This is a genomic window from Streptomyces sp. NPDC093071 (assembly GCF_044754545.1).
GTDB lineage: Bacteria > Actinomycetota > Actinomycetes > Streptomycetales > Streptomycetaceae > Streptomyces.
This window is the reverse complement of sequence record NZ_JBIVPH010000015.1, coordinates 1-55209: the sequence shown is the minus strand read 5'-3', so window position 1 is coordinate 55209 and position 55209 is coordinate 1. Positions and strand designations below refer to the sequence as shown.

The 55209-nt window shown below is 72.6% G+C and carries 55 protein-coding genes; 21 read left to right on the top strand and 34 right to left on the bottom strand.

Going from position 1 to position 55209, the window contains the following annotated elements; all coding sequences use genetic code 11:
* The first annotated feature begins 80 nt into the window (after nucleotides 1-80).
* Entirely contained in the window at nucleotides 81-707 is a 627-nt protein-coding gene (locus ACIQD7_RS32855; RefSeq protein WP_402446720.1) for a flavodoxin family protein, read from the top strand.
* A gap of 12 nt (nucleotides 708-719) precedes the next feature.
* Here ACIQD7_RS32855 and ACIQD7_RS32850 read toward each other — a convergent pair whose 3' ends face one another.
* From ACIQD7_RS32850 to ACIQD7_RS32840, 3 genes are all read right to left on the bottom strand, one after another.
* Entirely contained in the window at nucleotides 720-1205 is a 486-nt protein-coding gene (locus ACIQD7_RS32850; RefSeq protein WP_402446718.1) for a hypothetical protein, read from the bottom strand.
* 236 nt (nucleotides 1206-1441) lie between these two features.
* Nucleotides 1442-1801 (bottom strand): hypothetical protein, encoded by a 360-nt coding sequence (locus ACIQD7_RS32845; protein WP_402446716.1) that lies wholly within the window; start codon nucleotides 1799-1801, stop codon nucleotides 1442-1444.
* Entirely contained in the window at nucleotides 1789-2127 is a 339-nt protein-coding gene (locus tag ACIQD7_RS32840; protein ID WP_402446714.1) for a hypothetical protein, read from the bottom strand. The genes ACIQD7_RS32845 and ACIQD7_RS32840 overlap by 13 nt, the downstream gene beginning before the upstream one ends.
* A gap of 149 nt (nucleotides 2128-2276) precedes the next feature.
* On the opposite strand from ACIQD7_RS32840, the gene ACIQD7_RS32835 reads away from it, so the two are divergent.
* The 4 genes from ACIQD7_RS32835 to ACIQD7_RS32820 all read left to right on the top strand — a co-directional run bounded on the left by ACIQD7_RS32835 (nucleotide 2277) and on the right by ACIQD7_RS32820 (nucleotide 6839).
* Nucleotides 2277-2552 (top strand): winged helix-turn-helix domain-containing protein, encoded by a 276-nt coding sequence (locus tag ACIQD7_RS32835; protein WP_402446712.1) that lies wholly within the window; start codon nucleotides 2277-2279, stop codon nucleotides 2550-2552.
* Between the two features lie 39 nt (nucleotides 2553-2591).
* On the top strand, nucleotides 2592-3053 hold the full coding sequence (locus ACIQD7_RS32830; protein ID WP_402446864.1) for a nucleoside deaminase: 462 nt from the start codon (nucleotides 2592-2594) through the stop codon (nucleotides 3051-3053).
* A 107-nt stretch (nucleotides 3054-3160) separates the two neighbouring features.
* Nucleotides 3161-5269 (top strand): hypothetical protein, encoded by a 2109-nt coding sequence (locus ACIQD7_RS32825; protein WP_402446709.1) that lies wholly within the window; start codon nucleotides 3161-3163, stop codon nucleotides 5267-5269.
* Between the two features lie 4 nt (nucleotides 5270-5273).
* The gene (locus tag ACIQD7_RS32820; RefSeq protein ID WP_402446707.1) at nucleotides 5274-6839 is read left to right on the top strand and encodes an ABC transporter substrate-binding protein; all 1566 of its coding nucleotides are present in this window, start codon (nucleotides 5274-5276) and stop codon (nucleotides 6837-6839) included.
* 9 nt (nucleotides 6840-6848) lie between these two features.
* On the opposite strand, the gene ACIQD7_RS32815 is transcribed toward ACIQD7_RS32820, so the two are convergent.
* The 8 genes from ACIQD7_RS32815 to hemL form a co-directional block, all read right to left on the bottom strand.
* On the bottom strand, nucleotides 6849-7388 hold the full coding sequence (locus ACIQD7_RS32815) for an SRPBCC domain-containing protein (protein ID WP_402446706.1): 540 nt from the start codon (nucleotides 7386-7388) through the stop codon (nucleotides 6849-6851).
* A 46-nt stretch (nucleotides 7389-7434) separates the two neighbouring features.
* Nucleotides 7435-8517: a c-type cytochrome biogenesis protein CcsB gene (gene ccsB / locus ACIQD7_RS32810; protein WP_121828961.1), complete on the bottom strand. Its 1083-nt coding sequence runs from the start codon at nucleotides 8515-8517 to the stop codon at nucleotides 7435-7437.
* Nucleotides 8514-10286 carry a cytochrome c biogenesis protein ResB gene (locus tag ACIQD7_RS32805; RefSeq protein ID WP_402446703.1) on the bottom strand — a complete coding sequence of 591 codons (1773 nt, stop codon included), beginning with the start codon at nucleotides 10284-10286 and terminating at the stop codon, nucleotides 8514-8516. The genes ccsB and ACIQD7_RS32805 overlap by 4 nt, the downstream gene beginning before the upstream one ends.
* A 5-nt stretch (nucleotides 10287-10291) precedes the next feature.
* Complete coding sequence (locus tag ACIQD7_RS32800) at nucleotides 10292-11029, bottom strand: cytochrome c biogenesis protein CcdA (protein WP_121828959.1); 738 nt, start codon at nucleotides 11027-11029, stop codon at nucleotides 10292-10294.
* Nucleotides 11030-11033: 4 nt separating this feature from the next.
* A complete protein-coding gene (locus tag ACIQD7_RS32795; protein WP_402446702.1) occupies nucleotides 11034-11636 on the bottom strand; it encodes a TlpA family protein disulfide reductase in 603 nt (200 codons plus the stop codon).
* A 126-nt stretch (nucleotides 11637-11762) separates the two neighbouring features.
* Nucleotides 11763-13031, bottom strand: coding sequence for a hypothetical protein (locus ACIQD7_RS32790; protein WP_402446699.1), 1269 nt, complete (start codon nucleotides 13029-13031; stop codon nucleotides 11763-11765).
* 257 nt (nucleotides 13032-13288) lie between these two features.
* Nucleotides 13289-13936 (bottom strand): histidine phosphatase family protein, encoded by a 648-nt coding sequence (locus ACIQD7_RS32785; protein WP_121828986.1) that lies wholly within the window; start codon nucleotides 13934-13936, stop codon nucleotides 13289-13291.
* A gap of 113 nt (nucleotides 13937-14049) precedes the next feature.
* Entirely contained in the window at nucleotides 14050-15357 is a 1308-nt protein-coding gene (hemL, locus tag ACIQD7_RS32780; RefSeq protein WP_161375144.1) for a glutamate-1-semialdehyde 2,1-aminomutase, read from the bottom strand.
* Nucleotides 15358-15626: 269 nt separating this feature from the next.
* Between hemL and ACIQD7_RS32775 the strand changes: the two genes are divergently transcribed.
* Nucleotides 15627-16235: a hypothetical protein gene (locus tag ACIQD7_RS32775; protein WP_121828955.1), complete on the top strand. Its 609-nt coding sequence runs from the start codon at nucleotides 15627-15629 to the stop codon at nucleotides 16233-16235.
* Nucleotides 16236-16262: 27 nt separating this feature from the next.
* Here the strand turns inward: ACIQD7_RS32775 and ACIQD7_RS32770 are convergent, their stop codons facing one another.
* On the bottom strand, nucleotides 16263-18236 hold the full coding sequence (locus tag ACIQD7_RS32770) for an APC family permease (RefSeq protein ID WP_402446696.1): 1974 nt from the start codon (nucleotides 18234-18236) through the stop codon (nucleotides 16263-16265).
* A 119-nt stretch (nucleotides 18237-18355) separates the two neighbouring features.
* Here ACIQD7_RS32770 and ACIQD7_RS32765 point away from each other — a divergent pair, with 119 nt between their 5' ends.
* Nucleotides 18356-18772, top strand: coding sequence for a MerR family transcriptional regulator (locus ACIQD7_RS32765; RefSeq protein WP_121828953.1), 417 nt, complete (start codon nucleotides 18356-18358; stop codon nucleotides 18770-18772).
* 10 nt (nucleotides 18773-18782) lie between these two features.
* On the opposite strand, the gene ACIQD7_RS32760 is transcribed toward ACIQD7_RS32765, so the two are convergent.
* Nucleotides 18783-19850 (bottom strand): ABC transporter substrate-binding protein, encoded by a 1068-nt coding sequence (locus tag ACIQD7_RS32760; RefSeq protein WP_402446694.1) that lies wholly within the window; start codon nucleotides 19848-19850, stop codon nucleotides 18783-18785.
* A 248-nt stretch (nucleotides 19851-20098) separates the two neighbouring features.
* Between ACIQD7_RS32760 and ACIQD7_RS32755 the strand changes: the two genes are divergently transcribed.
* Entirely contained in the window at nucleotides 20099-20338 is a 240-nt protein-coding gene (locus tag ACIQD7_RS32755; RefSeq protein WP_402446693.1) for a hypothetical protein, read from the top strand.
* Nucleotides 20339-20355: 17 nt separating this feature from the next.
* On the opposite strand, the gene ACIQD7_RS32750 is transcribed toward ACIQD7_RS32755, so the two are convergent.
* On the bottom strand, nucleotides 20356-20988 hold the full coding sequence (locus ACIQD7_RS32750) for a TIGR03086 family metal-binding protein (protein WP_402446690.1): 633 nt from the start codon (nucleotides 20986-20988) through the stop codon (nucleotides 20356-20358).
* Between the two features lie 84 nt (nucleotides 20989-21072).
* Between ACIQD7_RS32750 and ACIQD7_RS32745 the strand changes: the two genes are divergently transcribed.
* Both ACIQD7_RS32745 and ACIQD7_RS32740 read left to right on the top strand, forming a co-directional pair.
* Nucleotides 21073-21918: a DUF6597 domain-containing transcriptional factor gene (locus ACIQD7_RS32745; RefSeq protein WP_402446687.1), complete on the top strand. Its 846-nt coding sequence runs from the start codon at nucleotides 21073-21075 to the stop codon at nucleotides 21916-21918.
* A 14-nt stretch (nucleotides 21919-21932) separates the two neighbouring features.
* On the top strand, nucleotides 21933-22490 hold the full coding sequence (locus ACIQD7_RS32740; RefSeq protein ID WP_121828983.1) for a GNAT family N-acetyltransferase: 558 nt from the start codon (nucleotides 21933-21935) through the stop codon (nucleotides 22488-22490).
* Here ACIQD7_RS32740 and ACIQD7_RS32735 read toward each other — a convergent pair.
* Nucleotides 22478-22927, bottom strand: a complete 450-nt coding sequence (locus tag ACIQD7_RS32735) for a GNAT family N-acetyltransferase (RefSeq protein WP_121828950.1) — start codon at nucleotides 22925-22927, stop codon at nucleotides 22478-22480. The two genes, ACIQD7_RS32740 and ACIQD7_RS32735, sit on opposite strands and share 13 nt — an antisense overlap.
* A gap of 146 nt (nucleotides 22928-23073) precedes the next feature.
* Here ACIQD7_RS32735 and ACIQD7_RS32730 point away from each other — a divergent pair, with 146 nt between their 5' ends.
* Complete coding sequence (locus ACIQD7_RS32730; RefSeq protein ID WP_402446684.1) at nucleotides 23074-23925, top strand: NAD(P)H-binding protein; 852 nt, start codon at nucleotides 23074-23076, stop codon at nucleotides 23923-23925.
* Nucleotides 23926-24008: 83 nt separating this feature from the next.
* A complete protein-coding gene (locus tag ACIQD7_RS32725; RefSeq protein WP_402446681.1) occupies nucleotides 24009-24758 on the top strand; it encodes a Mut7-C RNAse domain-containing protein in 750 nt (249 codons plus the stop codon).
* Here the strand turns inward: ACIQD7_RS32725 and ACIQD7_RS32720 are convergent.
* A complete protein-coding gene (locus ACIQD7_RS32720; protein WP_399759842.1) occupies nucleotides 24755-25255 on the bottom strand; it encodes a MarR family winged helix-turn-helix transcriptional regulator in 501 nt (166 codons plus the stop codon). The genes ACIQD7_RS32725 and ACIQD7_RS32720 overlap by 4 nt on opposite strands.
* Nucleotides 25256-25416: 161 nt before the next feature.
* On the opposite strand from ACIQD7_RS32720, the gene ACIQD7_RS32715 reads away from it, so the two are divergent.
* Nucleotides 25417-26181, top strand: a complete 765-nt coding sequence (locus ACIQD7_RS32715) for an SDR family NAD(P)-dependent oxidoreductase (protein WP_121828946.1) — start codon at nucleotides 25417-25419, stop codon at nucleotides 26179-26181.
* Between the two features lie 90 nt (nucleotides 26182-26271).
* Here the strand turns inward: ACIQD7_RS32715 and ACIQD7_RS32710 are convergent, their stop codons facing one another.
* Nucleotides 26272-27465, bottom strand: coding sequence for an RtcB family protein (locus ACIQD7_RS32710; RefSeq protein WP_402446678.1), 1194 nt, complete (start codon nucleotides 27463-27465; stop codon nucleotides 26272-26274).
* A gap of 174 nt (nucleotides 27466-27639) precedes the next feature.
* Here ACIQD7_RS32710 and ACIQD7_RS32705 point away from each other — a divergent pair, with 174 nt between their 5' ends.
* The 3 genes from ACIQD7_RS32705 (at nucleotide 27640) to ACIQD7_RS32695 (ending at nucleotide 30812) form a co-directional block, all read left to right on the top strand.
* A complete protein-coding gene (locus ACIQD7_RS32705; RefSeq protein ID WP_402446676.1) occupies nucleotides 27640-28554 on the top strand; it encodes a DUF3558 domain-containing protein in 915 nt (304 codons plus the stop codon).
* Nucleotides 28555-28645: 91 nt separating this feature from the next.
* Nucleotides 28646-29371, top strand: a complete 726-nt coding sequence (locus tag ACIQD7_RS32700) for a DUF3558 domain-containing protein (protein ID WP_402446674.1) — start codon at nucleotides 28646-28648, stop codon at nucleotides 29369-29371.
* Between the two features lie 175 nt (nucleotides 29372-29546).
* Entirely contained in the window at nucleotides 29547-30812 is a 1266-nt protein-coding gene (locus ACIQD7_RS32695; RefSeq protein WP_402446672.1) for a DUF2637 domain-containing protein, read from the top strand.
* A gap of 116 nt (nucleotides 30813-30928) precedes the next feature.
* On the opposite strand, the gene lysS is transcribed toward ACIQD7_RS32695, so the two are convergent.
* Nucleotides 30929-32716, bottom strand: a complete 1788-nt coding sequence (gene lysS / locus ACIQD7_RS32690; protein WP_240449879.1) for a lysine--tRNA ligase — start codon at nucleotides 32714-32716, stop codon at nucleotides 30929-30931.
* Nucleotides 32717-32854: 138 nt separating this feature from the next.
* Between lysS and argS the strand changes: the two genes are divergently transcribed.
* Nucleotides 32855-34645: an arginine--tRNA ligase gene (gene argS, locus ACIQD7_RS32685; protein WP_402446669.1), complete on the top strand. Its 1791-nt coding sequence runs from the start codon at nucleotides 32855-32857 to the stop codon at nucleotides 34643-34645.
* A 28-nt stretch (nucleotides 34646-34673) separates the two neighbouring features.
* Here the strand turns inward: argS and ACIQD7_RS32680 are convergent, their stop codons facing one another.
* Nucleotides 34674-36176: a helix-turn-helix domain-containing protein gene (locus tag ACIQD7_RS32680; RefSeq protein ID WP_402446668.1), complete on the bottom strand. Its 1503-nt coding sequence runs from the start codon at nucleotides 36174-36176 to the stop codon at nucleotides 34674-34676.
* A 236-nt stretch (nucleotides 36177-36412) separates the two neighbouring features.
* Between ACIQD7_RS32680 and ACIQD7_RS32675 the strand changes: the two genes are divergently transcribed.
* Nucleotides 36413-37177, top strand: a complete 765-nt coding sequence (locus tag ACIQD7_RS32675) for a DUF4232 domain-containing protein (RefSeq protein WP_402446666.1) — start codon at nucleotides 36413-36415, stop codon at nucleotides 37175-37177.
* A gap of 54 nt (nucleotides 37178-37231) precedes the next feature.
* Here ACIQD7_RS32675 and ACIQD7_RS32670 read toward each other — a convergent pair whose 3' ends face one another.
* The 7 genes from ACIQD7_RS32670 to ACIQD7_RS32640 form a co-directional block, all read right to left on the bottom strand.
* Nucleotides 37232-37501, bottom strand: a complete 270-nt coding sequence (locus ACIQD7_RS32670; protein WP_053640757.1) for a DUF1876 domain-containing protein — start codon at nucleotides 37499-37501, stop codon at nucleotides 37232-37234.
* An 83-nt stretch (nucleotides 37502-37584) separates the two neighbouring features.
* Nucleotides 37585-38583: a porphobilinogen synthase gene (gene hemB, locus ACIQD7_RS32665; RefSeq protein WP_402446663.1), complete on the bottom strand. Its 999-nt coding sequence runs from the start codon at nucleotides 38581-38583 to the stop codon at nucleotides 37585-37587.
* A 133-nt stretch (nucleotides 38584-38716) separates the two neighbouring features.
* Nucleotides 38717-40387, bottom strand: a complete 1671-nt coding sequence (locus tag ACIQD7_RS32660) for a uroporphyrinogen-III synthase (RefSeq protein ID WP_402446660.1) — start codon at nucleotides 40385-40387, stop codon at nucleotides 38717-38719.
* Nucleotides 40384-41370 carry a hydroxymethylbilane synthase gene (hemC, locus tag ACIQD7_RS32655; protein WP_402446657.1) on the bottom strand — a complete coding sequence of 329 codons (987 nt, stop codon included), beginning with the start codon at nucleotides 41368-41370 and terminating at the stop codon, nucleotides 40384-40386. The genes ACIQD7_RS32660 and hemC overlap by 4 nt, the downstream gene beginning before the upstream one ends.
* Nucleotides 41367-42722: a glutamyl-tRNA reductase gene (locus ACIQD7_RS32650; RefSeq protein WP_402446655.1), complete on the bottom strand. Its 1356-nt coding sequence runs from the start codon at nucleotides 42720-42722 to the stop codon at nucleotides 41367-41369. The genes hemC and ACIQD7_RS32650 overlap by 4 nt, the downstream gene beginning before the upstream one ends.
* Entirely contained in the window at nucleotides 42719-43507 is a 789-nt protein-coding gene (locus ACIQD7_RS32645) for a redox-sensing transcriptional repressor Rex (protein ID WP_402446652.1), read from the bottom strand. The genes ACIQD7_RS32650 and ACIQD7_RS32645 overlap by 4 nt, the downstream gene beginning before the upstream one ends.
* A gap of 272 nt (nucleotides 43508-43779) precedes the next feature.
* Nucleotides 43780-44058: a glutaredoxin family protein gene (locus tag ACIQD7_RS32640; protein WP_121828931.1), complete on the bottom strand. Its 279-nt coding sequence runs from the start codon at nucleotides 44056-44058 to the stop codon at nucleotides 43780-43782.
* A 140-nt stretch (nucleotides 44059-44198) separates the two neighbouring features.
* Between ACIQD7_RS32640 and ACIQD7_RS32635 the strand changes: the two genes are divergently transcribed.
* The 3 genes from ACIQD7_RS32635 (at nucleotide 44199) to ACIQD7_RS32625 (ending at nucleotide 47963) form a co-directional block, all read left to right on the top strand.
* The gene (locus tag ACIQD7_RS32635; protein ID WP_121828930.1) at nucleotides 44199-45140 is read left to right on the top strand and encodes an HAD family phosphatase; all 942 of its coding nucleotides are present in this window, start codon (nucleotides 44199-44201) and stop codon (nucleotides 45138-45140) included.
* A gap of 436 nt (nucleotides 45141-45576) precedes the next feature.
* Nucleotides 45577-46362 carry an ECF subfamily RNA polymerase sigma factor, BldN family gene (locus ACIQD7_RS32630; protein WP_161373595.1) on the top strand — a complete coding sequence of 262 codons (786 nt, stop codon included), beginning with the start codon at nucleotides 45577-45579 and terminating at the stop codon, nucleotides 46360-46362.
* A gap of 329 nt (nucleotides 46363-46691) precedes the next feature.
* A complete protein-coding gene (locus ACIQD7_RS32625; RefSeq protein WP_402446647.1) occupies nucleotides 46692-47963 on the top strand; it encodes a DUF5667 domain-containing protein in 1272 nt (423 codons plus the stop codon).
* Between the two features lie 249 nt (nucleotides 47964-48212).
* On the opposite strand, the gene ACIQD7_RS32620 is transcribed toward ACIQD7_RS32625, so the two are convergent.
* The 8 genes from ACIQD7_RS32620 to ACIQD7_RS32585 all read right to left on the bottom strand — a co-directional run bounded on the left by ACIQD7_RS32620 (nucleotide 48213) and on the right by ACIQD7_RS32585 (nucleotide 55060).
* On the bottom strand, nucleotides 48213-49238 hold the full coding sequence (locus tag ACIQD7_RS32620; protein WP_121828927.1) for a lysophospholipid acyltransferase family protein: 1026 nt from the start codon (nucleotides 49236-49238) through the stop codon (nucleotides 48213-48215).
* A 15-nt stretch (nucleotides 49239-49253) separates the two neighbouring features.
* Nucleotides 49254-50321, bottom strand: coding sequence for an NAD-dependent epimerase/dehydratase family protein (locus ACIQD7_RS32615; RefSeq protein WP_402446644.1), 1068 nt, complete (start codon nucleotides 50319-50321; stop codon nucleotides 49254-49256).
* Between the two features lie 138 nt (nucleotides 50322-50459).
* A complete protein-coding gene (locus tag ACIQD7_RS32610; protein WP_003948845.1) occupies nucleotides 50460-50558 on the bottom strand; it encodes a 30S ribosomal protein bS22 in 99 nt (32 codons plus the stop codon).
* A 192-nt stretch (nucleotides 50559-50750) separates the two neighbouring features.
* A complete protein-coding gene (locus ACIQD7_RS32605; protein WP_030219271.1) occupies nucleotides 50751-50960 on the bottom strand; it encodes a helix-turn-helix domain-containing protein in 210 nt (69 codons plus the stop codon).
* Nucleotides 50961-51087: 127 nt separating this feature from the next.
* Nucleotides 51088-51903, bottom strand: coding sequence for a phosphatase (locus tag ACIQD7_RS32600; protein WP_402446640.1), 816 nt, complete (start codon nucleotides 51901-51903; stop codon nucleotides 51088-51090).
* A 110-nt stretch (nucleotides 51904-52013) separates the two neighbouring features.
* Nucleotides 52014-53189, bottom strand: a complete 1176-nt coding sequence (locus tag ACIQD7_RS32595; RefSeq protein WP_121828925.1) for an acetoin utilization protein AcuC — start codon at nucleotides 53187-53189, stop codon at nucleotides 52014-52016.
* Nucleotides 53158-54369 carry an MFS transporter gene (locus ACIQD7_RS32590; RefSeq protein WP_402446637.1) on the bottom strand — a complete coding sequence of 404 codons (1212 nt, stop codon included), beginning with the start codon at nucleotides 54367-54369 and terminating at the stop codon, nucleotides 53158-53160. The genes ACIQD7_RS32595 and ACIQD7_RS32590 overlap by 32 nt, the downstream gene beginning before the upstream one ends.
* 43 nt (nucleotides 54370-54412) lie before the next feature.
* Nucleotides 54413-55060 (bottom strand): HAD family hydrolase, encoded by a 648-nt coding sequence (locus ACIQD7_RS32585; RefSeq protein ID WP_402446634.1) that lies wholly within the window; start codon nucleotides 55058-55060, stop codon nucleotides 54413-54415.
* Nucleotides 55061-55209: the final 149 nt, after the last annotated feature.

Genomic DNA, 55209 nt, shown 5'->3' with positions numbered 1-55209 from the left:
GGCGGGGGCCGGAATACCCGCGCGGAAGCCGGAGTTGGCACCGGACACCGGAGAACTCACGACGAGACGGAGCCCCCGCCATGCCCCTGGACACCCCGGATTCCCCGGACTTCTCGAACCGCTCGTTCCTCTTCGTCCTGGGCAGCTCGCGCGCGGACGGCAACTCGGAGATCCTGGCCCGCGAGGCGGCCGCGCACCTGCCGGAGGGCGTACCACAGCGCTGGGTGGACCTGAACGAGCTGTCGCTGCCGGACTTCCAGGACGGGCGGCACGAGATCACGGGCCCGCCGGTGCACGAGACCGAGAAGATGCTGTGGGACGTGACGGTCGCGGCGACCGACGTCGTCATCGTCTCGCCCCTGTACTGGTACACCTTCTCGGCCCAGACCAAGCGCTACCTGGACTACTGGTCGGGCTGGCTGAACTTCCCCGGCTCGGACTTCAAGGCCCGGATGGCGGGCCGCACCCTGTGGGGCGTGACGGCCCTGTCCCACGACGAGCACGTCGTCGCCGAGGGCCTGGTCACCTCCCTCCACCACTCGGCCGCCTACCTCCGGATGCGCTTCGGCGGCGTCCTGACGGGCACGGGCTCCCGCCCGGGCCGCGTCCGCGCCGACGAGGCGGCCCTGATCCGCGCGAAGACCTTCTTCCAGGGGGAGACGCCGCTCGCGCTGTTCCCGTACGAGGAGGGGGCGGCGGTCGCGTGAGGACCCGGCGGGTCAGTCGAAGCGGTGGCCCTGGACCAGCGCCGTCAGCTTTCCGTTCGGCAGGACCAGTCGGTACTTCTTGACGCCCGTGTAGCGGCGGCCGGCCATGAAGAAGGTCAGTCCGGCGATGAATCCCACGGCTACGAGCGGCACGAGGACGACCATGGGGTTCATCGAGGGGTCGTCCTCCTCCCGGACCTGTCCCCCGAGGTGGAAGGCCATGGGGAGCGTGACGAGCAGCGAGAGCAACAGCAGCAGGCCGATCGTCAGGTAGGCCCATCGCTTGCGCCGGGCCTTGGACTCGCTCTCCACGGTGGCCACGAAGGGCTTCCCGCACCGCGGGCACTCGAAGGCGACCGACGCGTCCTTCTCCGGCGGCCGGCGCATCTCCGGTGACGCCAGCGTGGCGACGTTCCAGTTCACCATCGTCAGGCCCGCGCTGCGCTCGACGCTGACCCGGCACCCGACGGTGAGGGCATAACGGTGATCCAGTGGCAACTCATCCACCCCCGCGGTCTCCCACCACGCCCCCGCGCGACCACGGGGGCGCCCCGAGCGTACCGCCGCCCCGGACCCCCGGACCCCGCTTGGAACAATCCCGGCCGCCACACGAAAGAGCTTTTCCGTAAAGGGAGTTGGGCTACGGACGTAACTCGGGTCCGACGCGGGGGCCGCGCCTCGGCGGACTCGTTCGCACCGGCCCGACCACCATCGGTCGGACCGGCGCCTCACGCTCAGTCGGCGGGGAGCGCCAGGGGCTCCCGATGGCAGGGGCACTCGCACACGAAGTGACGGACCCCCGGCACGCCGCTGTCGCGCGGGACGTGGTCCCGGCAGTGGGCGTGGCGGCCGACGACGCAGCGCGGCGAGCGGAACCCCGGCTCCGGCTCGGTCGCGAGGGCGCGGGTCAGGAGGGAGACGCTCACCGCGTCCGCGATCTCGGGCGTCACCCACCAGCCGTCGCCCGCGCGGTCGCGGTGCGGGCCGTCGTGCCCGGGGCCGAGGACGCAGACCGAGCCGCCCCACACCGGGCGCACCGTCTCCGCGACGGCGAGCACGGAACGCCGTGCCCCGCAGCGGCTCACCGAGAGCACCGCTCGTGGATGTTCCGGTGGTCGACGTCCACTCCGACCGTCGCCAGCCACAACGCCCGCCGGCGCCTGCGTTGCGCCGCGCGTGCCGTGGCCGTCGCCAGGTAGGGGCGGGCGAGGGGCGAGCGGGGGCCGTCGAGGGGCATCAGCTGTTCCCGTGCGTACGGGGAACGCGGGGCGGGGGCCCGGTGGCGGGGCGGCGCGGCCGGGCGGCGGTGGGCGGTCCGGACCGGGCGGTGCCTGCCCGTGGGTGGCAGCGTCAGCATCAGCAGCCAGAGGAGGACCGGGATCCAGGCCCGGCCCAGTACGCGCGCGATAGGGTTCCGCACGTCATCAACTCCCTGAGTAGTTGGTGGCCATGCCCCGGGAGGTCTTGCCACCTCGCCGGGGTCTTCACGTCATCAACTCTAGGAGGCATGTATAGCTCTGCATAGCTTACTAATGGTTCGCACAGGTTATCGATGCTTACGTTGGTCGGGTGACCGACCGCAGCCAGATCCCCGAGTTCGACCCGCAAGGCCCTCAGCTGGTCTACGTCGCCGCCCGCATCGCGGCCGGCGAGCTGACGCCGGGCGCCCGCCTGCCCGCCGAGCGCGACCTCGCCGAGGAGTACGGAGTGGCCTACCTGACGGTCCGCCGCGCCGCCCGGGTCCTGCGCGAGCGCGGTCTGATCCTGACCGTCCACGGCAAGGGAACCTTCGTCGCCGACCCGCTGCCGGACGACCGAGGAGCGGAACCACCCTCCGGCGCGTGATCCCCCCGCCCCACCGGGAATGAGTCCCCCATGAACTCCATGGCTCCCATCGACGAAGCCCAGGCCCGCACATGGCTCGCCACCGCCCTCGACGAGGCCCGGGCCGGGCTCGGGGAAGGGGGGATTCCGATCGGGGCCGCGCTCTACGGGGGCGACGGCACGCTGCTCGGGCGGGGGCGGAATCGGCGGGTGCAGGACGGGGATCCGTCGGCGCACGCGGAGACCGACGCGTTCCGGGCGGCCGGGCGGCAGCGCTCGTACCGGGGGACGACCATGGTCACGACCCTGTCGCCGTGCTGGTACTGCTCCGGTCTCGTCCGGCAGTTCGGGATCTCGCGGGTGGTCGTCGGGGAGGCCGGGACCTTTCGCGGCGGGCACGAGTGGCTGGCCGGGCACGGCGTCGAGGTCGTCGTGCTCGACGATCCCGAATGCGCCGCGCTCATGCGGGAGTTCGTCCGGGAGAACCCCGAGCTGTGGGGCGAGGACATCGGGGAGGGGTGAGGCCCCGCCACAGGACCGCCACGAATCCACAACGGACTCGAAAAGCCGACCGCTTTCCCAACACACCGTCGATATCCTTGAGTTGACTGTTACGGGGGTGGCGGGGCTTGGACAGGGAGCTGTACGGCCGCGAGGCGGCCCTGGACGACGGCGGGCTCGTCGCGCGGCTCTGCGGGCTCACCCGGCACGGGGGCTCGCGGGTGGCGTACGAGCACGGGGACGATCCGCCGGTGACCGTGTTCACCGGGGGGCGCGGGACCGGGAAGACCGCGCTGTTGAAGGAGGTCAGGAACCGTTACCGGGGGTACACCCCGCTCGCGCTGCTCGACTGCGCCCACGTCGAGCCGCCCGCCGATCACGGCCCCGGCTGGACCCCGCTCACCGGGGCGCTGTCCGAGCTGGCCGTGCAGTTCTCGCCGAAGGTGCTCGGGGCGCGGCCCGTGCGGTTCCCCCGGCTCTCGCTCGGGCTGGTGGCCGTCGCCGCGATCGGCTGGTCCCGGGAGGACGACGAGCGGGCCCGGCGCGACCTCCAGCGGCTCGGGCCGCTCCTCGCGACCGTCGACGCGACCCGGGGCGCCGCCGCCCACTGGGTCGGCAAGGTCCTCGCCAAGCTCGCCGCCACCTTCGCGGAGACCGCCGCCCCGCTCGCCGGAGTGCTCGCCGAGGCGACCGTGGAGACCGTCCTGGAGGAGGTCTTCGGGCGGATGCAGCGGTCCGCCGAGGGGTGGTACGGCGGATACCGCAACGCCGGGGGGCGCGGGAAGGCCGGGCTCCAGCAGCTCGCCAACGACTTCGAGCAGGGCGGCCGGCGCCGGAGCGAGGCCGAGGCCTTCCTCGTCGGGGCGCTGACCGAGGACCTGTTCCACGCCTACACCGGGCTCCGGCGCGGCACCCGCGTCGGCCGGCCCCTGCTCCTCCTCGACAACGCCCACGAGCCGCTCGGCCGGCAGCTGGTCGAGCCGATCCTGCGCGCCCGCGCCGCCGAGGGGCGCCGGGACCGGCTCGTCGTCCTCGCCGCCTCCCGGGTCCGCGACCACGAGGCACTGCGTCAGGCCACCCGGACCCGGCTGCCCGAGACCGCGCACCGGGCGCCCTGCCCACGCGGGACGAGCGTCGGCTCCGGCATCCTCGCCGTCGAACTGACGCCCCTCTCCCCCGCCCAGACCCGCACCGCCTTCGACCGGTACGACCCGGCGGGCCGCACCCCCGCCGCGCTCGCCCCGGCGGTCCACCGGCTGACCGGCGGCCGCCCCCTGGGCGTGGCGCTCCTCGGGCGGGCCGCCGGGGAGGCCCCCGCGCCCCTGAAGCCCGGGCTCACCCCGGGCCGGCTGCTCGACCTGACGGTGGAGCTGCGCGAGGACGCCCCGCCGGTGCCCGTCGCCCCCGCCCTGCTCGCCGAGCTGCTGCCGGTGCCCCGGCCCGGCCCGTACGCCGTGCTCGCCGCCGCCCACGACGAGGAGTCCGCCCGGGTCCTCGCCCACGCCCGGCTCGCGTCCGAGTCCCTGGACGGGGACGTGGCGCTGCGCGTCCGCGACCGGCTGCGCGCCGAGGACTGGGCCGCGTCCGCGCCCGGCTCCCGGCACTTCGTGGCCGATCCGCTGCTGCGCGCCCTGCTCCTGCACCGGCTGCGCTTCGAGGACGGCGACCATCCGCGCTACGCCGCCTGGCACGCCGTCCACGAGACCCTGCGGCGGCACTACGGGCCGGGCCCGAGCCCGTACCGGCTCCATCACGACCTGGCGCTCGGGCGGACCGAGGACGCCGTCGCCCATCTGCGGACCACCTTCCCCGAGCCGGACGTCCTCGGCTGGCTCGGGCGGCTGCGGTTCGTCGCCTCCGCCCCGTACCCGCGCGAGCGGAACGCGGCCGGGCCCGATCCGCGCCGCGCGCTCGCCCTCGGCCAAGCCCCGGCGGGAGGCCAGGCCCCGCCGGGAGGCCAGGACCCGACCGGCGAGCTGCCCGCCGGGCTCGACGCCGACGGCGTCGAACTGCACCTCTCCCTGCGGCGGTTGCTGCACGCCGTATGGCTGCTCACCGATCCGCTCGCCCTGCCCGACGACGAGGTCGCCGACCGGCTCGCGCACGAGCTGCGCCGGCTCTCCGGCCGTCATCTGTCGGGCAGCGGCGCCCTCTGGGACGCTGCCACCCACTGGCCGCGCGACATCCGCGCCCGGCGGGAGCTCTCGCTGCCGCCGGGCCGCGAGGACGGAGTCTGACGCCATGCCCGACCGCGTGACCGACCGCCCGACCCTCCGCCCGCTCGACCGGCTCCGCCGCCGCGTCCGCACCCCCCGCCAGAAGCTCGTCGCCTCCCTCGTCACGGCCGCCGTCGTCCTCGGCCTCGGCGGGTACGGCGTCGTCCGCCTCACCACCCCGGAGGACCGTTCCTGCGCGGTGGGCGTCGAGCGCCCCGCCGGCAGCGGGGAGTGCGTCGGCGTCAACGGCGACGGCCACGACTTCGGGATCGGCGAACTGGGCGCGATCGCCCGGGACATCGGCGCCGAGAACGCCACGCTCAAGCCCGACGACCACGTGACCGTCGCCCTGCTGCTGCCGCTGACCTCCACCGACGGCGGGATGCGGCTGAAGATGCTGAACGAGCTGCGCGGCGCCCACGCCTACCAGTACCGCGCCAACCACGAGTCCAACGAGGAGCTGCCCAAGATCCGGCTCGTCCTCGCCAACACCGGCAAGGGCAACGCCCACTGGCGTCCCGTCGTCGACCGGCTGATCGCCATGAAGGACTCCGCCGACCGGCTCCGGGCCGTCTCCGGCGTCGCCACCTCCTCCACCGAGGTCCGGGAGGCGGTGACCGCCCTGACCGAGGCCGGGATCGCCGTCGTCGGCACCACCATCACCGCCGACGACATCGCCAACGCCCCAGGGAATGACCGATTTCCCGGTCTCGCCCGCGTCTCGCCCACCAACGGCGACGAGGCGAAGGCCCTGGCCCACTTCGGGAGGGTGGACGCCGCCAAGGCGCTCCTCGTCCAGGACACCCGCAGCGGCGACCACTACACGGACACCCTGAAGGCCGCCTTCGCCGCCACCCTCAAGGGCGCCCCGCACGACCCCGAGCTGTTCACCTCGCCCGCCGACGCCAACGAGGAGGGCACCACCGCCAACACCTTCCGCCAGATCACCCATCTGATCTGCGACACCCGCGCCGAGACCGTCTTCTTCGCGGGCCGCCACACCCAGCTGCGCCAGTTCATCAACGCGCTCGGGGCGCGCGGCTGCGCCCACCGGGCCTTCACCGTCCTGACCGGCGACGAGGGCTCGTACCTGGGCGCGGACGCGAAGCTGGACCGGAAGGCGCTGAGGTCGAAGCTGACCGTGCGATACGCGGCGCTCGCCCACCCGGACGCCTGGGTGCCGGCGGAGGGGCGGAAGGTCCCGGCCACGGGCGGCTCCCCCCAGGCGTACGCGACCTTCCTGGGCGACGTCACGCGGGGCGCGAAGGAGCCGCCGGCGCTCGCGGACGGGCAGGCGATCATCGCGTACGACGCGATGGCGACGGCCGTCCACGCGATCCGCCAGGCCACCCCGCAGGGGGCCCGGCACCCGGCGGCGGCGGACGTGGCCACCCAGTGGCCGCAGGTGAAAGGCTCGCTGCGGGTGGAGGGGGCGAGCGGCTGGATCTGCCTGGACAACTACGGCAACCCGTACAACAAGGCCGTCCCGATCGTGGAGCTGGCCCCGAACGGCTCGCAGCGCTTCGTGCAGATCGCCTGGCCGGAGGGACGCCCGCCGGCGGCGCCGTGCCTGCCGCCGAAGCGCGGGTGAGACGCGGTCCTACGGCTCCCACTTCGGCCAGCGCGCCGCGTCCCGCTCGTACAGCTCCCGCAGGTGGAGCCAGCGCTCGGACGTCCGCTGCCGCCAGTCGGCGGGGTGGCCGTCCAGGGCGCGGGCGAGCCACTCGAAGTGGTCGTGCCAGGCGGCGAGCCGGTCGAGGCGGTGCTCCGGCGGGCCCCGCAGCTCGTTGGTGAAACGCAGCACGGTCGATCCGTCGCCGCCGGGTCCCGGGCCCGGCTCCAGGTGGAACCGGATCCGGCCGTGCGTCGGATCGACCGTGTACTCGGCCACGCTCTCCGGGTCCCAGGCGGTCACCTGCCCGGGGTCCTCGGTGTCGCCGCTGGTCAGCCGGTGGAGGACGACCCGGCCGCCGAGCCGGGGCTCCAGCGGGTCCGCCGCGCACAGCCAGCGCGCCAGGCCCTCGGGGGTGGTGACGGCCGTCCAGACCTCGGACGGCGGGTGCGGCAGCTCGACGGTGAACCGCAGCAGGTGCGTGTCGCCGTCGTGGGTCTCGCTCCTGCCCCGGGATATCTCGCTCATGGTTCCAGCGTCGCCCAGGGGCGGGAGCGGTGCCAGCGCGGCGGGGTCAGACGCCGGAGTACGAGTGCTTGCTGCTCACGAAGATGTTCACGCCGTAGTAGTTGAAGAGGAAACAGCCGAAGGCGATGAGCGCGATGTACGCGGCCTTGCGGCCCTTCCAGCCGGCCGTCGCGCGCGCGTGCAGGTACGCGGCGTAGCCGACCCAGGTGATGAAGGACCAGACCTCCTTGGCGTCCCAGCCCCAGTAGCGGCCCCACGCGTCGCCGGCCCAGATCGCGCCCGCGATGATCGTGAAGGTCCACAGCGGGAAGATCGCCGCGTTCACCCGGTAGGAGAACTTGTCGAGCGAGGCGGCGGCGGGCAGCCGCTCCAGGACCGAGCGGGCGAAGGCGCCGGGGTTCCCGCCGGTCGCGAGCTTGTTCTCGTACGAGTCGCGGAAGAGGTACAGCAGGGTGGCGACCGCGCCGAGGTAGAAGACCGCGCCGCAGAAGATCGCGGTGGAGACGTGGATCCACAGCCAGTACGAGTCGAGCGCGGGCACCAGCTGGTCGCTGGGGGTCTTCAGCCAGGTGGTGGCCAGGCCCAGGTCGAGCAGGACGGTGGTGACCAGCGGCAGGCCGATCCAGCGCACGTTCTTCTTGGCGAGGAGGAAGCCGAGGTACGCGCCGACCGCCACCGTGGAGAAGGTGGTGGAGAACTCGTACATGTTGCCCCAGGGGGCCCGCTGCACGGAGAGCGCCCGGGTGACCACGCCCGACGCCTCGACCAGGAAGGCGAGGACGGTGAGCGAGACGGCGATCCGGCCGTACAGGTCGCCCTTGACCGTGCCGCCGGCCGCGCCGGGGCCGTCCGGCACGTCGCGGGTGCCGGCCGCGGCCCGGGTGACGACCGTCGGCTTGTCGAGCACGGCGGTGGAGCCGGCCTGCTTGACCCGGACGGTCACGGCGGCGGTGGCGGCCGCGGTCCGCGAGGTGAGCGCGGCGGCGGTGCGGCCGACCTTGCTGCGGCTGCCGAGGACCCACTCGGCGATGTGGGCGAAGAAGGCCAGGGTGTAGACGGCCATCGAGGAGTAGATGAGCATGTCGCTCATCCGCGCCAGGCTCTCGTCGGTCGTGGCGGCGAGGATCACTTGTCAGCCTCTCCAGAAGGGGCGGGGTCTTCCGCGGGTGCGTCCGCCGGGTCCGTGGTGTCCGGTACGGCGGTGTCCGGCACGGCGGTTTCCGGTACGGCCTCCGGATCGGCTCGCGGAGTCTCCGCGGTGGGCGGGGCCTGGGCCGTGAGCGCGACCGCGAGGTCGGCCAGCTCCTCGGGGAGCTTCGCGGACTCGCTGCGGCCGAGGCCGGCCATCTCGACGACGGTGACGCCGTCCTCGCCCCGGACGGCCCGGACCCAGATCCGGCGCCGCTGGATGAAGAGCGAACCGGTCAGACCGGCGATCGCGGCGATCGCGCCCGCGAGGGCGAGCCCGTTGCCCGGCTGCTGCGAGACCTGGAAGCTCGCCCACTCCTTGACGTCCTTCTCGAAGGTGATCGAGCCGGCGCCGTCGGGGAGCGTCATGGTCTCGCCGGGCAGCAGGCGCTGGGCGAGCTTGTTGCCGGACGCGTCCTTGAACTGGGTCATCTTGGACTTGTCGAGCTGGTACACGTTCTGCGGGAGGCCGGAGTTCACGCGCAGGTCGCCGTGGAAGCCGGTGAGCGCCATGACGGGGAAGTCCAGCGCCGGGAACTGCGAGAACATCGTGCCCTGGCCCGCGCCCGCGAAGGTCGGCACGAAGAAGGCCTGGAAGCCCAGCTGCTCCTTCTTGCCGTTCTTGTCGCGGTAGCCGTCCATGACCTTGATCGCGCCGGTCGACGTGACGTTGTTGTCGATCGGGAGCAGGGGGACGGCGCCGTGGAAGACGGTCTTGCCGCGCCCGTCCTTGACGGTGACGACGGGCGCGTAGCCGTGGGCGATCAGGTAGACCTTGGAGTCGCCCACCTTCAGCGGCTCGTTGACCCGGATGACCGCCTTCTCGTCCGCCCCGCCCCGCGAGTAGGTGACGGCCGCCTCGAAGGTGCGGGGGGTGCCGCGCTGCGGGCCGCTCTTCTCGTACGTGCCCGTGAAGGAGTCCAGCCGGAAGCTGAACGGCTCCAGCTCGTCGGTGCCGAACTGGGAGCCGGACTTGAAGTCGTCGTACTGGGTGAGCGTGTTGGAGAAGCCGTCGCCCTCGACGATCAGCTTGCCGCCCTCGGACTTGAAGAGCTGGCCCCAGGCGAAGGCGACGAGCATGACGATCAGGGCGACGTGGAAGGCCAGGTTCCCGGCCTCGCGCAGGTAGCCCTTCTCGGCGGCGACCGCGTCCCCCGCCCGGTGGGCGCGGAAGCGGCGCTTCTTCAGGAGGGCGAGCGCGGCCTCCCGGGCCTCCTCGGGCCCGGCCTCGGTGCGCCAGGTGGTGTACGCGGGGAGCCGGTCGAGGCGGCGGGGGGCGCCCGGCGGGCGGCCGCGGAGCTGGCCGACGAACTGCCAGCTGCGCGGGACGATGCAGCCGATGAGGGAGACGAACAGCAGGATGTAGATCGCGGAGAACCACACCGAGCCGTAGACGTCGAAGAACTGGAGCTTCTCGTAGAGCGGCGTGAGGGTGGGGTGGGCGTCCTTGAAGGCCTGCACCTTCATCTCGTCCGCGCTGTTCTGCGGGACGAGGGAGCCGGGCACGGCGCCGAGGGAGAGCAGGAAGAGGAGGATCAGGGCGACCCGCATGGAGGTCAGCTGCCGCCAGAACCAGCGGATCCAGCCGACGACCCCGAGGACGGGACCGCCGGTGACGGCGTCCTCGCGGTCCTCCCTGGGGGCGGTCGACAGCGCGGCTCCGGACGCCTCGTCGGCGGCGGTGCTCTCCGTCACGTCGGTCTTGCTCATGGAACTCAGATCCCCACCGTGAAACCGTTGGACCAGCCCTGCATCGTGGCGACCATGCTGTCCCACGCCCCCGTGAGGAGCAGGACGCCGGTGACGATCATCATGCCGCCGCCGATCCGCATGACCCAGGTGTAGTGCCGCTTGACCCAGCCGAACGCGCCCAGCGCCTTGCGGAAGGCGATGGCGGCGAGCACGAACGGTACGCCGAGGCCGAGGCAGTACGCGAAGGCGAGTATCGCGCCGCGTCCGGCACTGGCCTGCTCCAGGGCGAGCGCGTTGACGGAGGCGAGCGTCGGGCCGATGCAGGGGGTCCAGCCGATGCCGAAGAGGGCGCCGAGCAGCGGGGCGCCGACCAGGCCGGCGACGGGCTTCCTGTGGAAGCGGAACTCGCGCTGGGTGAACCAGGGCATCAGGCCGAGGAAGAAGACGCCCATGAGGATCATGAGCACGCCGAGGACCGTGGTGAGCGTCTCGCGGTACTCCTGGAGGGTGGACCCGAAGTAGCCGAAGAGGGCGCCGCCGGAGACGAACACGGCGGTGAAGCCGAGGACGAAGAGGACGGCGCCGGCGGTCATCCGGCCGCGCCTGCGGTCCGCGAGGTCGGTGCCGGTGACCCCGGTCACGTAGCTGAGGTAGCCGGGGACGAGGGGGAGGACGCACGGCGAGAAGAAGGAGACGAGCCCGCCGAGCACCGCGAGGGGCAGGGCGAGCAGCAGGGCTCCGCTGGTGACCGTCTCGTTCACCGGCTCACTTCTCCTTGAGGAGCGGGTCGATCATCGAGCGGAGCTTCTTCTCGTCGAGGGCCATGAGGGCGCGGGCGGCGATCTTGCCCTCCTTGTCGAGGACGACGGTGGAGGGGATGCCCTGGAGACTGAGGGTGCCCTTGGGGAAGCCGAAGAGGATCAGCTTGCCGTCGCGGTCGTAGATGCTCGGGTAGGGGACCTCGTAGTCCTCTTCGAAGGTGAGCGCCTGCTGCTTGTTGCTGTCGCGGGTGTTGAGGCCGACGAAGGCGACGTCCTGGCCCTTGAGGTCGTTGGCGACCTTCACGAAGTGGGGGGCCTCGGCGCGGCAGGGGCCGCACCAGGATCCCCAGGCGTTGAGGACGACGACCTTGCCCTTGAGGTCGGCGACGTCGAGCCGCTCGCCCTCCAGGGTCTCGCCCGCGAGCTTGCCCGGGGTCGCGCGCTCGCCCTTGGCGGCGGTGGAGATGCCGCCCTTGGTGGTGACGAAGTTCGTGCCGCCGCCACCGGTCGTGCCACCGTCGTCGCCGCCGCAGGCCGAGAGCGCGAGGGCGGCGGTCAGCACTCCGACGGCGAGGAGGGTGCGTCGAGGGGCACGGCTAAGGCTCATGTGAAAAGTTTCGCATGGGCGTTTGGGGGATCTTGGGCACCCCCCTACGTGCCCGTAAAGCACCTTGTCAAGGATGCCTAAGGGGGATGCCCGAGAGGGACGGCCAAGGGGAGGGCCCGCTAATGGTCAAGCGGCCTTGAGAAAGGCGTTCCAGCCGCCGGTGGGCTTCTGTCCGACGCCCAGGCCGCGCAGCTTCGCGAGAATCTTCGGGTCCTGGACGTCGAGCCAGTCCACGAACTGCCGGAAGGAGACGAGCCGGACGTCCTTCTTTCCGGCCATTCCCTTGAGCGCCTCTTCGACGGCGTCCATGTAGATGCCGCCGTTCCACTGCTCGAAGTGGTTGCCGATGAAGAAAGGCGCGCGATTCGTCTCGTACGCGCGCGTGAAGCCGGAGAGGTACGCCTCGGCCGCCTGCTTGCGCCAGCCCGGATAGCGGGAGGGCATCCCCTTCGTGGTGTTCTTCGACTGGTTGGCGAGCATGTTGTAGTCCATGGAGAGGACTTCGAAGGAGTGCCCGGGGAAGGGCACGGCCTGGAGCGGGAGGTCCCAGATCCCCCGGCGCTTGTCGGGCCAGGTCTGGCGGCCGCCGGGCGAGCTGGCGTCGTAGCGCCAGCCGAGCCGCTTGGCGGTGGGCAGCAGGTTGTCCTGGCCGAGGAGGCAGGGGGTGCGGCCGCCGACGAGCTCCTTGGAGTAGTCGAAGGGCAGCGGGTCGAGCTCGGTCCAGCCGCTGTGGGTCTTCCACTCGGTGACGAACTTCACGGCCTGGTCGATCTCGCTCTGCCACTGGGCGGGGGTCCAGTGGGCGACGGAGCCGGAGCCGCCGCAGAAGTGCCCGTTGAAGTGGGTGCCGATCTCGTGGCCTTCGAGCCAGGCCTGCCGGACGTACTTCAGGGTGTCCTTGACGTGGTCGTCGGTGAGGTAGCCGATGTCGGAGGCGCCGACGCGGTTGTTCGGCGGGCGGTAGAGGTCCTTCTTCGACTCGGGGAGGAGGTAGATCCCGGAGAGGAAGAAGGTCATCGCCGCGTCGTGGCTCTTGGCGAGTTCGAGGAAGCGGGGGAAGAGCCCGTTGCCGACCTCGCCGGCGCCGTCCCAGGAGAAGATCACGAACTGGGGCGGGGTCTGGCCGGGTTCGAGCGGGACGGGGGCGTCGGGCTGGCGCGGCTGCCTGCCGGTGTCGGCGGTGGAGCCGTCGCCGATGAGCCGGACGGGGTCCTTGGTCGGGGTGGGGGTGGCCGGATCCGCCGTGGCGTCACCGCCCTTGCCGGGCCGATTGGGGCCGGGATTGCCCGTCTTGTCCTGGTTCGAGGTACTGCACGCCGCCAGGCCCATCGCCGCGGCGGCCCCAACGCCCGCCCCGAGCAGCCCCCTTCGAGTGATTCCGCTGATCTCGCGCATGTCGTCCCCAATTCGCGCTGACGTATGACCTGAATGTCATCCAAACCGACAAACAGTGAGATGCGGGGAGGAACACGGGGGTTCCCGTTAAATAGCACAAAAATTTAAGGGCGTTCGGATGACATGAACATCATCCGAACGCCCTGCGCCGTGATCCGTCAAGGCCGGACCCTTCCGGCGGACGGTTCCGGCGGCCGGACCCGAGGGACCCTCCCGGCGGACGGACCCGGCGGACGGGCCCGGCCTTCCGGAGGGGCCTACGCCCCGAAGGCCTTCGACTTCCCCTTGACCGGCTTCGCGCCCGCGAGCAGGTGCGCCGGGACCAGGTCCCGGGCCGGCTCGCTGTACCCCACCGAGACGATCTTGTCGCCCCGGTACGTGAACGAGGTCAGCGACGCCAGCGTGCACTGCCGCCGCCGGGGGTCGTGCCACAGCCGCCGCTTCTCCACGAAGCTGCGGACGATCCAGATCGGCAGCTGGTGGCTGACGCAGACCGCCTCGTGGCCCCGGGCCGCGTCCTTCGCCGCGTCGAGCGCGCCCATCATGCGGACGACCTGCTCGACGTACGGCTCGCCCCAGGACGGCTGGAACGGGTTGGTCAGGTGCTTCCAGTTCGCCGGCTTGCGCAGCGCCCCGTCGCCGACGCCGAAGGTCTTGCCCTCGAAGACGTTCGCCGCCTCGATGAGACGCGGGTCACTGGCCAGGTCCAGGCCGTGGGACTTGGCGATCGGCGTCGCCGTCTCCTGCGCCCGCTCCAGCGGGGAGGCGACGACGTACGTGACGTCCCGGCCGGCCAGGTGCTCCGCGACCCGGTCCGCCATCTGCCGGCCGAGCTCGGAGAGGTGGTAGCCGGCGCGACGCCCGTAGAGGACGCCGTCGGGGTTGTGCACCTCGCCGTGGCGCATCAGGTGGACGACGGTGATGTCGTCGTCGCCCACGGGCTTCTCCGCGTTCACGACGTCGTTTACGTCCTTCACGTCGTTCACGTCCTTCGCCTCCCCCGCGTTCTTCACGTCGCTCATGCCGTCGCCTCCGCGGCGGCGCGGGCGGCGGCCGGGAGGGCGGCGGCGATCCGCTCGACCGCCCGCTCGTCGTGGGCCGTCGACACGAACCAGGACTCGAACGCGGACGGCGGCAGGTAGACCCCGTCGGCCAGCATCGAGTGGAAGAAGGCGTTGAAGCGGAAGGCCTCCTGCTTCTTCGCGTCGTCGTAGTTCCGCACCTCGTCGGCGGTGAAGAACACCGAGAACATGTTGGAGGCGGTCTGCAGCCGGTGCGCCACGCCCTCCTTGGCCAGCGCGTCCGTGACCAGGCCCCGGATCTCCGCCGAGACCGCGTCCACCTTCGCGTACGCGGCGTCGTCGAGCAGCCGCAGCTGCGCGAGCCCGGCGGCGGTCGCGACCGGGTTCCCGGAGAGCGTGCCCGCCTGGTAGACCGGGCCCGCCGGGGCCAGGTGCCCCATGACGTCGGCGCGGCCGCCGAACGCGGCGGCCGGGAAGCCGCCGCCCATGACCTTGCCGAAGGTCAGCAGGTCGGGCTTGACGCCGTCGACGCCGTACCAGCCTGCCTTCGAGGTGCGGAAACCGGTCATCACCTCGTCCGAGATGTACAGCGCGCCGTTCTCCCGGCACAGGTCCGCCAGGCCCTGGTTGAAGCCCTCGGCCGGCGGGACGACGCCCATGTTGCCCGGCGAGGCCTCGGTGATGACGCAGGCGATCTCGCCCGGGTTCGCGGCGAACGCGGTCCGCACCGCCTCCAGGTCGTTGTACGGCAGCACGATCGTGTCGCCGGCCTGCGCGCCGGTCACCCCGGGCGTGTCCGGCAGCGCGAAGGTGGCGAGGCCGGAGCCGGCCGCGGCGAGCAGCGCGTCCACGTGACCGTGGTAGCAGCCCGCGAACTTGACGACCTTGGCGCGTCCGGTGAACCCGCGGGCCAGCCGGATCGCGGACATCGTCGCCTCGGTGCCCGAGGAGACCAGGCGCACCTGCTCGACCGGCTCCACGCGCGCGACGATCTCCTCGGCGAGCGCCACCTCGCCCTCGCCGGGGGTGCCGAAGGAGGTGCCCCGGGCCACCGCGGCCTGCACGGCGGCGGTGACCTCCGGGTGCGCGTGGCCGAGGATCATCGGTCCCCACGAGCAGACCAGGTCGACGTACTCCCGTCCGTCCGCGTCGGTGAGGTACGGACCGGAACCGGACACCATGAACCGGGGCGTTCCGCCCACGGCCCGGAAGGCACGCACCGGTGAGTTCACGCCGCCGGGCGTCACGAGGGAAGCGCGGTCGAAAAGCGTCTGTGAGACTGGGGCTTCGTATGAATACGGCACTGTGATCCTGACCTGCGAGAACGACTTAGGGCACGACAACGGGAACGGAGGGACGGCGTGGGCATCCCGTGTATTACGCCGGGGCGTACGCCCTCCGCGTCTGCGAAACTGGGGCGTCATAGGGATGGCTCACGGAATCCATGGTGTCAGAGGCCACGGCGTTCTCGCGGACGGGTGTTTCACCGTACGAGCGCGGGGGAGGTCACTGTCACGATGATCGGGTTGCGCGGCGGGGTCGTGTTGCCGAGAAAAAGCAGTCGGGTGGAGATATGCATCGCGGTGGCGGACCGGGCGAGGGGACGGACGACCTGGGTCCGGAGTCTGCCCGGCGGGGAAGGCACCGGCGCCGGCGGACCGAAGACCCGATCCCGGAATCTCCGGGAAGGCAAGGCCCTCCGGACGCCCGGGACGAGCGGGACGCCGGGGGCGGGAGGGGCCGGTTGGGGGTGACGTACAAGTACTTCGGCGCGCCCGACGGCGCCACGGCGGCCCGCGTGCCGATCTCGATGCGTCCCGAGGAGCTCGGCGGCGACGAGCTCGGCATGGGCGGCATGTTCACCAAGATCAAGCCGGAGACCATAGCCGCCATGGTCCTCACCGGCATCCAGGGGATGCCCCTGCACAAGGTGCCCCCGCTGGAGCTGGTGGTCCTGCACCCCGACTACGCGGTGGTGAAGCTGCCGATGACCGTGGTCGACCCGCTGCGCGCGATCGGCGAGGAGTCGGTCGGCGCGGCCGCCTTCATCTGGTCCACGGTCCCGGACCGGGGCGGCCCGCGCGACGCCTTCGACGTCTACCAGCTGCTCCACGAGTGGCAGGACTTCTCGGTCCGCCTCCACGAGAACGGCCACCAGCCGTACTGCCTGGTGTGGCCGTGAGGACGCGGTAGGCGGGGCGCACAGGGGTCAGGGGCGGCTCCCGTCGCCCTCCGCGGCCTTCGCCGCCTCCGCGCGCGCGGACGCCAGTTCCCGCGCGGAGGCCAGCCGGTACGGCACGTCGATGACCACGACGTTCTTCATGAACAGCAGCCGGGTCTTGAGCCGCAGGGCGCTCTGGTTGTGCAGCGGCTGCTCCCACCAGTGCCCGACCACGTACTCGGGGATGACCACCGAGACGACCGCGTCCCCCCTCCGCTCCGGCGCCTCCCGCACGTGCCGCAGGACCGGCTGGACGATCGAGCGGTACGGGGAGCTGAGCACCCGCAGCGGCACGTCGATGCCGTGGGCCTCCCAGGTCGCCCGGAGCACCTCCGCCTCCGCCGGGTCCTCGGCGACGGTGACGGCCGTCAGCGAGGCGGGCCGCAGGGTCTTCGCGTACGACAGGGCGCGGAGGCTGGGCGCGTTGACCGAGGCCACCAGGACCAGGACGTGGTTCCCGGCGAGGGCGCGGGGGCGCTCGCCGGGGCCGACGGCGACCTCTGCGGCGACGGTGTCGTAGTGCCGCCGCACCCCCTTCATCCCGGCGTAGAGCACCGGCATCGCGAGGACGACCAGCCAGGCGCCGTGGGTGAACTTGGTGACGAGGACGATGACGAGGACGACCGCCGTCAGACAGGCGCCGAAGGCGTTGATCGCGAGGCGGCGGTGCAGCGCGTGCCGGGAGGCCGCCCCGGCGGGCTTGGCGAGTTCTCGCCGCCAGTGCTTGACCATCCCGGCCTGGGAAAGGGTGAAGGAGACGAAGACGCCGACGATGTAGAGCTGGATGAGGCGGGTCAGCTGTGCGTCGAAGGCGACGATCAGGGCGATCGCGGCGAGCGCGAGGAGGACGATGCCGTTGGAGTAGACGAGCCGGTCGCCGCGGTGGAAGAGCTGGCGGGGCGCGTAGCGGTCCCGGCCGAGGACGGAGGCGAGCATCGGGAAGCCGTTGAAGGCGGTGTTGGCGGCCAGGACCAGGACGCCGGCGGTGACGGCCTGGAGCACGTAGAAGAGGACGTGCCAGTCGCCGAAGGTGGCCCGCCCGATCTGGGCGAGCGCGGTGGACGTCGGGGTGCCGGGGGCGAGCCCCAGCTCCGTGGGGTCCTCCGCGACGTGCACCTCGTACACCATGGCGAGCGTCGTGATCCCGAGGAACATGGTCACGGAGAGCCCGCCCATGATCGCCAGGGTGGTGGCGGCGTTGCGGCTCTTCGGCTTCGCGAAGGCGGGGACGCCGTTGCTGACGGCCTCGACGCCGGTCAGCGCGGTGCAGCCGGAGGCGAAGGCGCGCAGGCCGAGCAGGACGAGCGCGAGCCCCGAGTAGGCGGAGACCTCGATGACGGGCAGGTCGGCGGACTCGGCCCGGATCGTCGCGCCGGTCGCCATCCGCACGGCGGCCACCGCGAACATCAGGTGGATCACGGCGATGAAGGCGTACGTGGGGAGGGCGAACCAGCGTCCCGCCTCGCGGACCCCGCGCAGGTTCAGCCAGGCCAGGACCACGACGAAGAACACCGACAGGGCCACGGCGTGCCCGTCGAGCGCGGGGGCGGCGGAGGTGACGGCGGCGACCCCGGAGACGACCGAGACGGCGACGGTCATCACGTAGTCGATGAGCAGCGCGGAGGCGGCGGTGAGCGCGGCCCGCTGCCCCAGGTTCTCGGCGGAGACGACGTAGGCCCCGCCGCCGCCCGGATAGGCGTAGCAGGTCTGCCGGTAGGAGGCGACCACCACCAGGAGCAGCACGACGATGCCGACCGCCGCGTACCAGGTCAGATGGAGCACGGCCAGGCCGCCGAGGGCGAGGATCAGCAGGATCTCCTCGGTGGCGTAGGCGACCGAGGAGAGCGGGTCGCTGCAGAAGACCGGCAGCGCGACCCGCTTGGGCAGCAGGGTCTCGCCGAGCCGCCCGCTCTCCAGCGGACGGCCTACCAGCAGGCGTTTCGCCGCACTTCCAGCTCTCATAAGTGCTGAAGTTAGGACGAATGGTATGTAATGCGCGGAAGCCGCGCCCTGTGGGGGTGCCCCGCACCCCCGCGGGAGCCCCCGTACGAGGAAGGACCCGACGCGTGAGCGCAGTACGCATGGCCGGAGAACCCCTGCAGATCGCGGAGGTCGCCGCACGGACCGAGCTGTCCCTGCGCACCATCCGGCAGTACGAGGACAGCGGCCTGGTCGTCCCGTCGGCGGCCTCCCCCGGCGGCTTCCCCCTCTACACGGACGAGGACGTGTCCCGGCTCATGGTGGTCCGCCGGATGAAGCCGCTCGGCTTCACCCTGGACGAGACCCGCGAGCTGCTCACGGCCGTGGACCGGCTGGCCGCCGACCGTCCGGGCACGGACGCGGAGCTCGACCCGGACGAGCGGGCCGCGCTGGTGTCCCTCGTCCGCCGCTACGAGCAGGCCGCCGCCGAGCGGGTCGCCGAGCTGCGGGCACAGCTCGCCCGCGCGGAGGAGTTCGCCCGGTCCCTCCGCACCCGCCTGGCGGCGGCCCCGGCCTGAGCCGGGCCCCTCAGGGCGCCAGCGCCTCCGCGAGATCGCGGAAGAAGCGGGCGTACGCGGCGGGGCTGGGCGGGGTCTCCGGGTTCCAGGGGGCGAGCCGGACCCCGCCGGGAAGGGCGTACGGGGGCGTGGCGTGGTCCCGGTCGTCGAAGAGGACCAGGTCGGGACGGAGTTCGGCGGCCCGCTCCCAGCCGGCGGTGAGCCAGTTGGCGCCGGGCCCGGGGCCCGGGTCGAGCAGCCGGACGCCGAGCCCGGCGAGCCACGCCAGCTCGGGCCAGGACTGCGGGCGGGCCAGGTGCACCTGCTCGGGACCGGCCCCGGAGAGGGCGAGGACCCGGAGGCCGGTCCGGGCCGCCGCCTCCCGGAGCGCGGCCTCGGCGGCCTCGAACTCCGCGAGGGCGGCCCCCTGGCCGGGCCCGACGGCCGGACTCACGGTCACCGGACGGACGATCTCCGGCCCCAGGGCCGACGCACCGACGACCACCGGGGTCACGCCGCTCGCGGGTGCGGTTACTGGATCCACGGCTGCGGTTACTGGGCCTGTGGCTGCCGGGCCTGTGGCTGCCGGGTCTGCGGCTGCTGGATCCGCGGCTTCCGCGCCTGCTGCTTCCGCGCTCGCGGCCACCGGCCCCCCGGCCTCCGGACCCGCGACCCTCAGGCCGGCGGCCAGCGCGGCGAACCGGTCGAGGATGGACGGCAGGTCCAGCTCGCCACCCACGGAGAGGGCGACGAGCGGCACCCCGAGCCGCTTGACCAGCGCCTCGTCCAGCGCGTACGGGCTCTTCCCGTCGTACGTCACGTCGACGACGACATCCGGCCGCAACTCCCGCAGCACCGCCTCGTCCAGGGCCCGGCCCGGCCCCAGGTACGGCACCCCGACCGCCTCCAGGACGCCCGCCTTCGCCGGGTCGTACACCTCGCCGTCGTGCCCGGAGCCGTACACCGCGACCGGTGTCACCCCCAGGTCGTACAGGGCGGCCCCGACCCGTACGTACGCGACCACCCGCCTCGGCACCCGGGCCGCCCCCAGCTGCTCGCCCCTGTCGTCCGTGAATCCCCATGCCTGCGTTCCGGACATGCGGCTGCTCCCTCCCCGGCCGGAATCTCCCTGTTCCGCCACCTTGGAACGGTTGTCCGATCCGCACAAGAGGGCCTGCGCCCCGGGCCGGCCGGGACCCCGGCTCCGGCTCCCCCTGCCGAAAGGCCGCCGGGAGGTGTTAACTTAACAGGTCGGGAGGAAGCCGTAGGAATCGCCGTGCCGTCGTGCGGGAGCGCCGCCTGCCGGGGCGCACGCGCACGGGCGGCCCTCACCGCCTGGAGTGAGCCATGCCCTTGCCCGGCCCGTTCTCGGACCCCCGTGTGATCACCCTCTTCGGCCTGCTCGCCGTCTCGACGGCGGCCTGGCTCGCCCTGAGCCTGCGGGCCCGTGCCCGGGACCGGGCCGGCATCCCGCTGGAGCGGGTCTGGCACCCGCAGGAGTCGGTCCCGCTGACCCCCGCCGAGGAGCACGCCTTCGGCCAGGTCGTCTCCCGCCTCTCCCCCGGCTCGACGGGCCGCCCGCGCTGATCACCCCGGGACGCGCTTCACCGGGCGCGCGGGTCGCGGCCCGTCGTGGCGAGCAGCCGCTCGAAGGCGGTGGCGTCCCCGGGCAGCCCGACCGCGTCCCCGAAGACGCCCATCTTCCGGGCCATCGGCGCCATCCGCTCCACCTCGTCCGCGAGGCCCGCCACCACGACCGGGTCCGGTGCGAAGGCCCGGCCGGTGGCACGGGCCAGGTCCCAGGCGTGCACGGTCAGGTCGAGCAGCACCATGCAGCCGACCGTCCGCGCGGGCAGCCCCATCGCCCCGGACGTGCCCTCCTCGGCGCCGGGCGCCGACCACGCCTCGACCAGCTTCCCGGCCTCCGCCCCGAACAGCTCGCGCCAGCCGGCGTCGGCGACCCGGTCCGGGGTCTCCGAGAAGTCGGGCGCCCCCTTGGCGGCGAGTACCTGGAAGTTCACCACGACGGAGAAGAGGTGGTTGACCAGGGCACGCACGTCGTACTCGGCGCAGGGCGTGGGCGCGCCGAGCGACGCGTCGGCGATCCCGCCGACCACGGGGACGGCGTCGGCGGCGGCGACGCGGAGCAGATCACCGATGGGGAGCGGGTCACCGGCAGGAAGCGGTGCGTCGATGCGGAGCGGGTCGTCGGTGGGGAGCGGGGCCTCGTTCGTCATGATCCCGACGCTAGGTGAACATGCCCGGCTCCGTCTTGAAGAAACACGACAAGCCGAGCGGAGGAGGCACCTACCATGCGGGCCATGTCCGCCTCCGCTCCCCGCAGGGACACCCGGGGCATCGTCGACCCCGCCGACCTGCTCTCCCGCGTCCGCTTCCGCCGGCACCTCCCGGCCCCGGAACTGCGGCCCTACCTGGAGCACTACTGGCTGATCGACTGGGACCTCCCGGAGCCGTACGCGAGCCACGTCGTCCCGCACCCGTCGGTGAACGTCGTCTTCCAGCGCCACGGCTCCCCGGCCGCCGGGGAGGACGTGTCGGCCGAGGTCGCGGGCGTCGGCCTCGGCCTCTTCACCCACGAGCTGGCGGAGACGGGCCGGGTCTGCGGCGTCCAGTTCCGCCCCGGCGGCTTCCGGCCCTTCGCGCCCGCGTGGCCGGTGTCGGCGTGGACGGGCCGCCGCGTCCCGCTGACCGAGGTCTTCCCGGACGCCCCGGGCACGGACCCCGGCGTCCCGGCCGCCGTCCTCTCCCCCGACGGGGACCACGCGCGCGTGGCGGCGCTCGACGCCTTCCTCCTGGCGCGCGGCCCGGCCCCCGATCCGGCGGCCGACCACGCCATGGAGCTGGTGGAACTGGCCCGTTCGGACCGCACGGTCCGCAGGGCGTCCCAACTCGCCGCCGCGTCCGGCCTGTCGGCCCGCTCCCTCCAGCGCCTCTTCGCGAGCCGCGTCGGCGTCGGCCCGAAGTGGGTGATCCTGCGGTACCGCCTCCACGAGGCCCTGGAACGCGCCGGGACCCCGGGCACCCCCGACTGGGCCGCCCTCGCGGCCGAACTGGGCTACAGCGACCAGGCCCACCTCGTACGGGACTTCACGGCGACGATCGGGGTGCCGCCGACGGCGTACGCCCGCGGACCGTCAGTGCCGTGACCTACCGTACGAAGATGGAGAACGAGACCCCGCGCGTACGCCTGGAACCCTGGTCCGACGAGGACGCCGGACTGCTGCGCGCCCTGAACACACCGGAGTTGACCGCCCACCTCGGCGGACCGGAGACCGAGGAACAAATCGTCTTGCGCCACCTGCGGTACGTGGAGATGAGCGCCGCGCACCCGGGCGCGGGCCGCATGTTCCGGATCGTGCTGCTCCCGGAGGAGACCGTGGCGGGCAGCATCGGCTTCTGGGGCCAGACCTGGGACGGCGAGCAGGTGTACGAGACCGGGTGGGCCGTCCTGTCGGGCTTCCAGGGCCGGGGCGTGGCGACGGCCGCCACGCGCGCGGTGATCGCGAAGGCCCGGACGGCGGCCACGCAGGGCCTGGGAGCGGGCCTCCGCCGCCATCTGCACGCGTTCCCCTCGGCGGGCAACGCCGCCTCGAACGCGGTGTGCCGCAAGGCGGGGTTCGAACCGCGCGGCGAGCGGGACTTCGAGTACCCGGCGGGGCGCCCGATGCGGTGCAACGACTGGCGGTTCGACCTGGGGGACCCGGCTCAGCGGTCCTGATCCGGCGCGGCGAGCGGCCGGGTGAAGTGGAAGGCCACGATGTCGAAGCGCTCCCTCAGGTAGAAACGGTGGGCTCCGGTGCGGTGGGTGCCGGAGTCGAGGTTCAGCTCGTGGCAGCCGGCCGCGCGGGCGTGGCCCTCCAAGTGGGCGATCAGCGCGTGCCCGACCCCGGTGGAACGGTCGGCCGCCGCCGTCACCAGGTCGTCGACGTAGAGCTTGCGCAGCGAGCTGGTGTTGACGACGATCCGCCAGCCGGCCGCGCCGACGCAGCGCCCGTCGTCCGCGTAGGCGGCGCTGAACCGCAGCCCCTGGGCGTGCCCGGCCTCGTACACCTCGCGGAAGAGCTCCGGGGTGAGGTGGGGGCGGAGTTCGGAGAGGACCGGCAGGAGGTCGCTCTCCAGGCGGGGGTCGCCCGGTCCGAGGTCGATGATCTTCATGCCGGGACGGTACCCCAGGATTTTTCGGGGTTGACCGCCGAGGCACCCTCCCGGATATTTATCTGTGTCACGCAGATGATGTGCGGCGCAGCCGAAACGACCGAGCCGGCCGGACCCTCCGGCCACCCGTCCCGGAAGGACACCCCATGACCGTTCTCGTCACCGGCGGCCGAGGCCGCGTCGCCTCCGCCCTGCTCGACCTCCTCGCCGCCGCGGGCATCGAGGCCAGGGCCGGATCCCGGAACCCCGCGGAGCTCTCCCCACCCCCCGGAGTCCGCGCCGTGCACTGCGACCTCACCGCCCCGGCCACCTTCGACACCGCCCTGCGAGGCGTCGACTCCGTCTTCCTCTACGCCGAGGCCGCGCACGCCGACGCCTTCGCCGAACGGGCCCGTGCCGCCGGCGTCGAGCACGTCGTCCTGCTCTCCTCCAGCTCCGTCCTCGCCCCCGACGCCGACCGGAACGCCGTCGCCGCCCGCCACCTCGCGGCCGAGCGCGCCCTCGCGGCCGCCGCCGAATCCGGCGCCTTCGAGGCCACCCACCTCCAGCCCGGCGCCTTCGCCACCAACGCCCTCGCCTGGGCACGACCGCTCAAGGCGGGCGGGGGCCCGACCCTGCCCCACCCGCACGCCCACAGCGACCCGATCCACGAGCGCGACCTCGCCGAAGCCGCCCTCGCGGTCCTCACCGAGCCCCGGCTGCGCGGCTCCTCCTACTGGCTGACGGGTCCCGCGTCACTGGACTTCACCGAACAGCTGGCGATCCTCGCCCAGGTGACCGGACGCCCCGCACCGCACACCGCCGTCACCCCCGAGGAGTGGAAGAAGTCGGTCGCCGCCTTCATGCCGGAACCGGTCGCGGACGGCCTCCTCTCCCACTGGGCCGCCCACGACGGCCGGCCCGCGCCCCTGACCGACACCGTGGAGGAACTGACCGGCCACCCGCCCCGCACCTTCGCCACCTGGGCCACGGACCACGCGGAGGCCTTCCGCCCCTGACCGACCCGCACCCCGCCCCGCCCCGGGTCGGATCAGGCCGAATTCTCTGGCAGCCCGTCCGCCCCCGGTGCCATCCTGTCCCCGTGAACGGACCGGAGATCCAGATCAGCTTCGCCCCCGGCCTGCGGCTCTTCGTCTCGGCGGAGCGGCGCTCGGGCCCCACCCCCGTGACCACCGACGGCGCCTCCTCCCTCGGCCACGTCGTGGAATCACTGGGTGTGCCCCTCACCGAGGCCGGACGGCTCCTGGTCGACGGACGGCCCGTCGAGGCCTCGCACGTCCCGAGCGCGGGCGAGACGATCGAGGTTCAGGCCGTCGCCCGCCCGCAGCCGGTCCCGGGCGCGCCCCTCCGGTTCCTGCTCGACGTGCACCTCGGCACCCTGGCCCGGCGACTGCGCCTGCTCGGCGTGGACGCGGCCTACGAGAGCGAGGACATCGGCGACCCCGCCCTGGCCGCGCTCTCCGCGCGGGAGCGCCGCGTCCTGCTCTCCCGGGACCGGGGCCTGCTGCGCCGCCGCGAGCTGTGGGCGGGCGCCTACGTCTACAGCGACCGCCCGGACGAGCAGCTCCGCGACGTCCTCGAACGGTTCGTGCCGCCGCTCGCGCCCTGGACCCGCTGCACGGCCTGCAACGGCGAACTGAGCGGCGCCGACAAGGACGCGGTCCGCGAGCGGCTGGAGCAGGGCACCGAGAAGACCTACGACGTGTTCGCCCAGTGCGTGGAGTGCGACCGGGTCTACTGGCGCGGCGCCCACCACGCGCGCCTGGAGGCGATCGTCTCCGACGCGGTACGCGAATTCGGCGGGGCGGCGGTCCGCCCGACGGCCCGCTAGCGGGCGTCCGGTCCGTCGAAGTCGCCCTCGCGCAGCCGCTCCACCTGCTGGGCGCTCACCTCGACGGTGCGCCGCATGTGGGCGATGAGCAGGGCGACCTCGGCATCGCTGTAGACGTCGAACATCGTGCCCCAGGTGCCGTTGAGCCTCCGCCACAGGGCGCCGAGCTCCGCCGTCCGCCCGGGGGCGAGCGAGACCAGGACCCGGCGCCGGTCCTCGGTGTCGCGCGCCCGCGTCACGTACCCGGCCCGCTCCAGACGGTCGACGAGCCGGGTCGCGGAGCCGGTGGTGAGCCCGGTCAGCTCGGCGATCCGCCCCGTGGTCACCGGCCCGCCCTCCAGACTGAGCAGGTTCAGACACTGCACATCGGTCGGGTGGAGCCCCAGATGGTCCGCGACGGCCTGGTTGAACAGGGCGTAGGCGGCCATGTAGCGGCGGGCCTCCCCGTACAGCTCGGTCATCAGCGCCTCGCGCCGGGCGGAACTCTTCTGCGTCATGCAGCGATCGTACGGACGGGGTCCGCCCGGAACGACGTACGGGTCACCGGTGGCGCGCGCCGGAACCCGGCGCCGACCGGCCGCCCCGATGCCCCTCCCACCGCCCCGCCTATCCTGGCCGGACGATCACCACCGTCGATCACCTGCGCGAGGAGCACGCCATGACCGCCTCCGGTACCCCCATCGCCGTCGTCACCGGCGCGAGCAGCGGAATCGGCGCCGCCACGGCCAGGCAGCTGGCCGCCGCCGGCTACCGCGTGGTCCTCACCGCCCGCCGCAAGGACCGCATCGAGGCCCTCGCCGCCGAGATCAACGACGCCGGCCACCAGGCCACCGCCTACGCCCTCGACGTCACCGACCGCGCCGCCGTCGACGAGTTCGCCACCGCCTTCCGCACCCTCGCCGTCCTGGTCAACAACGCGGGCGGCGCCCTCGGCGCCGACCCCGTCGCCACCGCCGACCCCGAGGACTGGCGCCGCATGTACGAGGTCAACGTCCTCGGCACCCTCCACATGACCCAGGCCCTGCTCCCCGCCCTCACCGCGAGCGGCGACGGCACGGTCGTCGTCCTCTCCTCCACCGCCGGCCACGCCACCTACGAGGGCGGCGCCGGCTACGTCGCCGCCAAGAACGGCGCCCGCGTCCTCGCCGAAACCCTCCGCCTGGAGATCGTCGGCACCCCCGTCCGCGTCATCGAGATCGCCCCCGGCATGGTCAAGACCGACGAGTTCGCCACCACCCGCTTCCGCGGCGACACCGACAAGGCCTCCAAGGTCTACGCCGGCGTGGCCGCCCCCCTCACCGCCGACGACGTCGCCGAAACCATCACCTGGGCCTGCACCCGCCCCTCACACGTCAACATCGACCTCCTGGTCGTCCGCCCCCGCGCCCAGGCCTCCAACACCAAGGTCCACCGGGAGCTGTAGAACCGCGAAAGGGGCCGGTGCGCACGACACCCGGCCCCTCCCGCCCCCGGAAGCGGCGCCCCGGAGCAGCGAGGCCCCGAGGGGACGGACTCAGCCCTTCACGCAGATGACCTGCTTCAGCTTCGCGACGACCTCCACCAGATCTCGCTGCCGGTCGATGACCTTCTCGATCGGCTTGTACGCGCCCGGGATCTCGTCCACGACGCCGGAGTCCTTGCGGCACTCCACGCCCCGCGTCTGTTCCTCCAGGTCCCGCGTCGTGAAGCGCCGCTTGGCCGCGCTCCGGCTCATCTTCCGACCCGCGCCGTGCGAGGCCGAGTTGAAGGACGCCGCGTTTCCGAGGCCCTTCACGATGTACGAGCCCGTGCCCATCGAGCCCGGGATGATCCCGAACTCCCCGGAGCCGGCCCGGATCGCGCCCTTCCGCGTGACCAGCAGGTCCATGCCCTCGTACCGCTCCTCCGCCACGTAGTTGTGGTGGCAGGAGATCACCTGCTCGAAGGTCACCCGGGCCTTGCGGAACTCCCGGCGGACGACCTCCTGGAAGAGCGCCATCATGATCGCGCGGTTGTACTTAGCGTACTCCTGCGCCCAGAAGAGGTCGTGCCGGTAGGCCGCCATCTGCGGGGTATCCGCGACGAACACCGCCAGGTCGCGGTCGACGAGCCCCTGGTTGTGCGGCAGCTTCTGCGCCTCGCCTATGTGATATTCGGCGAGCTCCTTGCCGATGTTCCGGGATCCGGAGTGCAGCATGAGCCACACCGAACCGGACGTATCGATGCAAAACTCCACGAAATGGTTGCCTGATCCGAGCGTCCCCATCTGCTGCCCCGCCCGCTCCCGCCGGAACTTCACCGCGTCCGCGACCCCGTCGAACCGCGACCAGAAGTCGTCCCAGCCCGCCGTCGGGAACTGGTACAGCCGCTTCGGATCCACCGCCTCGCGGTGGAGGCCGCGGCCGACCGGGATGGCCTGTTCGATCTTGGAGCGGAGGCGGGAGAGGTCGCCCGGCAGGTCGTCGGCCGTCAGGGAGGTCTTGACCGCCGACATGCCGCAGCCGATGTCCACGCCGACCGCCGCCGGACACACCGCGCCCTGCATCGCGATCACCGAGCCGACCGTCGCACCCTTGCCGTAGTGCACGTCCGGCATCACGGCCAGGCCCTTGATCCAGGGGAGCGTCGCCACGTTCCGCAGCTGCTGCATGGCGCCGCCCTCGACCGTGGAGGGGTCCGCCCACATCCGGATCGGCACCTGCGCCCCCGGCACCTCTACGTACGACATACTTCCTTGATTCCCCCGAAAAGACCGATAACGCAAAAACCGGAGCCAAAGCCCGTACAGGTGACAGGGGACCGGCATCAACGGCAGCGTGTGCGATAGACATTGTGTCCATCGGCCGGGTTCGCGCGGCAAACAGTTTTCGGGAAAGTCTTCGGGAGAAGGGAGCCTGGGACCGTGCAGCGAAAGAGGTACGCCCCCGGCCGCACCGGGTCCACGGCCCGTACCGCCGTCGTCCTCGCACTCGGCCTCGGCCTCGGCGCGGGTCTGGCGGGCTGCTCCTCCGGCGCCCCCGCCGACGACGTCAAGGTCGACGCCAAGGCCGGCGTCGCCTCCGCCGCCGCACCCCCCGGCCGCTACCGCACCCTCTTCGAGCCCTGCGGCTCCGTCCCGCAGGCCGTGCTCAAGGAGATGCTCCCGGGCGCGGCCGCCCTGCCCGATCCCGAGCGCGAGCGGACGTACCGGGGCACCGCCGCCGTCACGTACGACACCGACCGGCGCGTCGGCTGCTCGTGGCGGGCCGACACCCCGGAGACCTCGCACCGGCTCTCGCTCGACATCGAGCGGGTGGTCTCGTACGACACCGCCGTCAGCGACGACGACCGGGCGCAGGAGGTGTACGTCCGCAAGCAGCTCGCGGCGGGCATCCCCCTGCCGCCCACCGCCCCTCCGGAGCCCACCGGCACCCCCGGCGGCACGACCGGTCCCACGGGGACGGCGACCACCCCTCCGGCGCACAAGCCGACGACGGCCGGCGACACCGCCGCCACCGCTCCCACCCCCACCGCCACGGCGTCCACCGCTCCGGCCTCCGGCGGGCCGACCCCGTCCGGCGCTCCGGCCTCCACCGGTCTGGAGTCCCGCGTCCTGGAGGGCCTCGGGCAGGTCGCGTACCTCGACGACGCCCTCGGCAACGCCGGCGCGAACAGCCGGCAGCGGTCCGTCAGCGTGGTCTTCCGCACATCCAATGTGATCGTCACGGTGTCCTACCGGCAGGAGACCACCGGTCTCTCCGAGGCCCCGGACAGCACGGAACTGCAGGAAAGGGCCCGGAAGGTGGCCCGGCTGCTCGCCGATCGGCTGGAGGAGTAGCCGTTCGGCTCCGCTCCGTGAGCGGACGGCGACCACGTAACGTGTCGCCGTAGCCCGTGGCCGGACCGTACGACAAGCGACTGAAGGAACCATGCAGCGATCAGCTCGGCGACTCACCCGCATACTCGCCTGCGCAGCCGTCCCGGTGATGCTCGTCGTCGCCGGCTGCTCCTCCGACTCCGGTGACTCCGGGAAGCCGAAGGCGCAGGAGAAGACGGGTGCGTCCGCGACCCCCTCGCCCGCGCAGACGACGAAGACGGTCGAGCCGGCGAAGTTCGCGAAGCTGCCCCAGGTCTGCCGGTCGGTCTCGGCGAAGACGACGGCGGCCCTGGTGCCGAAGGCGAAGACCAAGAACGGGACGCCGGGCGTCTCCAGCGACCTGGCCAGCCGGGGCGGCTGCTCGTGGAACGGTCTCGACGACAAGGGCGTGAAGGGTTCGCAGTACCGCTGGCTGGACGTGTCCGTCTACCGGTACGAGTCGGACGCCTCGCTCGGCAGCGGGCAGGATCGGGCGCGGCAGAACCTCGCGAAGGAGGTCGCCAAGATCGAGGGGACCGCGGGGGCCAAGAAGCTGCGGACCACGGCGGCGACGGGCATCGGCGACGAGGCGAAGGCCATCACGTACCAGGAGAGCAAGACGGGCGAGGACTTCGTCTACACCTCGATCGTGGCGCGCACGGGCAACGTGCTGGTGCTGCTGTCGTACAACGGCGCCGGGTACGCGGGCGCGCCCACCCCGTCGGAGAAGACGATCACGGACGGCGCGGTCAAGGCCGCGAAGGAGGCCGTGGCGTCGGTCGCCGCGGCCAACAAGTAGGCGTGCCCAAGTAAGAGCGCACGAGTAAGCGCGCACAAGTAGGCGCGCACAAGTAGGCGCAAAGCAGTACGGAACGGCGCGGCGTCGCGGAGCCCGTCCCTCCCCCGGGGGCCGGGCTTCGTTCACATGTGCCACTCTGTGCGCGCGAGATGTCGATCGTTGGGAGGGTTCGCGGGTGGCCGCGATGCAGCTGACACGCACACACCGAATACTCATCGGCCTCGTCATCGCCGGTGCGCTGATCATCGCGGGAATCGGCTTCGCGGGTTCGTACGCGGCCGTGCGCGAGCTCGCGGTGCACAAGGGTTTCGGCACCTTCTCGTACTTCTTCCCGATCGGCATCGACGCGGGCATCTGTGTCCTGCTCGCGCTCGACCTGCTGCTGACGTGGCTGCGGATCCCGTTCCCGCTGCTGCGGCAGACCGCGTGGGTGCTGACGGCGGCGACCATCGCCTTCAACGGCGCGGCCGCGTGGCCGGACCCGCTGGGCGTGGGGATGCACGCGGTGATTCCGGTGCTGTTCGTGGTGTCCGTGGAGGCCGCGCGGCACGCGGTGGGCCGGATCGCGGACATCACGGCCGACAAGCACATGGAGGGCGTGCGGCTGACCCGGTGGCTGCTGTCGCCGGTGCCGACGTTCCGGCTGTGGCGGCGGATGAAGCTGTGGGAGCTGCGCTCGTACGAGCAGGTCATCAAGCTGGAGCAGGAGCGGATGATCTACCAGGCCCGGCTCCAGGCCCGGTTCGGCCGGAACTGGCGGCGAAAGGCCCCGGTGGAGGCCCTGATGCCGCTGCGTCTGGCGCGGTACGGGGTGCCGCTGGCGGAGACGGCGGCGGCAGGACTCGCGGCGGCGGGCATCGAGCCGGCGGTGCTGCCCCCGCAGCCGGGCCAGGCGTTCGATCCGTCCCAGCCGGCTCCGCTGCCCCAGCAGTTCCAGCAGCCCCAGCCGGCCCTGGCGGCGCAGCCGCTTCCGCAGCAGGCGGGGCTTCCGGGGGCGGACGCGCCGGTCGCGCCCGCCGCGCCGGTGAACCACGAGAGCCCGTGGTTCGACGCGCAGGAGGTCTCCCCGACGGCGTACACGGGCACGTACAACCTGCGGGGCGCCGAGGGGCAGGAGCAGCAGCAGCCGGTCCCGGGTCCGCAGGCCCCGGAGGGCTTCGCCGAGTACCAGGAGCCCGTCGAGGAGTACGCGGCGGAGTACCCCGGCGAGTACGCCGAGGAGCCGGACCCCCGGGACGGCCAGCTGTACAAGGTCGTCCAGGACCTGATGTGGGAGTACGCCCGGGAGAACGACCACCTCCTGGAGGAGGCGGAGTTCGCGCGTCTGGTGACCGAGGAGCACGGGGGTCAGGAGTACTACGACCCCGAGCTGCTCCCGCTGCTGATCGCGGAGACGCAGGAGGAGATCCGGCAGGCGATGGCCGCGCGCCACACCACCTGATCCGTCCGCTTGATCCGTCCGTCTGATCCGTACGCCTGATCCTTACGCCGTACGGAGAAGGGCTGCCGCCCGGAGGAGTTCCGGGCGGCAGCCCTTTTTCGCGTCCTACGCGTCCGTCACGCGCCGAGGAGCTTCCTGACCCGCTCCGCGCCGACGGCGAGGAGGAGGGTGGGGAGGCGCGGGCCGGTCTCGCGGCTCACGAGGAGCTTGTAGAGCAGGGCGAAGAAGGCGCGCTGGGCGAGCTTGAGCTCGGGCGTCGGCTTGGCCTCGGGGTCGAGTCCGGCCATGACCTTCGGGACGCCGTAGACGAGGGTGGTGAGCCCGTCGAGCGACCAGTGGGTGTCGAGGCCGTCCAGGAGGAGGCGGAGCGACTCGCGGCCCTCGTCGTCCAGGGAGCCGAGGAGCTCGGTGTCGGGCTCGTCGCGGACGATGGTGCGCTGGTCGGCCGGGACCTGGTTGGTGATCCAGTTCTCGGCGCGGTCGAGGCGCGGCCGGACCTCGTCGAGGGAGGTGACGGGGTTGTCGGGGTCGAGTTCGGTGAGGATCCGCAGGGTCTGCTCGTCGTGTCCGGCGGTGATGTCCATGACCGAGGCCAGGGTCCGGTACGGGAGCGGGCGCGGGGTCCGGGGCAGTTCGCCGGCGGCGGTGCGGGCGGCGCGGGAGTGGGCGGCGGCGTCGGCGGGCAGGACGGTGCCGTCGGCGACCTTGGCCTCCAGCTTGTCCCACTCGTCGTAGAGCCGCTGGATCTCCTGGTCGAAGGCGATCTTGAAGGACTGGTTGGGCTTGCGGCGGGCGTAGAGCCAGCGCAGCAGGGGCGCTTCCATGATCTTCAGCGCGTCGGCGGCGGTGGGGACGCCGCCGCGCGAGGAGGACATCTTGGCCATGCCGCTGATGCCGACGAAGGCGTACATGGGGCCGATGGGCTGGACGCCGTCGAAGATCTCGCGGACGATCTGGCCGCCGACGACGAAGGAGGAGCCGGGCGAGGAGTGGTCGACGCCGGAGGGCTCGAAGATCACGCCCTCGTAGGCCCAGCGCATGGGCCAGTCGACCTTCCAGACCAGCTTGCCGCGGTTGAACTCGCTGAGCCTGACGGTCTCGGCGAAGCCGCAGGCCGTGCAGGTGTAGGCGAGTTCGGTGGTGTCGTCGTCGTAGGAGGTGACGGTGGTGAGGTCCTTCTCGCACCGCCCGCAGTAGGGCTTGTACGGGAAGTAGCCGGCGCCGCCGCCGGAGCCGTCGTCCTCGGCGGCCGCGCCGGAGCCCTCCTCGGCCTCCAGCTCGGCTTCGTCGAGGGGCTTCTGGGACTGCTTCTTCGGCGCCTTCTTGGTGCGGTACTGGTCGAGGATGGCGTCGATGTCGGCGCGGTGGCGCACGGCGTGCAGGATCTGCTCGCGGTAGGCCCCGGTGGTGTACTGCTCGGTCTGGCTGATCGGGTCGTACTCGACGCCGAGCTCGGCCAGGGACTCGACCATGGCGGCCTTGAAGTGCTCGGCCCAGTTGGGGTGGGGCGAGCCGGCAGGGGCCGGGACGGAGGTCAGCGGCTTGCCGATGTGCTCGGCCCAGGTCTCGTCGATGCCCTCGATGCCGTTCGGCACCTTGCGGTAGCGGTCGTAGTCGTCCCAGGAGACGAGGTGCCGGACGGTGTGGCCGCGGCGGCGGATCTCGTCGGCGACCAGGTGCGGGGTCATGACCTCGCGGAGGTTGCCGAGGTGGATCGGGCCGGAGGGGGAGAGGCCGGAGGCGACGACGACCGGTTTGCCAGGCGCACGTCGCTCCGACTCGGCGATGACCTCGTCCGCGAAACGGGAGACCCAGTCGGTCTCGGTGCTGCTCTGAGCCACGGTCGGTACGTCCTTCTTTCCGTAAATCCCTCGGTGCCCGGTGTCGGGCCTCACGCCTGTCATTGTCCCAGACGGAACGACGGGCCCCGGGGTTGTCCACAGGCCCGGGTTGTCCACAGGCGGAGAAAACACGTTGCTCTCCCATGGGACACTTGACAAGCGAAATAGACCACCGGACACCTCTCAACGGAACGGAAGCTCATGGCCTCGGTCCCTTCCCTCGCTTCGACCGTGCAGCAGCGCCTCGCGGACGGACTCTCGGCAGCCCTGCCGGAGGCCGCGGCCGCCGACCCGCTGCTGCGACGTAGCGACCGGGCCGACTTCCAGGCCAACGGCATCCTGGCGCTCGCCAAGCGGCTGAAGGGCAATCCGCGGGAGCTGGCGACGCGGGTCGTCGAGGCGATTCCGGCGAACGAAGTGCTGAAGGAGGTCGAGGTCTCCGGGCCCGGCTTCCTGAACATCACGGTCACCGACGCGGCGATCGTGGAGACCCTCGCGGCCCGTGCCGCCGACGCGCGGCTCGGCGTGCCGTTCGACGAGTCGGCCGGCACGACGGTGATCGACTACGCGCAGCCGAACGTGGCGAAGGAGATGCACGTCGGCCACCTGCGGTCCGCGGTGATCGGCGCGGCGATGGTCGAGATCCTGGAGTTCACCGGCGAGACGGTGGTCCGGCGCCACCACATCGGCGACTGGGGCACCCAGTTCGGGATGCTCATCCAGTACCTGATCGAGCACCCGCACGAGCTGGACCACTCCTCGGAGTCCGAGGTGTCCGGCGAAGAGGCGATGTCGAACCTCAACCGGCTGTACAAGGCGTCGCGCGCCCTGTTCGACTCCGACGAGGAGTTCAAGACGCGGGCCCGCGCGCGCGTGGTGGACCTCCAGGCCGGTGACGAGGAGACGCTCGCGCTCTGGCAGCGGTTCGTGGAGGAGTCGAAGATCTACTTCTACTCGGTCTTCGACAAGCTGGACATGGACATCCGGGACGCCGACGTGGTCGGTGAGTCCGGTTACAACGACATGCTGGCGGAGACCTGCCGGATCCTGGAGGAGTCGGGCGTCGCGGTCCGCTCCGAGGGTGCGCTGTGCGTGTTCTTCGACGACGTGAAGGGCCCGGACGGCAACCCGGTGCCGCTGATCGTGCAGAAGTCCGACGGCGGTTTCGGCTACGCGGCGACGGACCTGTCGGCGATCCGGGACCGGGTGCGGAACCTGAAGGCGACGTCCCTGCTGTACGTGGTGGACGCGCGGCAGTCGCTGCACTTCAAGATGGTCTTCGAGACGGCCCGCCGGGCGGGCTGGCTGAACGACGAGGTGAAGGCGCACCAGCTGGCGTTCGGCACGGTCCTGGGCAAGGACGGCAAGCCGTTCAAGACCCGTGAGGGCGAGACGGTCCGGCTGGTGGACCTGCTGGACGAGGCCGTGGAGCGGGCGACCGAGGTCGTCCGCGAGAAGGAGGAGACCTACCGGGAGAAGACCGGTCAGTCGCTCCTGACCGAGGCGGAGATCGTCGAGAACGGCCAGTACGTGGGCATCGGCGCGGTGAAGTACGCCGACCTGTCGACGTCGGCCGCGCGCGACTACAAGTTCGACCTGGACCAGATGGTGTCGCTGAACGGCGACACGTCGGTGTACCTCCAGTACGCGTACGCGCGGGTCAGGTCGATCTTCGGCAAGGCGGGCGACCGCACCCCGGTCGCCCACCCGGAGCTGGAGCTGGCCCCGGCGGAGCGCGCGCTCGGTCTGCACCTGGACCAGTTCGGCGAGGTGATCGCGGAGGCCGCTGCGGAGTACGCCCCGCACAAGCTCGCCGCGTACCTCTACCAGCTGGCCTCGCTGTACACGACGTTCTACGACCAGTGCCCGGTCATCAAGCCGGAGCCGGCGCGGGAGGTCGCGGAGAACCGTCTGTTCCTCTGTGACCTGACGGCCCGCACGCTCCACCAGGGCATGGCGCTCCTGGGCATCCGGACGCCCGAGCGCCTCTGATCCCACGGTGCCCCGAGGGGCCCCGCGTTCATCCGTCGGCCGGGCGCCATTCGCCCGGCTCGACCCACCAGATGTACGCGGGGCGCCCGGCGGTCGCGCTGGTGCGGAACGGGCGGCCTCCGTCGTCGACCCGGATCGTGCCCTTGCGGTCGCCGCTGCTCCAGTCGACCTCCAGGTACCAGCTGACGTCGTGGGCCTTCGTGGTCACGTCGAAGCGGAGCACCTGGGGGTCGTCGGACGCGACCTTGTAGGGGAAGTCCTTGGCGGGCACGACGACGTCGCCGTTCTGTCCGGCGACCGGCCGGAGGGCGGGCTGGGAGCGGTCGAGGTCCACGGCGAAGGTCTGCGGGGTGACGCCGCTGCCGCAGCCCTCGCCCATCGAGAACGCCGACCAGGGCAGCGCGGCGGAGCGCCCCACCACCCGGACGTGCACGTCGTTGATGACCACGGAGTCGGACGTGCGGCCCGTGGCGGTGAGTTCGAGGCGCATCCCGCCGCCGTCCACCGCGCCGAGCGCCCGCGCCCAGCCGCGGTGGTCCTGCGGAGGCGGCGGCGGAGGAACCTCGCCGGGCGCGCGGTCGAGCAGGTAGTACTGCCCGCAGGGCAGCTCCCAGTTGTACGAGCTGACGCCGACGCGCAGCGGGACGCCGGTCGCGGGCGCGCCGGACCGCGAGGCGGTCGGTGAGAGGTTCCGCGAGGGCGCCGGGGAGGGGGACGCGGGGCCCTTGCCGTCCGGGAGCCCGGACGGGGAGCCGGACGAGGACGGCGTCGGCGTCGCGGTCGGGGACGGGGTGGGGCCGGGGCGTATGGGGGCGGTGCCGCCGGTCGCCGGACCGGACGGGGCGGGTGTCCGCGCCGCCCGCTCCGGTCGTCCGCCGTCGCCCCCGGCCGCGAACACGGCGACCGGCACGGCCGCCGCGACGACCGCGAGGGCGGCGAGTGCGACGAGCACCCGGCGTCGGCGCGGGCTCCCGTTCCGGGGGCCGGGCCCGTCGGGAACGGCGCCTCCTGTGTCCGGCCGCGCGTCCAGCTCCGTATCCGCGTCCACCACCGATACCGGCTCGGGCCCGGAATCCTTCACGGGTACGGGTTCTGACACCGCCTCAGGCGTAGGCGTAGGCGCAGGCGCCGACTCCGCCTCCGGCCCCACCTCCGCCTCCGCCTCCTCCGGCACCGGCACCGGCACCGGCACCGGCACCGGCACCAACTCCGAATCAGGTTCCGCCTCCGCCCCGTTCGGCCTCGCCCCCGCCCCCGTCGCCGTCGCCGCCCGCCCCCGCGTCCGCGCGTCGTCCGCGACGATCCATCGCCGGTGCAGCTCGATCAGTTCCTCGCGCTCGGCCCCGCACAGCCGCGCGAACCGCTCGACCGCCGCGAACTCGGCCGGTACGGCGTCCCCGTTGCAGTAGCGGTGCAGGGTCGAGGCGCTGACGTGCAGCCGTCCGGCGAGCACCCCGTAACTGCGCCCCGAACGTTCCTTCAGCCGCCGCAGCAGCGCGCCCAACTCCTGGGCCTCCGGTGTGGTCGCCACCGTGCCCCTCCCCGTGATCGGTGCCCTCGCGTCCCGGAACGGCGTTCCAGGCAGGGGCCGTTCCCGCTGGTCACCGTACCCGTGAGCATTTCGGCGTCCCTCATGGCCCGTGCGGCGTTGCGGCCGGAATCCGCCGCCCCGCAACCTGGGACCACGCCGCACGGCACCGGTCGACGGAACGTGCGGCGGTCGCAGACCGACCGAAAAGCAACGACATCCACGGGGGTTCCACCACCATGCGCACACACCGCGTCCGCGTCGCCGCCGCGGCGGCCGTCACCGCAGCCGCCCTCTCCCTCACCGCCTGCCAGGGTTCGGCGGGCGGGACGCGGGACGAGGGCAGGGCCTCGTCCCCGACCACGACCGCGCCGACCACCACCGCCACTGCCACCGCCACCGCCACCGTACCGACGACGGCACCGGAGCCCACCTCGACGTCCACGCCGGCACCCGCCCCCACGGACCCGGCCCCCTCCGGCAACGCCAGCACCTCCCCGCAGGGCTCCTCCGGCACCACCGCCGCCCCCGGCAAGAGCAAGGGCGACGGCAAGGGCGGGGGCGGCGGGAAGGACACGGCGGACCGGCCGTGCGACGCGTCGGCCGTGCGGGTCGTCTACAGCCCGGTCAGCCGCCCGCTCAACCACGCGCTGCTCACCGTCACCAACACCGGCCGCACGGCGTGCAGCGCCTACTACGCCCCGGTGCTGCGCCTGGACGACGGGCAGGCGGCGGTCGCGGTGGACCAGGGCAGCAAGCCGCAGGCGGTCGTCACCCTGTTCCCGGGCGAGAGCGCGTACGCGGCCATGATCCTGTCGGCGGCCGACGGCAGCGGGCAGCACGGCCGGACGTCGAAGAGGCTGACCGTGTGGTTCGCCCCGCGCGACAACGTGGGCTCGGCCGGGGGCCCGGCCGTCCTGAAGCTGCCCGCCGGCACGTACACGGACAGCACGACCCGGGTCACCTACTGGCAGAGCTCGATGGAGGACGCCCTGGGCTTCTGACCGGCCCCACGACCAGCCTCCCGACAGACCTCCCGACCCGCCTTCCGGACGGCCTCACCGAATGCCGTGCGAGGTCCGTCCGGACACCTCGTCGATCTCCGTGTGGGCCTTCTGGAGGAGCTGCGAGGCGAGGTCCATCAGGGCGCGCGCCCCGGCGATCTCCTCGCCGACCCGCAGCTGGTCCGGGTCGGAGGGGTGCCGGTTCGCGGTGCCGTGGGCCCGGAACTCGGTGCCGTCGCCGAGCCGGACCATGGCGGCGGCCCGCGTCCGGTCGCCCTCCTCCCGGAACTCCATCTCCACGTGCCATCCGACCAGCGTGTGCATCATGAGGACCACCTCCGGCGAGGTACCTGTCGGCTACTCCTCCAGGGTGCGCCGGTCGACGGTCCCCCACCAGCCAGGGGCGGTCAGACGCCGCCGAGCTTTCGCGCGGCCTCGGTCGCCCAGTACGTCAGGATCATCTGCGCGCCGGCCCGCCGGATGCCGGTGAGGCTCTCCAGGATCGCCTTGTCGCGGTCGATCCAGCCCTTCTCGGCGGCGGCCTCGACCATCGCGTACTCGCCGCTGATCTGGTACGCGGCGACCGGCACGTCCACGGCGTCGGCGACCTTGGCGAGGACGTCGAGGTAGGGGCCCGCGGGCTTGACCATGACCATGTCCGCGCCCTCCTCCAGGTCGAGCGCCAGCTCGCGCATCGACTCGCGGAGGTTGGCCGGGTCCTGCTGGTAGGTCTTGCGGTCGCCCTTGAGGGAGGAGCCGACGGCCTCGCGGAAGGGGCCGTAGAAGACGGAGGAGTACTTCACGGTGTACGCGAGGATCGCGACGTCCTCCTTGCCGATGGTGTCGAGGGCGTCGCGGACCACGCCGACCTGGCCGTCCATCATCCCGGAGGGGCCGACGACGTGGACGCCGGCGTCGGCCTGGACCTGGGCCATCTCGGCGTACCGTTCCAGCGTGGCGTCGTTGTCGACGCGGCCCTCGGCGTCCAGGACGCCGCAGTGGCCGTGGTCGGTGAATTCGTCGAGGCAGAGGTCGGACATGATCACGAGGTCGTCGCCGACCTCGGCCCGTACGTCCCGGATCGCGACCTGGAGGATTCCGTCGGGGTCGGTCCCTGCGGTGCCGGCGGCGTCCTTCTTGGCGTCCTCGGGCACGCCGAAGAGCATGATCCCGGAGACCCCGGCCTCCAGCGCCTCCACGGCGGCCTTCCGCAGGGTGTCGCGCGTGTGCTGCACGACCCCGGGCATCGCCTCGATCGGCACGGGCTCGGTGATCCCCTCGCGCACGAACGCGGGCAGGATCAGGTCGGCCGGGTGCAGTCGCGTCTCGGCCACCATCCGGCGCATGACGGGCGTGGTCCGCAGCCGCCGCGGGCGCGCCCCGGGAAAGGATCCGTACGAGTTCATACGGTCGAGGCTACGCCCGCGCGGACGGTGCACTTGCCGACAGGGTGTTGCCGCGGATCACGCCCGGCGACGCGAAGGGTGCGGGCCCGTGAAGGACCCGCACCCCCGGCGAACGAGAACCGAACGAGAACCGCTACGTCGTCCGGCGGCGTCTCGCGCCCGGCCGCCGCTCGCTCGGCCGCGTCACCGAGTCGCCCGCCTCCAGGGCGGACTCACGGCGGCGCGTGCCGAAGTCCGCGAGGGCCTCGGCCAGCTTGTGGACGGACGGCTCGGGCGACAGGACGTCGACCCGCAGGCCGTGCTCCTCCGCCGTCTTGGCGGTGGCGGGGCCGATGCAGGCGATGACCGTGACGTTGTGCGGCTTGCCGGCGATGCCGACGAGGTTCCGCACGGTCGACGACGAGGTGAAGAGGACCGCGTCGAAGCCGCCGCCCTTGATCGCCTCGCGGGTGTCGGCCGGCGGCGGCGAGGCCCGTACGGTCCGGTAGGCGGTGACGTCGTCGACCTCCCACCCGAGCTCGATGAGGCCCGCGACCAGGGTCTCGGTCGCGATGTCGGCGCGCGGCAGGAAGACGCGGTCGATCGGGTCGAAGACCGGGTCGTACGGCGGCCAGTCCTCCAGGAGTCCGGCGGCGGACTGCTCGCCGCTGGGCACCAGGTCGGGCTTGACGCCGAAGTCCACGAGCGCGGCGGCCGTCTGCTCGCCCACCGCGGCGACCTTGATCCCGGCGAAGGCGCGGGCGTCGAGCCCGTACTCCTCGAACTTCTCGCGGACGGCCTTCACGGCGTTGACGGAGGTGAAGGCGATCCACTCGTAGCGGCCGGTGACCAGGCCCTTGACCGCGCGCTCCATCTGCTGCGGGGTGCGCGGCGGCTCGACGGCGATCGTCGGGACCTCGTGCGGCACGGCGCCGTACGAGCGCAGCTGGTCGGAGAGCGAGGCGGCCTGCTCCTTGGTGCGCGGCACGAGGACCCGCCAGCCGAAGAGCGGCTTGGACTCGAACCACGACAGCTGGTCCCGCTGCGCCGGGGCGCTGCGCTCGCCGACCACGGCTATGACCGGCCGGTGGCCCTCGGGCGAGGGGAGGACTTTGCCCTGCTTGAAGACCTGGGCGATGGTGCCGAGGGTGGCGTTCCAGGTCCGCTGGCGGGTGGTGGTGCCGGCGATGGTGACGGTGAGCGGGGTGTCCGGCTTGCGGCCGGCCGCGACCAGTTCGCCGGCGGCGGCGGCCACCGAGTCGAGGGTGGTGGAGACGACGACGGTGCCGTCGGAGGCGCCGACCTCGTTCCAGCACCGCTCGTCGGCGGTGCGGGCGTCGACGAAGCGCACGTCGGTGCCCTGGGCGTCGCGCAGCGGCACGCCGGCGTACGCGGGGACGCCGACGGCGGTGGCGACGCCGGGGACGACCTCGAAGGGGATGCCCTCGGCGGCGCAGGCGAGCATCTCGGCTCCGGCGTTGCCGTCGAGGCCGGGGTCGCCGGTCACCGCACGGACGACCCGCCTGCCGCCCCTCGCGGCCTCCATGACAAGATTGGCCGCGTCCCTCAACACGGGGACTCCGGCGGCTGTTGACGCCTCGTCGACAACCGCCAGTTCCGGCGTGCTCACCCCCGCGCGCGCATGGCCGCGGACGACGTCGAGGACCTCCGGCTCGGCGATCAGGACGTCCGCTCCCGCGAGGGCCTCGACGGCCCTGAGGGTCAGGAGTCCCGGGTCGCCCGGTCCCGCGCCGAGGAACGTGACGTGCCCGTGGCCCGCGAAGGCCGGGGACAGGGGGCTGGTGGTCGGGCTGGTGGGGTTCAAAGTGCTCGCTCCCCCATAAGACCGGCCGCACCCTTGGCGAGCATCTCGTCCGCGAGTACGCGTCCGAGCGCCATGGCCTCGTCGTGCGAGGTGGGTACGGGTCCGGTGGTGGACAGCTGCACCAGCGTCGAGCCGTCGGTGGTGCCGACGACGCCGCGCAGGCGCATTTCGGTGACAGCCTGCCCGTGACCGGGGTCGTCGGCCAGCAGGTCGGCGAGCGCACCCACGGGTGCGGAACAGCCGGCCTCCAGGGCGGCGAGCAGGGAACGCTCGGCGGTCACGGCGGCCCGCGTGTGCGGGTCGTCGAGAGCGGCGAGCGCGGCGACGAGTCCGGCGTCGGACGCCGGACACTCGACGGCGAGGGCCCCCTGGCCGGGGGCGGGCAGCACGGCGTCGACCGGGAGGCGGTCGGCGCTCAGGGAGCCGGTGAGCTCCTCGGTGCCGCCGATGCGGTTGAGTCCGGCCGCGGCGAGGACCACCGCGTCGAGCTCTCCGCCGCGGACGTAGCCGACGCGGGTGTCGATGTTGCCCCGGATCGGGACGCAGGTGAGCTCCAGTCCGTGGCTGCGCGCGTAGGCGTGGAGCTGGGCCATGCGGCGCGGCGAGCCGGTGCCGACCCGGGCGCCCTTGGGCAGCCGGTCGAGCGTGATCCCGGCGGGGGCGATCAGGACGTCGCGGGGGTCCTCGCGGCGGGGGATCGCGGCCACGACGAGGTCGGGGTGCGGGGTGGTCGGCAGGTCCTTCAGCGAGTGGACGGCGAAGTCCACCTCGCCGGCGAGCAGCGCGTCGCGCAGGGCGGCGACGAAGACGCCGGTGCCACCGATCTGCGCGAGGTGCTCGCGGGAGGTGTCCCCGTACGTCGTGATCTCCACGAGCTCGACGGGCCGGCCGGTCAGCTGCCGTACGGCGTCGGCCACGTGCCCGGACTGGGCCATGGCGAGCTTGCTGCGCCTGGTCCCGAGCCTCAGTGCCCTCTCGGTCATACTCGCCCTCGGTTCTTGACGTCGGCGTCATTCAGGTCGGCCCGGCTGACGGCGGCGACCGTCTCCGGGTCGAGGTCGAAGAGTGTCCGCAGCGCGTCCGCGTACCCGGCGCCGCCGGGCTCGCTGGCGAGCTGCTTGACCCGCACGGTCGGCGCGTGCAGGAGCTTGTCGACCACGCGGCGCACGGTCTGGGTGATCTCGGCGCGCTGCTTCTCGTCGAGGCCGGGGAGCCGGCCTTCGAGGCGCGTGACCTCGCTGGTCACCACGTCGGCGGCCATGGCGCGCAGGGCGACGACGGTGGGGGTGATGTGGGCGGCGCGCTGGGCGGCGCCGAAGGCGGCGACCTCGTCGGAGACGATGGCCCGGACCTGGTCGACGTCGGCGGCCATGGGGGCGTCGGCGGAGGCCTCGGCGAGGGACTCGATGTCGACGAGCCGGACGCCGGGGACGCGGTGGGCGGCGGCGTCGATGTCGCGGGGCATGGCGAGGTCGAGCAGGGCGAGGGGGGCGCGGCGGTCCCGTGCGGCGGCCGCGACGCCGTCGCCGGTGAGGACGAGTCCGGTGGCGCCGGTGCAGGAGACGACGATGTCGGCGCGGTCGAGTTCGTCGCCGACGGCAACCATCTCGGCCGCGCGTGCGGCGACTCCCGTGCCGCCGGGCTCGTTCAGGATCTGGGCGAGGCGCTCGGCGCGGGCGAGGGTGCGGTTGGCGATGACGATCTCGGCGACGCCGGAGCGGGCGAGGGTGGCGGCGGCCAGGGAGGACATGGAGCCGGCGCCGATGACGAGGGCCTTCTTGCCCTTGGCCCAGGTCTCGACGTCCTCGCCGTCGGCGAGCTGTTCCAGGCCGAAGGTGACGAGCGACTGTCCGGCCCGGTCGATGCCGGTCTCGCTGTGGGCGCGCTTGCCGACCCGCAGGGCCTGCTGGAAGAGGTCGTTGAGGAGGCGTCCGGCGGTGTGGAGTTCCTGGCCGAGGGCGAGGGCGTCCTTGATCTGGCCGAGGATCTGACCCTCGCCGACGACCATGGAGTCCAGGCCGCAGGCCACCGAGAAGAGGTGGTGGACGGCCCGGTCCTCGTAGTGCACGTAGAGGTAGGGGGTGAGTTCGTCCAGGCCGACGCCGCTGTGCTGGGCGAGGAGCGTGGACAGCTCGGCGACGCCGGCGTGGAACTTGTCGACGTCGGCGTAGAGCTCGATGCGGTTGCAGGTGGCCAGGACGGTGCCCTCGGTGGCCGGTTCGGCGGCGAGGGTGTCCTGGAGGAGCTTGGTGCGGGTGTCGGCCGGCAGGGCGGCCCGCTCCAGGATGGAGACGGGGGCGCTGCGGTGGCTGAGTCCGACGACGAGGAGGCTCATGCCGGCATCACGGCGGGGACGTCCCCGTCGGGTCCCTTGCGGCTGCCGGTGCCCGTGGCGCCCCGGGGGGCGGGCGGCACGGCGGCGGGGGTGTGCTCCGCGCCGTCGTCGGCCCCGGCGTCCTCGCCGGCCTTGCGCTGCTCGTGGAAGGCGAGGATCTGGAGCTCGATGGAGAGGTCGACCTTGCGCACGTCGACGCCGTCGGGCACGGAGAGCACGGTCGGGGCGAAGTTCAGGATGGAGGTGACGCCGGCGGCCACGAGGCGGTCGCAGACCTGCTGGGCGACGCCGGCCGGGGTGGCGATGACGCCGATGGAGACGCCGTCGTCCTCGACGATCCGCTCCAGGTCGTCGCTGTGCTGGACGGGGATGCCGGCGACGGGCCGGCCGGTCATGGCGGGGTCGGCGTCGATCAGCGCGGCGACGCGGAAGCCGCGGGAGGCGAAGCCGCCGTAACCGGCGAGGGCGGCGCCGAGGTTGCCGATGCCGACGATGACGACGGGCCAGTCCTGGGTGAGGCCCAGCTCGCGGGAGATCTGGTAGACGAGGTACTCGACGTCGTAGCCGACCCCGCGGGTGCCGTAGGAGCCGAGGTAGCTGAAGTCCTTGCGCAGCTTCGCGGAGTTGACCCCCGCCGCGGCCGCGAGCTCCTCGGAGGAGACCGTGGGTACGGAGCGCTCCGAGAGCGCGGTCAACGCGCGCAGATACAGCGGAAGCCGGGCGACGGTGGCCTCGGGAATTCCTCGGCTACGGGTCGCCGGTCGGTGAGTTCGGCCAGTTGCCACGGTGCTCCTGCGGGATGAGCGGGGCTGCAGGCGGCCATATGTCCCAAGACCGCCCCGTCGAATGCAGGCTATGTCTTTGTGAACGCGTGCACAAAGATGGTGTCCGTTTTGTCCGGCCAAAGTGACCGGGGTCACGCGGCCGGTTCCCGTTGCCGCGGAACCGCGGAGAAGCGCGACGCGTTGAGAACCCGAAGGGGGCAAAACCGCACACTCTCCTCACGATGACGCCCCCGAAACCCAACAAAACGTCCATGATGGTAACCGGGTTTCGGTCACGCACCCAGTTCGCGCCGGAGCCGGTCGGCGTCCACGCGCCAGAAGGTGTGCTGCTCCCCGTCGACCAGGACGACGGGGATCTGCTCCCAGTACGCCCGGTAGAGCCCCTCGTCGCGGGTGATGTCCTTCTCCTCCCAGGACGCCCCGGTCTCCGCGCACACGGCCTCGACCACCGCCCGCGCGTCGTCGCAGAGATGACATCCCGGCCTGCCGATGAGGGTCACGGTCCGCGCCCCGGCGTCCGCCTTCTTCTTCCGTCCGAACATGGCGCCCATTCTGTCCCGCCGGCGCACCGGGCCCCGCCCGCCGAAGCCGGTTCCGGACGTGACCCGATTAACAGAGGAGCACCCCACTGTTCACGCCGCGGCATCGTCACAAGTCGGGAAGTACCGAACAGACTGGCTATGCTCACGGCATGGCCGCTCTGGGATGGCTCACCCCTCGTAGGCGCTCCGCCACCGCGCGCAGCGTCCTCGCAGGCGAGGCCGCTGCCGAGGCAGCGCGCAAGACCTCGCTCCAGCTGGAACGGGAGCGGGAGGAGGCCTCGGCCGAACCCCCCGCCGAGCCCGAGTTCCCGGTCGTCGGGGACGTGCGGGCGGCCGCCTTCTTCGACCTCGACAACACCGTGATGCAGGGCGCCGCGATCTTCCACTTCGGCCGCGGCCTGTACAAGCGGAAGTTCTTCCAGCGGCGCGAGCTGGCCCGCTTCGCCTGGCAGCAGGCCTGGTTCCGGCTGGCCGGCGTCGAGGACCCCGAGCACATGCAGGACGCCCGCGAGAGCGCCCTCTCCATCGTCAAGGGCCACCGCGTCTCCGAACTGATGAGCATCGGCGAGGAGATCTACGACGAGTACATGGCCGACCGGATCTGGCCCGGCACCCGCGGCCTCGCCCAGGCGCACCTGGACGCGGGCCAGAAGGTGTGGCTCGTCACGGCCGCCCCGGTCGAGACGGCCACGATCATCGCCCGCCGGCTCGGCCTGACAGGCGCGCTCGGCACGGTCGCCGAGTCCGTCGACGGCGTCTACACCGGCAGGCTGGTCGGCGAGCCCCTGCACGGACCGGCCAAGGCCGAGGCCGTACGGGCCCTCGCCACCGCCGAGGGGCTCGACCTGGGCCGCTGCGCCGCGTACAGCGACTCGCACAACGACATCCCGATGCTCTCGCTCGTCGGGCACCCGTACGCGATCAACCCGGACACCAAGCTCCGGAGGCACGCGAAGGACCGGGAGTGGCGGCTGCGCGACTACCGGACCGGGCGCAAGGCCGCCAAGGTCGGCATCCCCGCCGCCGCGGGCCTGGGCGCGCTGGCCGGCGGCACGGCCGCCGCGGTCGCCCTGCACCGCCGCCGCCACTGACCCCGGGGCGCTCCCCGCCGCCCCCGCGGCCCCCTGAGCTGCCGATACGTTTCGGCTGCGATCATCTGCGACAACCCCGGACCGGACGCCCTCACCCGTCCGTGGTCGAACAGCACCGCACAGGTCGACTCCCGGGCATTCCCGGCCCCTTACCCCGCAGCGGCCCGGATCACGCACGCAGCTCTCACTTGAGCACAACAGAACGTGCACGTGATCACATTCGAAAGCAGACCGATCAACAACCAGTCACCAACTGGACCTTGATCCGACTGCAAGCAGTAACAGATACGACGGAACCGGCGATTTCTGCAACTGGGTGTAGCGCTGCCTGTACGAAGCGTTATTCTCCTCAGACGCACAAAGGACCCCTCACGTCGCCACGACGGGTGAAAGGTCCCGCACTGCACGTGATGGAAGCTCTGCCTCTGGGAGTCCCGTGTACCCACACGTCGGGGTTGACACCTCGGGCCTGGCTACGCTGCGCGCAACGGTCCTCGACCACTTGCGCGGCTTCGTCCCCACCGCGTACGCCGGCCCTGTCCCCGCCTTCGCCTTCGCCGCACCGGCACCCGTCGGACCTTGCTACGCCCTGGCCGACGGCAGCGCCGCCGTGGGCAGACGCGGCGCCCGTTCCGGCACCTCGACCGCCTCCCGCCGTCCCGCCGCGGACAGCGACAGCGCCCGCATGATGGACCTCGTCGAACGGGCCCAGGCGGGCGAGGCCGAGGCCTTCGGCCGCCTGTACGACCAGTACAGCGACACGGTCTACCGCTACATCTACTACCGCGTCGGCGGGAAGGCGACCGCGGAGGACCTCACCAGCGAGACCTTCCTGCGCGCCCTGCGCCGGATCTCCACCTTCACCTGGCAGGGCCGCGACTTCGGCGCCTGGCTCGTCACCATCGCCCGGAACCTGGTCGCCGACCACTTCAAGTCGAGCAGGTTCCGCCTCGAGGTCACCACCGGCGAGATGCTCGACGCCAACGAGGTGGAACGCAGCCCCGAGGACTCCGTCCTGGAGTCCCTCTCCAACGCCGCCCTCCTCGACGCGGTCCGCCGCCTCAACCCCCAGCAGCAGGAGTGCGTGACCCTGCGCTTCCTCCAGGGCCTCTCGGTCGCCGAGACCGCCCGCGTCATGGGGAAGAACGAGGGGGCGATCAAGACCCTCCAGTACCGGGCGGTCCGCACCCTGGCCCGCCTCCTCCCCGACGACGCCCGCTGAGCGGACGCCGACCCCGACCGCCGGTTCATCGGTTTATCGGTCCGCCGGTTGTCGATCGTCCGGCGCCCCCACGCGCCGGGCCCCGCCCCTCCCCCCACATGCCCCACGACCCCCGCCCAACTCACAGTCGGTGACGCCTCGATGACGCACTGGTCCGATCATCTATCGCGCGTAACCCAAGTGCCGCGCCGCTCGTTGTGCGGGATGCAGGCTCCCTGTGGTCACGCCATGCCCGCAGCCACTCACTCTTTCGTGTGGTCGCGCTCAAGGCGTGCAACCCTCCGGACACCCCGGGGAGTCGACCGTCATGACGAGAGGAGGTGCCGCCAGTGATCGCGAACGTATCGGCGCACCGGCGGGCGAACGCCTTCGCCCAGGCCCTGGAGGACCGGGCGTCCGAGGGCGCCGCGGCCGAGCGGCCCGAGGCCCCGGCCGAACCGGCCGAACCTGCGCAGCAGGGACGGCTCCTGGCCTTGGCGAACGGGCTCGGCGAGCTGCCCAAGCCACAGCTGGACCCCGAGGTCAAAGTGGTGCAGCGGGCCCAGTTGGTCGCCGCCATGGAAGCGATGCTCATGGAGGGGGGCGCGACCGCCGGCCCCACGGTCCCGGAGCAACGGACCTCGACCGGCAAGGGGGCCCACCGGGCCTCCCCGCTCCGGAAGCTCCGTCCCCGGTCCCGCTGGACCAAGGGGCTCGCCGCCGGCGGCCTCACGGTCGGCGTGGCCGCGGGAGCCTTCGGCGGCGTGGCCGCCGCCAGCTCCGACGCGCTCCCCGGCGACTCGCTCTACGGGCTGAAGCGGGGGATGGAGGACATCAAGCTGGGCATGGCGGACGACGACGCGGACCGCGGCGGCATCTACCTCGACCAGGCCTCCACCCGACTCAGCGAGGCCCGCCGCCTCATGGAGCGCGGCCGCGCGGGCGACCTCGACCACGAGTCGCTCGCCGAGATCCGCCGCGTCCTGGGCGGGATGAAGCACGACGCCGCCGAGGGCCACCGGCTGCTCCGCCAGGCGTACGAGCGGGACGGCGCCATCGCCCCGATGGCGCGGCTCAACTCCTTCGCCCAGGCCCACCGGGACACCTGGGACGGCCTCCGCGACCGGCTCCCCGTGCAGCTCGCGGACGTCGGCAGCGAGGTCACGCACGTCTTCGACGCCATAGACGAAGAGGTCGAGCCGCTCCAGTCGGTGCTCCCCCGCACCCCCGAGAAGGGCGCGGCCGGCACCGAGGGCCCCCGCAGCACGCCCAGCGCGCCGCAGGACTCCCGGGAGACGGACACCCAGCGTCCGCCGGCCGGCAGCGAGACCCCGTCCTCGGGCAGCCCGACCACGGCACCCCGCCCGTCGGGCCCCGGCACGGACACGAGCCCCGGCACGGACACGAGCCCTGGCGCGGACAGCGGCACCGCCACCCCGCCGAAGGACGACGGCCTCATCGGCGGCGGCAGCGGCGGACTGCTCAAGCCCTCGCCGACCGGGACAACGACGTCCCCGCCGACGGCGGACCAGCCGGTCCCCGACGTCCCCGACGTCACCATCCCGCCCATCCTGCCCGGCCTGCTTCCCGGCCTGGGCATCGACAGCGAGGACGCTCGCTGACAAGAGGAAGGGGCGCCCCCACGGACGGGGGGCGCCCCTTCTTCATGCCCGCACCCGGACGTCCGGGCCCCGGAAGGGCTCACCGGAAAAACTCAGAAGAACACCGACCGCCGCTGCACCAACAACTTGGCCCCTCCTCCCCCGCCCTCCTCGCACCGCTCGGCCCGAGGGGCCTCACAGGCTTCGGAAGGCTGCGCCGGCCTCCGACCGGCGGCGGGGAGGCGGCCCGCCTCCGACTCCCCCGTCGCCTCAGAAGAACACCGACCGCCGCTGCACCAACAGCTTGTACAGCGTGTGCTGGATCTGCTCCCGCACCTGGTCCGTCAGGTTGAACATCAGCATCGGGTCCTCCGCCGCCTCCGGCGCGTAGGAGTCCGTCGGGATCGGCTCCCCGAACTGGATCGTCCACTTCGTCGGCAACGGTAGCGCCCCCAGCGGCCCCAGCCACGGGAAGGTCGGGGTCAGCGGGAAGTACGGCAGGCCGAGGATCCGCGCCAGCGTCTTCGCGTTCCCGACCATCGGGTACATCTCCTCCGCGCCCACGATCGAGCACGGCACGATCGGCACCCCGGCCCGCAGCGCCGTCGAGACGAACCCGCCCCGCCCGAACCGCTGGAGCTTGTACCGCTCCCCGAAGGGCTTCCCGATCCCCTTGAAGCCCTCCGGCATCACCCCGACGACCTCGCCGGCCCGCAGCAGCCGCTCCGCGTCCTCCGCGCACGCCAGGGTGTGCCCCGCCTTGCGCGCCAGCTCGTTGACGACCGGCAGCACGAAGACCAGGTCCGCGGCGAGCAGCCGCAGGTGCCGCCCCGCCGGATGGTGGTCGTGGACGGCGACCTGCATCATCAGGCCGTCCAGCGGCAGCGTCCCCGAGTGGTTGGCGACGATCAGCGCCCCGCCCTTGTCGGGGATGTTCTCGACGCCCTTCACCTCCACCCGGAAGTACTTCTCGTACAGCGGGCGCAGCAGCGACATCAGGACCTGGTCGGTGAGCTCCTCGTCGTAGCCGAACTCGTCGACCTCGTACTCGCCGGTGATCCGCCGCCGCAGGAACGCGAGCCCGCCCGCGAGCCGCCGCTCCCAGCCGCCCCCGGCGTCCGGCGGCTCCGGGGCGACGGGCCCGGCCGGCTCCTCCACCGCCCGGACGGCGGGGGGTTCCGGCTCCTGCGGCCCCGGCAGGGCCCGTACGGCCGCCGCCTCGCCGTCGGCCCGGGGGGACCGCCGGCGGGCCCGTGAGCGGTCGTCGTCGAAGGGAATGACCTTGGCGTCCGCCATCGCAGTCGGGCCTCCTCAGGCGCCGTCGTGAACTGTGGGAACTCCGGGGGGAGAAGCGGGGGCCAGGCGCCCGGCCAGCCGGTCCACCGCACCGGCCAGCGCCTCCGGCGGCAGCAGCCCCCGCCCCCGGCCGCGCGCGAAGTCCGCGAAGGCCTCCGCCGTGGTGTGCCGGGGCGAGAAGCCGAAGACCTCGCGCGTGTGGACCGTCGAGACGACCCGGCCGTGGGTGAGCAGCCGGATCTGCTCGGGCGCGAAGTCGGTGATCCCGACCGTCCGCAGCGCCGTCCCCACCCAGGTGACCGCCGGGAGCAGCACCGGCACCGTCGGCCGGCCGAGCCGCCGCGCGCACTGGGAGAGGAGCAGCACCCCGTCCCCGGCCACGTTGAAGGTGCCGCTGTTCTGGGTGGCCCGGCGCGGCTCGTGCGCCGCCAGGCGCAGGACGTCGATCACGTCGTCCTCGTGGACGAACTGCAGCCGCGGGTCGTAGCCGAGGACGGTCGGCAGGACCGGCAGCGCCAGGTACTCGGTCAGCGGGGAGTCGATCCGGGGCCCCAGGATGTTCGCGAACCGCAGCACGCACACGGCCACGTCCGGGCGGCGCCGGGCGAAGCCCCGCACGTACCCCTCGACCTCGACGGCGTCCTTCGCGAAGCCCCCGCTCGGCAGCGCCTTCGCGGGCGTCGTCTCGGTGAAGACGGCCGGGTCGCGCGGTGCGGAGCCGTACACGCTCGTACTGGACTTGACGACGAGGCGCGCGATCCGCGGCGACTTCTGGCAGGCGCCGAGCAGCTGCATGGTGCCGATGACGTTGGTCTCCTTGACCGACGTCCGGCCGCCCCCACCGAGTGCCGTCCCGGTGACGTCCAGGTGGACCACCGTGTCGACGTCGTGCTCGACGAGGACCTTCGCGATCTCGGGGCGGCGGATGTCCACCCGTACGAAGTCGGCGGCGCCGAGCTGGTGCGGCGGGTCGACCGCGTCCACCGCGATCACCCGCTCCACCTCGGGGTCCCGCTGGATCCGCCGCACGAAGCGGCCGCCGAGGTGCCGGGCGGCACCGGTGACGAGCACGACCCTGCCCAAGATCAGCGCCTTCCGTCCGTCTTCCGTTGGTCGCCACCGTAGCGCTTCCAGATTTCGGCGCAATAAAAGCGTGGCCCTCCACCGCGAACGGTGAAGGGCCACGCCCGACGCACTGAATGCTGCGGTGCAGCGGTCGCCTTACTTCTTGTTGCGACGCTGAACGCGCGTGCGCTTGAGCAGCTTGCGGTGCTTCTTCTTCGCCATCCGCTTGCGCCGCTTCTTGATAACAGAGCCCACGACTACCCTCGCTCACTTCTCGGAACATTCCCGCTCGGCGGGAATCGGTGCGGGGCGTCTGGGCCCACACGACCTACGTCGGCCTAGCCTACCGTCCCGAGCACCTCGCTCGTAATCCGAGGGCAACATCCGGCTCTCCCGGGGGCCGCCCAGAGTCCTTCCGGGCTTTTCCGGGGCCGTGCCGCGCGCTCGCTACGCGGTTCCCACCCCCACGTAGGACTCCCGGAGGTACTCGTGCACCGCCTGTTCCGGCACCCGGAAGGACCTGCCCACCCGGATCGCCGGCAGATGACCGCTGTGCACCAAGCGGTACACGGTCATCTTCGAGACGCGCATCACCGAGGCGACTTCCGCCACGGTCAGAAACTTGACCTCGTTGAGAGGTCGATCGCCAGCAGCCATGACCCACCTGTACCTTCCGCCGCGACGCCCACCGGCTTCCCCTCCGGTGACTCTTCGTCGCCGAGCGCTCACGATCCAGAGTAGGGGCGGGTGGTACGAGTGGGGAAGAGGAGCCACCACCGGCCGTTTACCGTGACAGACGGGCCCGATTGAGTACATAGCGCGTCAGCGGGAGGTACGAGGCGGAGTGCACCCCGTCGTCGAGCGGCACCACCGCCGACACCTGCCCCTCCGCCTCCCCGACGAACAGCGCGGGATCGTCCGTATCGGCGAGCCCGATGGCCTCGATACCCAGCTGACCTGCCCCGCAGACCCATCCGTGGTCCCCGACCACCAGCTCCGGAAGCGGCCCGCCGGAGTCGGCCGCGCTCTCCAGGGCGGCCCTGACCGGAAGCGGCGAATGGGAGTGCGCCCCCGGTGCGCGCCTGCCCCCGGGCGGTCCGGGTTCCCGCACGAACGCCACCCCCCGCGCGTAGTCGAGGAGGTACGTGCGTACGCCGAACCGGGTCGTCATGTCGACACATCTCCCCTGCGCCGGGGTGAGGACAAGACATCCCGCCGCCGACAACGCGTCTGCGAGAGCGGCGTAGAAACCGAGCAACCGGTGCGGATGACCCGTCCCCAGGAGCACCGGAACCCGCCGCGCCGCCGCCGCGCCGAGCCGCGCCGCGAAGGCGTCGAGCCCCCGCACCGTCCGCTCCGGATCGATGGCGTCCGGCCCGGACCGGTGCCCCGGGTCCCCCGACACCCCGCACCTGTCGGCCATGAGCCGCAGCAGCCCGGCCTCGTCCCAGGCCCGCACCGGATCGAGCCCGAGCAGCACCCGGGGATCGCGCGCGGCGAAGAGCCGGTAGCTCCGCAGGTTCTCCTCCCGCGGGGTCGCGACCGTGCCCGCCAACCCCGCCGCCAACAGATGCGCCCGCAGCGCCCCGGTACTCAACACCCTTCCGATGCTGCCGGAACACGGCCGCCCGGGGACCCGAACCTCCCGGACGCCCCACCGTCGGCGTAACTTCCGGCCGGGCGTTCCCGGGACCGGCGGCCGGACGGGCCCTAAGCCAGCAGCCCCCGCAGCGGGAAGGCAGCCCTGCGGGTCGCGATCACCGCCTGGTCGAGCCGGTCGGCCGGGTCGTACCCCCCGGCCCAGTCCCGGAAGTCCACCGGCCACCGTCCGTCCGTCATCCGCGCGGGCCCCAACTGCCGCGTCCGCGCGTACACCTCGTCCCGCCAGGACGAGGGGATCACCGACGCCGGGTCCACGGGCGCGTGCGCCGCGATCCCCACCAGGTGCGTCCACGACCGGGGTACGACGTCGACCACCGCGTATCCGCCGCCGCCGAGCGCCAGCCACCTGCCCCCGGCGTGCTCGTGCGCCAGCTCGTGACAGGCCTCCTGGACCGCCCGCTGGGCGTCGAGGGAGACCGCCAAGTGGGCGAGCGGGTCCTCGAAGTGCGTGTCCGCCCCGTGCTGCGTGACGAGGACCTGCGGCCGGAAGTCCGCGAGCAGCTCCGGCACGACCGCGTGGAAGGCCCGCAGCCACCCCGCGTCCCCGGTCCCGGCCGGCAGGGCCACGTTCACGGCCCCGCCCTCACCGGCCCCCGGCGCGCCGGTCTCCTCCGGCCAGCCGGTCTGCGGGAACAGCGTCCTCGGGTGCTCGTGCAGCGAGACCGTCAGGACCCGCGGGTCCTCCCAGAACGCCGCCTGCACCCCGTCCCCGTGGTGCACGTCCACGTCCACGTACGCCACCCGCTCCGCGCCCAGTTCGAGCAGCCGGGCGATGGCGAGCGAGGCGTCGTTGTAGATGCAGAAGCCCGCGGCCGCCCCGGGCATCGCGTGGTGCAGCCCGCCGGAGAAGTTGACCGCGTGCGCGGCCTCCCCGCGCCACACGGCCTCCGCCGCCCCCACCGACTGCCCGGCGATCAGCGCCGACACCTCGTGCATCCCGGCGAACGCCGGGTCGTCGACCGTGCCGAGCCCGTACGCCTGGTCGGCGCGGCGCGGATCGGCCGAGGCCGCCCGCACGGCCGTAACGTAGTCCTCGCGGTGCACGAGCCGCAGCGTCGAGTCCCCGGCCGGCTTCGCCGCGACCACGTCGACCGCCCGGTCGAGCCCGTAGGCCCGCACCAGCGACATCGTCAGCGCGAGCCGTACCGGATCCATCGGATGCTCGGACCCGAAGTCGTACTGCGTGACAGCTTCATCCCACATCAACAGTGCGCGGCCGCTCATGCCCGCCACCGTATCGGGCCCCTCGCGAGCCGAACGACGTGGCGTACGCCACCGTCACGAGGACGAGCACCATCGGCACCAGCATGGCGCCCCGGTAGCTCCACGCGTCCCCGAGCGCCCCCACGAGCGGCGACCCGATCAGGAAGCCGACGTAGTTGAAGACGTTGAGCCGGGCGACGGCCGCGTCGCTGTTCCCGGGGAAGAGCCGCCCGGCGGCGGCGAAGGTCTGCGGCACGATCACGCTGAGCCCGAGCCCGAGGAGCGTGAACGCCGCGATCCCCGCCCAGGCGCCCGGCGCCACCGCGACGAGCCCGAACCCGAGCGCCGCGAGCACGGCCCCGCCGCGCACGACCGCCGCGGCCCCGAGCCGGCGCACCCCGAAGTCCCCGACGGCCCGCCCGAGGAGCGTCGTCACCATGTACGCGTTGTACGGCACGGTCGCGAGCTCCTCGGAGCTGTGCAGCACGTCCTGGAGGTACTTGGCGCTCCAGTTGGCGACCGTGGAGTCCCCGATGTACGCGAAGGTCATGACGAGGCAGAGCGGCAGCAGCAGCGTGAACGCGACCCCGCCGCCGGCCTTCTCCGCGCTCTCCGCGCTCTCCTCTGGCGCGGGCCCGTCGCCACCGGCCGCGTACCAGCGGCTGCCGACGAGCGCGAGGGGCAACAGGACGGCCACGACCGGCAGATAGGACGTGAACAGCGACAGTTGCCAGTGCGCCCCGGCCCAGGCGAGCGAGGCCCCCACGATCCCGCCGAGGCTGTACGCGGCGTGGAAGCCGAGCATGATGCTCCGGCCGTACGCCCGCTGGAGGCTCACGCCCAGCATGTTCATGGAGGCGTCCAGGGCGCCCACGGCGAGCCCGAAGAGCCCGAGCGCGACGGCGGCCTCCCACAGCTCCGTGCCGGCGCCCACGGCGAGCAGGGCCAGCAGCACGAAGGGCTGCGACCAGCGCAGTACCACGGCGGGCCCCACCCGGGCGACGACCTTCTCGGTCGTCACGCTCGCCACTCCGGCGAGGATCGGCACGGCGGCCAGGAAGGCGGGCAGCAGCGCGTCGGATATCCCGTACCGGTCCTGGATCGCCGGTATCCGGGTCACGAGCAGGGCGAACGTGACCCCCTGCACGAAGAAACCGACCGCCAGGGATCCCCGCCCACGCCGCAACCGCGCATCCGTCATGGCGGCACAGCGTACGGCCGGAACCTACTCCTGGGTAGACGGATCAGAGACCCAAAATCGCGGGGAGCTGGTCCATCCTCCGGAAGAAGCCCCGGGCCCCGGCGAGCTTCTCCTCGGGCGTCATCGCGGTGAACCCGTACACGTCCATCCCGGCGGCCAGGGCGGCCCGCACGCCGAGCGGGCTGTCCTCGACGACGACGCACCGCCCGGGCTCGACGCCCATCCGCGCGGCGGCGTGCAGGAACAGGTCGGGCGCCGGCTTGCCCCGGCCGACGTCCTCGGAGCTGAAGACGTTCCCGTCCCGGAACCAGGCGTCGAGCCCGGTCTTCCGGTGCCCGACCCCGATCCGCTCGTGACTCCCCGAGGAGGCCACGCAGTACGGGACCCCGGCGTCGACGAGCCGCTTCAGCACGTCCTCGGCACCGGGCACGGGCTCCAACTCGGCCTGGAACGCGGCGAAGACGCGCGCGTGGAGGACGTCGTCGAAGTCCACGGGCAACCGCTGCCCGGTCCGCTCCTCGACCAGGTCGTGCACGCGGTGCATGGCGGACCCCATGTAGTCCCGCAGGGAGTCCTCGTACGAGGTGGGGTGCCCGAGCTCCGTCAGGTAGCCGGCCAACAGGGTGTTGGAGATCGGCTCGCTGTCCACCAGCACACCGTCGTTGTCGAAGATGACCAAGTCGTATCGCATGGCACCAGCCTAGAACTGGTCCGGAACGCAAAAATGCCTCAACCCCCAGACATCGTCTGGGGGTTGAGGCTAAAAATTGTTCGGCGGTGTCCTACTCTCCCACAGGGTCCCCCCTGCAGTACCATCGGCGCTGAAAGGCTTAGCTTCCG

Coding starts and splice junctions, on each gene's coding strand:
- ACIQD7_RS32855 (WP_402446720.1), top strand. CDS start 81: ATGCCCCTGGACACCCCGGATTCCCCGGACTTCTCGAACCGCTCGTTC.
- ACIQD7_RS32830 (WP_402446864.1), top strand. CDS start 2,592: ATGGCTCCCATCGACGAAGCCCAGGCCCGCACATGGCTCGCCACCGCC.
- ACIQD7_RS32820 (WP_402446707.1), top strand. CDS start 5,274: ATGCCCGACCGCGTGACCGACCGCCCGACCCTCCGCCCGCTCGACCGG.
- ACIQD7_RS32815 (WP_402446706.1), bottom strand. CDS start 7,388: ATGAGCGAGATATCCCGGGGCAGGAGCGAGACCCACGACGGCGACACG.
- ACIQD7_RS32805 (WP_402446703.1), bottom strand. CDS start 10,286: ATGAGCAAGACCGACGTGACGGAGAGCACCGCCGCCGACGAGGCGTCC.
- ACIQD7_RS32795 (WP_402446702.1), bottom strand. CDS start 11,636: ATGAGCCTTAGCCGTGCCCCTCGACGCACCCTCCTCGCCGTCGGAGTG.
- ACIQD7_RS32790 (WP_402446699.1), bottom strand. CDS start 13,031: ATGCGCGAGATCAGCGGAATCACTCGAAGGGGGCTGCTCGGGGCGGGC.
- ACIQD7_RS32785 (WP_121828986.1), bottom strand. CDS start 13,936: ATGCGCCACGGCGAGGTGCACAACCCCGACGGCGTCCTCTACGGGCGT.
- ACIQD7_RS32775 (WP_121828955.1), top strand. CDS start 15,627: ATGCATCGCGGTGGCGGACCGGGCGAGGGGACGGACGACCTGGGTCCG.
- ACIQD7_RS32770 (WP_402446696.1), bottom strand. CDS start 18,236: ATGAGAGCTGGAAGTGCGGCGAAACGCCTGCTGGTAGGCCGTCCGCTG.
- ACIQD7_RS32765 (WP_121828953.1), top strand. CDS start 18,356: ATGGCCGGAGAACCCCTGCAGATCGCGGAGGTCGCCGCACGGACCGAG.
- ACIQD7_RS32760 (WP_402446694.1), bottom strand. CDS start 19,850: ATGTCCGGAACGCAGGCATGGGGATTCACGGACGACAGGGGCGAGCAG.
- ACIQD7_RS32755 (WP_402446693.1), top strand. CDS start 20,099: ATGCCCTTGCCCGGCCCGTTCTCGGACCCCCGTGTGATCACCCTCTTC.
- ACIQD7_RS32750 (WP_402446690.1), bottom strand. CDS start 20,988: ATGACGAACGAGGCCCCGCTCCCCACCGACGACCCGCTCCGCATCGAC.
- ACIQD7_RS32745 (WP_402446687.1), top strand. CDS start 21,073: ATGTCCGCCTCCGCTCCCCGCAGGGACACCCGGGGCATCGTCGACCCC.
- ACIQD7_RS32740 (WP_121828983.1), top strand. CDS start 21,933: ATGGAGAACGAGACCCCGCGCGTACGCCTGGAACCCTGGTCCGACGAG.
- ACIQD7_RS32735 (WP_121828950.1), bottom strand. CDS start 22,927: ATGAAGATCATCGACCTCGGACCGGGCGACCCCCGCCTGGAGAGCGAC.
- ACIQD7_RS32730 (WP_402446684.1), top strand. CDS start 23,074: ATGACCGTTCTCGTCACCGGCGGCCGAGGCCGCGTCGCCTCCGCCCTG.
- ACIQD7_RS32720 (WP_399759842.1), bottom strand. CDS start 25,255: ATGACGCAGAAGAGTTCCGCCCGGCGCGAGGCGCTGATGACCGAGCTG.
- ACIQD7_RS32715 (WP_121828946.1), top strand. CDS start 25,417: ATGACCGCCTCCGGTACCCCCATCGCCGTCGTCACCGGCGCGAGCAGC.
- ACIQD7_RS32710 (WP_402446678.1), bottom strand. CDS start 27,465: ATGTCGTACGTAGAGGTGCCGGGGGCGCAGGTGCCGATCCGGATGTGG.
- ACIQD7_RS32700 (WP_402446674.1), top strand. CDS start 28,646: ATGCAGCGATCAGCTCGGCGACTCACCCGCATACTCGCCTGCGCAGCC.
- lysS (WP_240449879.1), bottom strand. CDS start 32,716: ATGACAGGCGTGAGGCCCGACACCGGGCACCGAGGGATTTACGGAAAG.
- argS (WP_402446669.1), top strand. CDS start 32,855: ATGGCCTCGGTCCCTTCCCTCGCTTCGACCGTGCAGCAGCGCCTCGCG.
- ACIQD7_RS32675 (WP_402446666.1), top strand. CDS start 36,413: ATGCGCACACACCGCGTCCGCGTCGCCGCCGCGGCGGCCGTCACCGCA.
- ACIQD7_RS32670 (WP_053640757.1), bottom strand. CDS start 37,501: ATGCACACGCTGGTCGGATGGCACGTGGAGATGGAGTTCCGGGAGGAG.
- hemB (WP_402446663.1), bottom strand. CDS start 38,583: ATGAACTCGTACGGATCCTTTCCCGGGGCGCGCCCGCGGCGGCTGCGG.
- hemC (WP_402446657.1), bottom strand. CDS start 41,370: ATGACCGAGAGGGCACTGAGGCTCGGGACCAGGCGCAGCAAGCTCGCC.
- ACIQD7_RS32650 (WP_402446655.1), bottom strand. CDS start 42,722: ATGAGCCTCCTCGTCGTCGGACTCAGCCACCGCAGCGCCCCCGTCTCC.
- ACIQD7_RS32640 (WP_121828931.1), bottom strand. CDS start 44,058: ATGGGCGCCATGTTCGGACGGAAGAAGAAGGCGGACGCCGGGGCGCGG.
- ACIQD7_RS32635 (WP_121828930.1), top strand. CDS start 44,199: ATGGCCGCTCTGGGATGGCTCACCCCTCGTAGGCGCTCCGCCACCGCG.
- ACIQD7_RS32620 (WP_121828927.1), bottom strand. CDS start 49,238: ATGGCGGACGCCAAGGTCATTCCCTTCGACGACGACCGCTCACGGGCC.
- ACIQD7_RS32605 (WP_030219271.1), bottom strand. CDS start 50,960: ATGGCTGCTGGCGATCGACCTCTCAACGAGGTCAAGTTTCTGACCGTG.
- ACIQD7_RS32595 (WP_121828925.1), bottom strand. CDS start 53,189: ATGAGCGGCCGCGCACTGTTGATGTGGGATGAAGCTGTCACGCAGTAC.
- ACIQD7_RS32590 (WP_402446637.1), bottom strand. CDS start 54,369: ATGACGGATGCGCGGTTGCGGCGTGGGCGGGGATCCCTGGCGGTCGGT.
- ACIQD7_RS32585 (WP_402446634.1), bottom strand. CDS start 55,060: ATGCGATACGACTTGGTCATCTTCGACAACGACGGTGTGCTGGTGGAC.